We start from the raw sequence: 57150 nt of genomic DNA on the forward strand, positions 1-57150 counted from the left end.
CGTACCAGGCCGAAACACCGAGAACGAAGATCGACGCGCAGACATAGCCGGCCGAGACGGTATGGACGAACTTCGCCTGGGCGACGGGGTTGAAGACCACGTCGAAGAAGCTGGTGATTTCCATGCGCATTGTCTGCGGATTGAGCGCCGAGCCGACCGGGTTCTGCATCCAGCCGTTGGCGACGAGAATCCATAGCGCCGAGAAATTGGAACCGAGTGCCACACACCATGTCGCCATTAGGTGACCGACCCTCGACAGCTTGTCCCATCCGAAGAAAAACAGGCCAACGAAGGTTGCCTCAAGGAAGAAGGCCATCAGCCCCTCGATTGCGAGCGGGGCACCAAAGATATCGCCGACATAGTAGCTGTAATAGCTCCAGTTCATCCCAAACTGGAATTCCATGACGATGCCGGTGGCGACACCGATCGCGAAGTTGATGCCGAAGAGTATGCCCCAGAACTTCGTCATCTGTCGCCAGATGTGGCGGCCCGTCATGACGTAGACGGTCTCCATGATGGCGAGCAGCACGGAGAGTCCGAGCGTCAAGGGTACGAATAAAAAGTGGTAAAGCGCGGTCAGCGCGAATTGGAAGCGCGATAGCGCGACGATGTCTAGTTCCATTGTTTTTCTCCCACGGCCCCATGGGGTATGAAGAGTTTCCGCCAAACCGGATTGCCTGGCGGCCATGTCGTGTGACTCAGTCCGGTCTCAGCCGGTTCAAAGCCTTTTCGAACGCCGTCTCTCCACGGCGTGAAACTTCTGTGATGCGACCATCCTCCATGACCGCGATGGCATCGGCTATCGCGGCTTCGCGACGGATATGTGTGGCGATGACGAGCGAGCGTCCGTTCGCCTTCTCCACCAGACGGCGGATGACGTCGCGCGCGGTGGCGCCATCGAGACCTTCCGTCGGCTCATCCAGCAGCCAGAGCGGCGTGTCGCGCAGGAAGAGGCGGGCGAGGGCAAGGCGGCGCGACTGACCACCCGAGAGCCCCATGCCGCCTTCGCCAAGCGGCGTGTCGAGGCCGCGCGGCAAAGCTGCGACATCCTGCAAGAGGCCCGCCGCGGCGAGCGCCTCGCGCAGGGCGGTGTCTGGTGCATCGGGGCTTGCAAGCAGGAGATTGCCGCGAAGGCTATCTTGGAAAAGCTCCGTTCGCTGCGTCAGCAGGGTGGCGTCGAGGCACTCGACGCTTCCTTGGCTGGCGCGCATTTCGGCTGCGAGGAGGGAAAGAAGTGTTGATTTTCCGGCGCCGCTGGTGCCAACTAGGGTGAGCTTCTCCCCCAATTGCAGATCGAGATCGATATTGTGAAGCACGGGTGTTTCCGTGTCGTGTCCCGCGCTGACGCGGCTCAGGCGAAGCGCAAAGCCGGGAAGTGGCGCGGCGCTGTGGTGTAGTTCTTCATCATCTGCCGACAGGCGGGGCGCGATGCGGCGGGCAGCCATAAGCGTACGGCCAAGTTCCATCGCCCCACGGCGCAAGGCACCAAAGGGCTCGACAGCGGCGAAGGCGATCAGGATTCCAAGCACGGCGACTGGTGGGCTGACTGCGCCCCCATGGGCCAATGCCGCGACTGCCAGCAGCGCACCGGTCAGCAACGCAGTGGCGGTGAAACCGAGGCCGATTGTGATGCCGGCTTCGATGCGGTTTAGGCGGTCGTCGGCGGCCGCGGCGTAGTGGTCGGCATCGGCAATCGCCGTACGCTGCGCGTCGAGGCGTCCGGCCATCAGCAAGTCGGTCTGCCCGGCAACGAGATCGATGGTGCGGGCGCGAATGGCTTCGATGCCGTGGGTGCGTCGACGGACGTGCTTCGTTGCCCGGCGTCCAGCAAACAGCGGAATGCCGAGACCTGCGACGAGCAAGACACTGCCGGCAGCCAGTCCAAAAAGCCGATCCATGAGACCAAGCGCGACGCTTGTTGCAAACGCTGCGACAATAGCGACGCCCGCGGGTACCAGCACGCGTAGGTAAAGGGAATCGAGTGCATCAATGTCGCCCGTCAGGCGGAAGAGCAGGCGGGCCGGTCGGCGTGCGAGCTCGCGTGCGGCACCGGGCGCGGCCCATCCACGGAACAGCCGTTCGCGCAGAGCTGCGAGGACGCTCAGCGTTGCGTCATGAGTGGCCAGCCGTTCGCCGTAGCGTGAGGCGGTTCGGCCGAGTGCAAGCAGGCGAATGCCGGCCGATGGCATGAAGATGTCGAAGGCGGCAATCGTTGCGGCCGAAAGTCCGGCGATGCCGGTTGCGGTGATGAACCAGCCGGAGAGGCCGAGCAGGGCAATCCCCGCGGAAACGGTGGTCGCGGAAAGTGCGGCCCCAAGAAGCAGACCGCGGCGGCGTGCGGTCAGGAAAAGCCTAACGATCGGCTTGAGGCTGGAAAGCGATGTGCTCACTCGGCGGCCTCCCGTGCAATTTCGCGATCAAGGACGACCGTCCGGCCCATGCGTGCGGCAAGCTGTGGGTCATGGGTTGCGACGACAAGGGTGCGGCCCTTGGCCAGAGCGAGCAGGCTCTCGGTGATGTCGCGTGCGGTTTCGGCGTCGAGATGGGCGGTCGGCTCGTCCGCAAGTACGATGCAGCCCTCCGCATTACAGGCGGCGCGGGCGATGGCGATGCGCAGGGCTTCGCCGCCGGACACTCCCGTGCCTCCATCGCCAAGCGGACCGCGAGCGTGGCTGCGGGCGAAGCGGCCGAGCTTTGCGAGATCAAGGGCTCTTGCCACGGCCTGCATGGAGACGCCGGGCCGGCCGAGCGAAATGTTACCGGCGACCGTGCCGGCAAAAATATGCGGCTTCTGGCCGACCCAGGAGATCTTGGCCTGAAGGGCGGGGCTGGCTGGTTGTCCGTCGAGGGTGACGCCGCCGGTCTCACAGGCGGCGTGGCCGGCGATCAGTGCGAGCAGGGTCGATTTGCCGGAGCCGCTGGCGCCGAGCAAAGCAACATGCTCGCCGGGGCGAATGCTCAAATTGAAGGTATCGATGGCGGCGTTGCTGCCCTCGCTGTAGCGGAAGCCGATATTCTCCAGGCGGATGGCACCAGCTGCAGTTTGGGGTGCGGATTTATCGCTTACGATGGGCAGTTGGAGTCCATCCGCACTCAGCGCTTCGATCGCCTTGGTCGCCGCTTCGCCGGCGGCACGGTCATGCCAGACAGCCGAGAGCTCGCGCAGCGGCTCGAAGAAGGCGGGTGCAAGCAGCAACACGAAGAGACCGCTCGTCAGGTCGAAACCACTGGCCCAGGCACCGAAACGGATCTCGCCGAGCAGGGAGAAGCCGACATAGACGGCGACCAGCGCGACGCCCAGCGCAGCGAAAAGCTCGAGAACCGCCGACGACAGGAAGGCGATTTTCAGAACGGCCATGGTGCGGGCCTTCAGCGAGTCTGCATCGGCTCTGAGCCTCGTCGCGGTGGCATCGACGGCACGAAGCGAACGGATCGTGGCCATGCCACGCAGGCGATCGAGGAGGAAACCGTTAAGGCCGCCAGTCGCCGCCAACTGCTTCTCACTCGCCGCCTGCGCACGCCAGCCGATCAATGCCATGAAGATCGGGATCAGCGGCATGGCAAAAAGGAGAATGAGAGCTGCAATCCAGGAAATGGGGAACACGCAGGCAAGGATGACAAGCGGCACTGCACTCGCCTTGAAGCGGGCGGGTTGGAAGCGCGAGAGATAGGGAACGATCATATCGGCTTGCTCGCCGATGATGCTTGCGGCTTCGCCGGAGCTAGGTCTTTTGCTGTCGATCGGCGAGCGTCGGGCGAGGGCTGCGACGGCCAGTTCACGCCGCATCGACAATTCGGCGCGCGCTGCGCGAAATGCCATACGGCCACCGGTGGCCTCGAGGCAGCTTTTTACTATCCCGAGCAGTGCAATATAGATGGCGAGCCACAAGACGTCGTTGAAGCCGCCACCGTTCGCGATGCGGCCGACTGCCGTTGCGAGAAGCGCTGCCTGCGGGATCCAGATGAGCGATGCCAGGGTCTGGACAGCCGCTGCCTTGCGTAGCCCACCATGTCTGGGCACAGGTTTCGACGGCTTGCCGAAAGCCTGCTTTCCGTTTGCGTCTAAGCAAGCACTTGCCATAGCGCTAACTCTTGTTCGCAGGATTGGGCCGGCGGCCGCGGCCGAGCGAAACGACTCGGTCCTTGGCCTCTAGCAGCTTCGTCACTTTCGCACCTAAGGAGAGTAACGTTGCAAGCCGCTCTGTTTCAAGTTGTTTTACGTCTTCGTACCAATGCGTTAGCTGCTCGATCAGGGCGTGCATCTCGCTCATGCGCTCTTGGGCATGGCGCTCGGCATCGCTTGCCGGGCGCTGCATCAGGATTTCCCGCAGCACCGAGAGCGTCGGATCGACCTCGCGTTTCTTGCGCTCTTCCGCCAGCGTTCGCAGGATCTGCCAAACGTCGTCCGGGGTGGTGAAGAAGTCGCGCCGGTCATCCGGCTTGTGTTTCAGCAGGACGAGGTTCCAAGTCTGCAGTTCGCGCAGGCTCATCGAGACGTTCGAGCGCGAAATGCTGAGGGCATCGGCAATTTCCTCGGCACAGAGCGGTGAAGGCGACACGTAGAGCAGGGCGTAGATCTGGCCGACCGTGCGGTTGATGCCCCAGCGCGAGCCCATTTCACCGAAATGCAGAACAAAGGATTGAACCAGCGGTGGGAGATTCATATCGGTCTCCGTAATGTCTGTAATTTCAGAAATTTCTGAAATCACTATAATCCGGTCGGCTGTCTGGGCAATCGGCAAGTGAGGCCTGCGGCAATTTGGTGCCTCGATAGGGGTCAGGAAGCAGAAGCCGGCCGATCGCTGGGGAACGGCGTAGCGCGCCGCTGCATCGTGACACTTTGACCACGATCAAGAAATTGCTGTTCTCTCGCCATGGCCGTGGTCTATGCTTTTGCGCGGAGCTGATTTTGATGCGCAAAGACATACATAATTCAAACATACCAGTGCGTTGCATGAGCTGTGAGATCCGCCACAAGGGCGTGTGCGGTGCGCTCAGCGCTGAGGAGCTGCTGATGCTTTCCGCGCATACACGCCTGGTCAATTATCAATCCGGCGACGAGCTCGCCGGCGAGAAGATGCCGGCCGAATCCTATGCCACCGTGATCCGCGGCGTCGTGAAGCTTACTAAGAGGCTGGAAGACGGACGACAGCAGATCGTCGGCCTGCAGTTCGCTCCTGACCTTCTCGGCAGGCTCAATGCGAATGAGAATGCCGTGTCGGTGGAGGCTGCCTCCGACGTCAACCTCTGTCGCATTCCGAAGGCCGCGCTGGAGCGCATGGTCAAGAGTAATCCCGCACTGGCCGAGCGGCTGATGGCGCAGGCGCTGCGTGAGCTGGACGAAGCGCGGGACTGGATGGTAACGCTCGGACGCAAGACGGCCGCCGAGAAGGTTGCTAGTTTCCTGTTGCTGATCGCCACCCATCTCGATCCCGAAACTGTCGGCGAAAAGCGCCGGTTCGAGCTGCCTTTGTCGCGGGCCGACATTGCCGACTTCCTGGGGCTGACCGTCGAAACGGTTTCCCGCCAGCTGTCGAAGCTGAGAACCGACGGCGTGATCTCGATCGTCGCCAACAGGCATATCGAGGTGCCGAAGCTGTCAAAGCTCAAGGCCTGTTGCGGCTCCTGACGATCCCTGTGCGGCATTCTTGAATGCAGGTTGCCGAGCAAGCCCATTCCGTGCAGGAGTGATGGTTCACCTCGTTCGAGAAGAGATCTGCATGTCTGCCTTGGCCAATCCGCTTGTTTCCCGCCTGTCTCCGCCACCCATTCCCTCGGTTCTCGCCTGGGCTCGCGAATACAAGGGCGGCAAAGGTCCACTGGTCGATCTCTCGCAGGCGGTGCCCGGTTATCCAGCCCATCCCGAAATGTTGCGGCTGCTCGGCGAAGCGGCATCTTCGCCGAAGACGACGGGCTATGGGCCGATCGAGGGCGAGGGCGTGCTGAGAGACGCCTATGCCCGGCATATGTCTGACGTCTATGGGGCGTCCGTTGCTGCCGCCAATATCCATATCACTGCGGGCTGCAACCAGGCCTTCATGTCGGTGGCCATCGCGCTCGTCGGTTCCGGCGATACCGTGGCGCTGACCAACCCGTTCTATTTCAATCAGGAGACGACGCTGTCGATGCTCGGCATCAAGCGCGTTCTCGTCGACTGCAATACGGAAAATGGCTTCCTGCCTGAGGTGCAGCCGGCCGAAAAGGCGCTCGCGGCCGGCGCCAAGGTCTTGGCGGTGGTCACGCCGAACAATCCGACGGGCGCTGTCTATCCGCATGAATTGCTGCTGGAACTGTTTAACCTCTGCCGCAAGCATGGGGCGTGGCTGATCGTCGACGAAACCTATCGCGACTTCCTTCCCGAAGGCTATGGCGCCCCGCATCCGTTGCTTGGCATCCCCGGCTGGGAAGACACGCTGATCCTGCTCTACAGCTTCTCGAAGTCCTTCTGCATTCCCGGCCATCGTCTCGGAGCGATCACCGCCGGCGTTAACGTCGTTGCCGAGATTACCAAGGTCATGGACAACATGCAGATCTGCGCGCCGCGCGCTGCGCAGGTTGCCGTTGCCGAGGCAATGCCGATCCTTGCGGACTGGCGGGCGGGAAATCGCCTGGAGATTGCGCGCCGCGCGGATGCGTTGCGAGCCGTCATGTCCAGATTGCCTGGCTGGGAGATCGGTGCGCTTGGCGCCTATTTCGCGTTCATTCGCCACCCGTTCGCGGAGCTCAGCTCAGCCGCTGTCGCAGAGCGTCTGGCGAAGGAGGCCGGTGTTGTTTGCCTACCTGGGAGCTATTTCGGGGAGGGGCAGGAGCACTATCTCCGCCTGGCTTTCGCCAATGCCGATGCGGCTTCGATCGGTTTGCTCGCGGATCGTCTTCGGTAGTTTTGAAATGATGAAGGCCCGCGCTAGCGGGCCTGCATTGTTCAACTCCTGTGGCGTATCGAAGCGGATGTCCCATCCGTCGTCACCCCGGCCCATGAGCCAGGGTCCAGCGCGCGCAAGTCCTTGCGCGCGAAAGATCTTTTCGCACCGCGGACGCCGTGCGGCTGGATGCCGGCTCAAGGCCGGCATGACGGAGACAGTCGTATGAATGTCCGCATCAAGGTGCCTGGCTTTTTCGCAGGTGCCTTTGTCAGACCACGACGGTCAGCGGCGGTATCCGCTTGTCTGCCGGGCTATCCTGCTCGGAGGCCTCCAGCAGATTGAGCTCCCGCCGCTCCTTCTCCGACACGATCGCAAGGTCGAGGACCTTCTGCAGATTGGCGGCGTGGCGGAAGGTCGGGTCGTCCTGCTTTCCGGTTCTGACGGCTTCCGCAAAGCGCTGATAGTTGGTCAGAACAGCCGGGACCTCGATGTCGCGCCAGGTGGCGGTCTCGATATCCTCGCCGAAGCAGCCGCGCAGTTCGGAACCGTCAGGGCGATGGATGACCTCAAGGCTGCCCTTTTCGCCATAGACGCGAAGTTTCAGCTCATTGAGATGGCCGGTTGCCCAGCGGGTCGCATGGATGACGCCGAGTGCACCATTGGTGAAATCGACCGACATGGTGAAGCTGTCGTTGGCATCCAGCAGGTACTCGCCGATCTGGCCGCCCGGTGCCTTGTTAAAGGTCTTAAGGCGGGCAAAGACGTGGTCGATATCGGTCGCCGCGCCATAGGCGGCGAAGTCGAGGATGTGGATGCCGACGTCGCCGAGCACGCCGTTCGAGCCGTGACCGGTCGACAGGCGCCACAGCCAGCGCGATTCCGTGCGCCAGTCGCCCCAGGCGCGCGAGACCAGCCAGCTTTGCAGGTAGGAGGCCTCGACGTGCCTGATGGTGCCGAGTTCTCCCGCCAATACCATTTCGCGGGCCCGCTGCAGCGGAGCGACGTTGCGATAGGTGAGGTTGACCATGTTGATGACGCCGGCAGCCTCTGCCGCTTCCGTCATCTCCAAGGCGTGGTCGTAATGCTCGGCTAGCGGCTTTTCGCAGAAGACGTGCTTGCCGGCTGATATCAGCGCCAGGCTCGTCGCGTGGTGGATGCGATCAGGCGTGACGTTGGTGGCCGCGTCGAATTCACCCCATGCGATCGCTTCCTCGAGCGTCTGGAAGCGCTTCTCGATGTGGAAGTGATCGGCAAATTCGGTGAGGCGCGCCGGGTCGGTATCGACGGCGCCGACAACTTCCACGCCGTCGATGGCGAGGAAGTTGGCAACCTGGTTTCTGGCCATCGAGCCGGTGCCAAGAACGAGTAGTCGCATATGTGTGCTCCTCAGCGGTAACCGGCTTCGCCGGCCTGATGCAGTCGCGGGCCGCGTTCGACGATCGGCTCGAGAGCCTTTTCGACCGGAACATTCGGGGCATCGGTGATGCTCTTCAGATCGCCCTGTGGGTTATAAGCCCATTTCACGCCGTTGATGAGTACCTTCTGAACGTTGGCATCATGATAGGTCGGATAGGTTTCGTGGCCAGGGCGGAAGTAGAAAATGTTACCGGCGCCACGACGCCAGGTAAGTCCCGAACGGAAGACTTCGCCGCCCTGGAACCAGGAGATGAAGACGGTTTCCAGCGGCTCCGGCACGGAGAACTGCTCGCCGTACATTTCCTCGTTCTCGAGAACGAAGTTTTCGTCGATGCCGGCTGCGATCGGGTGGCGCGGGTTGATCGTCCACAGACGCTCGCGCTCGCCGGCTTCGCGCCACTTCAGCGCGCAGGGGGTGCCCATCAGACGCTTGAAGATCTTCGAGAAGTGGCCGGAGTGCAGGACGAGAAGGCCCATGCCTTCCCAGACGCGCTTGGCGACGCGCTCGACGACAACGTCGGAGACCGCGCCGTGATCCTTGTGGCCCCACCAGGTGAGGACATCGGTTTCGGCAAGGCGGGCTTCCGTCAGGCCGTGCTCGGGCTCCTGCAGCGTGGCCGTCGTCGCCTGGATCGCCGGATCGGTATTCAGCGCGTTGGCGATGGTGGTGTGCATGCCTTCGGGATAGATGCCCCGAACGATGGCATTGGTGGTCTCGTGGATGTTTTCACCCCAGACAATGGTGCGAATAGGCAAGGTCTTGCTCCTTCATGCAGATGGTGGATCGACCTCGATGGGAGGCGAGGCGGATCCTGTGGTTTTGGGTAGATGTCAGGCCGCGCCTTTAAGGAACACCCTCTCGAGCGCGCGTCCGGATTGGTCGAAGCGATGAACACGGTCAGCCATCGGGGAAACCCCGAGTTTCTGGCCGGGCTGGTGGCCGGAGACGCCCGTTTCCCGCACGACAAGCGGCTCTGATGTGCCGATGTCGAGATAAACGAAGCTGTCGGAGCCGAGAATTTCGGAATGAATGACGGTGCCGCGCCAGGCGGCGTCCTGCTGAACGATCTCCATATGCTCGGCGCGAACGCCGATGGTGTGGGCATTGTAGGGTGCCGAGAACTCACCGGTCAGGAAGTTCATCTTCGGCGAACCGATGAAGCCGGCGACGAAAACAGAATTCGGCGTCTCGTAGAGTTCGAGTGGCGTGCCGACTTGTTCGACGACGCCGTCCCGCAGAACGCAGATGCGGTCGGCGAGCGTCATCGCCTCGACCTGGTCGTGGGTGACGTAGATCATCGTCGTGCCGTGCATGCTGCGGTGAAGCTTGGCGATCTCCAAACGCGTCGCGACGCGGAGGGCTGCGTCGAGGTTCGACAGCGGCTCGTCGAACAGGAACACCTTGGGATCGCGGACGATGGCGCGACCGATCGCGACACGCTGGCGCTGGCCGCCCGACAGTTGGCGTGGCAGACGCTCCAGGTAGGGCGACAGCTGCAGCATGCCGGCTGCTTGTTCGACACGAGCCTTGCACTCTTCCTTCGTGCGTCCCGAGAGCTTCATTCCGAAGGCCATGTTTTCGAACACGGTCATGTGCGGATAGAGCGCATAGGATTGGAAGACCATGGCGATGCCGCGCTTCGACGGCGCGTAGCGGTTGACCGCCTCGCCATCGAAGGAAAGCGTGCCCGAGGTGATGTCCTCCAGCCCGGAGATCAACCGCAGCAGTGTGGACTTACCGCAGCCGGACGGGCCGACGAAGACCATGAACTCGCCCTTGCGGATATCGAGCGAGACGCCCCTGATGACTTCAAGCGCACCGAAGCTCTTGCGGATATTGTCGAGTCGAATCTGTGCCATATCGTGCTTTCTTCAACCTTTGACGCCGCCGGCGGTCAGGCCGGAAATGATGCGCCGCTGGAATATCAGGACCAGGACAACGACAGGGACCGTAACAATGACGGATGCTGCCATGATGTTGCCCCACGGGATTTCGAACTGGCTGCCGCCCGAAAGCAGGGCAATGGCAACCGGCACCGTTCGCTGAGCGTCCGATGAGGTGAATGTTAGGGCGAAGAGGAATTCGTTCCAGGCTGTAATGAAGGCAAGCAGACCGGTCGTGACTAGAGCCGGCCACATCAGCGGCATGAAAACCTGGGTGATGATGACCCACGGTGAGGCGCCGTCGACGATCGCCGCTTCCTCGATTTCGATCGGCAGATCGCGCATGAAGGTGGTCAGAACCCAGACCGTGAAGGGCAGGGTGAAGATCATATAGGAGAAGATCAGCGCGAAGGGCGTGTTGAAGATGCCGATCCAACGGATCAGCTCGAACAGGCCAGCGAGCACGGCGATCTGCGGGAACATCGAGACCGACAGGATCGTCAGCATCAGCAGCGCGCGGCCGCGGAAATTGACGCGGGCAAGCGCATAGGATGCTGTGACGGCCAGCAGCAGCGAGGCTGCGACAACGAGGATGGCGACGAGCAGCGAGTTTCCGAGGCTGCGGATGAAGCTGCCGGTGGTCAGCACCGACGTGTAGTTGGTGAGCGAGATCGAGGTCGGCCAGTAGTTGACCTCGAAAAGGGCAGTGCCGGCTTTGAAGCTCGTCAGGATCGCATAGTAGAACGGGAAAACCGCGATTATGACGATGACGGTGACGAGCAGATAGAAGAGCGTGTTCTTGGTCAGGGTCAGCAGCATCAGCGGTCGCTCCCACCGAGTTTGACGCGACCGAGCCACATGTAGAGCACGGTGATCGTCGCGATGATAAGGAAGAGCACGGTCGACGCCGTCGCCCCATAGGCGAACTTGTCGAAGTCGAAGAGGTTTTCGCGCGCCATGACGGACATGGTCTTGGTCTGAGCATTGTTCGGCGTCAGCACATAGATCAGGTCGAAGATGCGCAGAGCGTCGAGCATGCGAAAGATCACGGCGACCATGATGGCCGGGCGGACCAGCGGCAGGGTCAGGCGCCAGAATACCTTGATCGGATTGATGCCGTCGATCTTTGCCGCCTCGTAAATATCGGCAGGTACCATCTGCAGACCGGCGAGGATGAGAAGCGCCATGAAAGGCGTCGTCTTCCAGATGTCGACGATCAGCACCGCGATCATTGCCGTCTCGGGATTGGCGGTCCAGGCGATCTTCTGGCTGATCAGGCCCATGCCGAGCAGGATGTCGTTGAGGATGCCGAACTGGTCGTTGAGCATCCAGGCCCACATCTTGGCGGAAACGATTGTCGGGATTGCCCAGGGAATGAGGATGGCGGCCCGGACGATGCCACGGCCAGGGAAATTCGCGTTCAGTACCAGGGCGACGATGAGGCCGAGGATGGTTTCGATGGTCACCGACAGGAACGCGAATTTCATCGTGTTCCAGACCGCCTTCCACCAATTCGGGTCGGCGAGCAGGCCGCTATAGACCGTGCGCCCGCTCTTCAGCGTGATCCAGGAGAGGTAGTTCTTGAAGCCGACGAACTCGGCGCCGCTGAGGTTGGTGAGCGATGCGTTCGTGAAGCTGAAATAGATCGTCCTGAAAAGGGGCCATCCGGCGACGACGGCAAGAATGAACAGGGTGGGGGCCAGGAATATCCAGGCGGAACGGATGCGCTCGGCGCGCAAGTCCGACGAGGTATTGACGGCGCGCGCTCGCGATCCGACGCTTTGGGAAACTGCGGCTTCAGTCATGTGGTACCCGCTTCTTGAGGCGATTGACGGTGGCGTCTCAGGGAAGGGCAGCGGCGGAACGTCCGCCGCTGCCGATGCCTTCGATTACCAGTTCTCGCCCTTCAGCGATGTCAGGTCGGCCTCGAGAAGCTCGAGGTTTTCTGCGGACGTGCCGTTGCCCGAAAGCGAGTTGTGAACGGCGGTCCAGAACTTCGAGGAGACTTCGTTGTACTTGACCTTGGCGGATGCCGACGGACGCGGAACGGCGTTCTGGAAGATTGGTTTCCAGTTCGGCATGAACGGCTGTGCCGTGGCGATGTCCTTGTCGTCATAGAGCGCCGACAGCGTCGGCAGGTTGGAGAGCTCGATCGCCCGCTGTTTCTGGCTCTCCTTGGAGGTCAGGAACTTGGCGAGCGCGATCGCGGCGTCCTGGTTCTCAGAGTATTTGGAGACTGCGAGATTCCAGCCGCCGAGCGTCGATGACGGCGAGTCGCCTTGCTTGGCAACCGGAAGCGTCGTTACATCGAACTTGCCCTTGACGGCACTGTCTGCGCCATTGCCGAGGGAATAGGCATATGGCCAGTTGCGCATGAAGACGGCATTGCCGGTCTGCCAGACGCCGCGGGACTCTTCTTCCTGATAGGCGAGGACGCCGCCGGGCGAGATCGTCCCGATCCATCCCTTGGCGCGGTCAAGCGCTGCCGCGGCATTCTCGTTGTTAATGGAGATCGTGCCGTCCGGTTCGATGATCTGGCCACCGCCCGACGACTTCACCCATTCGAGCGCGTTGCAGGTCAGGCCTTCGTAGGCATTGCCCTGGAAAACATAACCCCAGAGGTCTTTCTGGCCGGCGGCGCGTTCCTTTTCCTGGATTTCCTTGGCGGTTGCCGCCATTTCGTCCCAGGTCTTCGGCGGCTGCTTGCCGTATTTGGCGAGCAGGTCCTTGCGGTAGTAGAGCGCCGGCGCGTCGGTGTAGAGCGGTAGCGCCACGAGGCGACCGTTCACGGTCTGCGAAGCGATGATTGACGGGAAGAAGTCGCCGACGACATCCTTGGCGGCATCCTTCAGGTCGACGAACTGATCCGCCAGCTGCGGCGCCCAGATGACGTCGGTCTGATAGATGTCGACGTCCTTGTTGCCGGCGGCGAGCCACAGGCGGTACTGCGAGAACTGCTCGGTCGAGGAGGACGGCATGGTCACGATGCTGACCTTGTTGCCGGTCTCCTTCTCGAAGGCGTCGAGCTGCTTGCGGAGGAGCTCCAGGTTCTTGCCTGTGGAGCTGGCGGAAATGCTGATATTTGCGGCGAAGGACGGTTGTGCGACGCCAATCAACGCGGCCGCGACGGCGACCGCTGTGAAACGAAACTTCATATCTTCCTCCCAAAAGAACCAAACATTGGAAAAATTGAAAACGGTTTGGCTGGAAAAAGTTGTCAGAAGGTCGATATTGAGTCAAGCGGGCACTCGTGCCAAAGTCGCACAACCGCGATCACATATTGATAACAAAGCAAAATCATAGAGATGCTGCTCAATTTGGTTGTGGGTAAAGGTCGAAATACCTCTTCGGGGAATATCCAAAATTGAAAACGGTTTGGTTGCTTGTAAGCTGCTATGCTTAGTCCATAAGCAAGACCAGCACTTGGCGGCGATCAGCCAGATGGACCAGCACGAAAGACGCAATGTTGAATGAAGCTTAAAGAGTTCGCGAAACAGGTCGGATTGTCTCCAACGACAGTCAGTCGTGCGCTGAGTGGTTATCCTGAGGTGAGCGAGACCACGCGTGCACGCGTTGCGGAAGCCGCCGTCAGACTGGGCTACAGCCCGAACGTCAACGCGGTGCGGCTGAAGACGGGTCGGGCGGGCGCGATCGGCGTGGTGATGGGGCGTGCCGGCGAGTTCCACTTCGCCGAATTCATGGCCGGCATGGCGGAGCGGCTGGTGGCGGAAGAAACCGACATTCTCGTCATCCCGATGGCGGATCCGAACCAGGAAGACGAGATGCAGCTTTACCGCCGACTTGTGGAGAGCCGGCGCGTCGACGCGATCATCGTGCATTCGCCGAAACCGAATGACGAGCGCATCGCGCTGCTCCACGAGCTCGGCATGCCCTTCCTCGTGCATGGCCGGTCGGCCATTGACGTGCCGCACGCCTGGCTTGATATCGATAACGAAGCTGCGATCATGCGCGCGACCTCGCACCTGATCGATCTCGGCCATCGGCGAATTGCGATGATAAACGGTCGGCCGGGCGCGACCTATGCCCTTCACCGGGACAGCGGCTTCCGCAAGGCTCTTCAAAGCCATGGCATCGAGCCCGATCCGCAGCTGATGGCGAGCGGGAATTTCACCGACGAGCTTGGCTTCCGCTTCGCTCGATCTTTCCTCGAACAACCCAACCCGCCAACTGCCTTCGTCGCCGGATCCATGATGACGGCGCTCGGCGTCTATCGGGCGGCCCGCTCGCTCGGGCTGCAGATCGGCCGGGACGTTTCGGTCATCGCTCACGACGACGTCTTTCCGTATCTGACGGCGGACAACATGGTGCCGTCGCTTTCGGCAACGCGGTCTTCGATGCGCGCGGCAGGAACGCGATGCGCCGATCTTGTCCTGCAATTGCTGTCAGGACGGTCTCCGCTGGAGATCCACGAATTGTGGCCCGTCGAACTGATCCTGCGCGAGTCGACGGGGCCGGCCAGGCAGTCTACGTCCTGACGTCATAACTACGGATGCCGCTTCCCCCGGGACGGTTGCTGGTAGAATATCGCGCGTTTTTCCAAAACGATGGAAAGATGATTTCCGCCTCAGCGGAATTTCGGTGCCTCGTTGATTGAGCGGACGGCGCCAAAATCGCATATTGACGGCAGTTGCTCACGCATGTCGACCATCCTCCCGGTCGATGGGCAACTGTTCCCTCTGGAGGTTTTGACCTTCGAACTCCCAGCCACCGTGAATAGCGGTGGCTTTTTTTTGCCTATCGCGCCGTCGACGTGCCTCGGAACATTCGGTTGCGGCCGCTCGTTTCCTCCGGAAGAAGAGTTGAAGGAGAGCGTCATGCAGGTCGTCGGCACGCAGGTCATTCCCGAGAAGGGTGGCAAACTCGGTTTCACAATTGAATTCGTGGGCGATGGAGGGGAGATCGTTTCCGTCCAATTGCGCAATGACGAGAAGCAAACCCTCAACTCAAGGAACGCGGTTGAACGAGCCCAGGCTGTCATGGCGGAGATGGCTACGGCCGACACGGAAGAGGCCAGCGTCGGCCGATTGAAGGCACGGCCGAGCGCTCGTGCCGCCGGCGATCAGACCGCAATGGAAGAACAGCTGGACGAGGGATTGGAAGGCACATTTCCAGCCAGCGACCCAGTCTCGGCAACTGGTTCCAGCATTCCGACCAGATCGGCAAAACACTGAGGACAGCGCCTGAAGGGCGTCGGCGGTTCCGCTTTGGCCCGATCAGGTTGCAAACGAGGAAAAAATCTGGCGCTCGCGGCGGTGCGCCGGAACTTTTTCGCTTCCAATCCATTGAATCCCTTCGTTGCCGAAGCAGGCGGGTGATCAGGTGCCTCAGATCCGGAAAATTGATCGCAAGAGCAAGCAGGTGGATGCCCGGGATAGGCTGATCATCGCGCTTTATGCTCAGCTCAAGGCCGAGCGTCAGACTCGCGAGACGCTGGAATGGGTTATTCGGAATGGGGGACTCTCGGACGAAGTCCTGGAGGCGATCGCGTCCGATCCGGTTCCAGTCGTCACCAGCGACGACATCGCCTCCGTCGAGAAGATCATAGCCATTGACCAGCGACGCAAACGCAAACTGCAAAACGACAACTGAGGGGGAATGTCATGGCAGCGCGGGCAAGCTGGAAAGGCCATCTCAAGGTCGGAGACCTTGTCTGCAGCGTAGGATTATATACGGCGGTTTCGACCTCGGACCGCATCTCGTTCAATATCATCAACCGGAAGACCGGCCATCGGGTGGAACGGCAGTTCGTCGATAGCGAGACGGGCAAGGCGGTTGAGCGGGATGACCAGGTCAAGGGATACCAGCTGGACAATGGCGAATACATCGTCATCGAGGGCGAGGAGATGGCTGGCGTCATGCCGGAAAGCGACAAGGTCCTCAACGTCCAGAATTTCGTACCCTACAGCGAGATCAACAAGCTCTATTTCGACAAGCCCTACTACCTGGCGCCCGTCAGCGAGGATGATGAGGAGGCGCTCGGTCTGATCGCCCGCGCCATGCGCGATCAGAAGGTCGCCGCGATCGCGGAAGCAGTGCTCTTCCGCCGCAACCGTACCGTCCTGATCCGGCCGCAGGACGACTATATCATCGCAACGACGCTGAGCTTCGATTACGAGGTGCGCAAGCCGGAGACGGTCTTCAAGGACATTCCGGAGATGAAATTCGACAAGGAAATGCTCGAACTGGCCGGGCACATCATCGGCACAAAGAAAGGCACCTTCGTTCCACAGGAATACGAGGATCGATACGAGATGGCGCTCTCGGAGCTGGTCAAGGCGAAGATCGAGGGCAGGGAGCTACCGAAGGCCAAGCCGAAGCCGCAGGGCAAGGTCATCGATCTCATGGACGCTCTGCGCCAGAGCGCCAAGCTGAGCGCCAAGCCGCGAGCCGGAAAGGCAGCGCGGGCAGATAGCGGACAGACGAAGGCGAGCTGACGATGGCTCTGCAGGCCTATCAAGCCAAACGCAATTTCAAGGTAACACCGGAGCCGCGCGGGAGCAGGCGTGTCGGCAAGCCTCCAGCGCAGGCCGCGCTCCGTTTTGTCATTCAGAAGCACGACGCGTCGAGGCTCCACTATGACTTCCGGCTCGAGCTCGACGGCGTGCTGAAAAGCTGGGCCGTTACGCGCGGTCCAAGCCTCAACCCCGATGAAAAGCGCCTTGCCGTCCATGTCGAGGACCACCCGCTTGATTATGGCGACTTCGAAGGCATCATCCCGAAAGGCCAGTACGGAGGCGGCACGGTGCTGGTTTGGGATCGCGGCACATGGACGCCAAATGGCGATCCGCACAGGGGCTATAAGAAGGGCCATCTCGAATTCGACCTTGACGGCGAGAAACTGAGCGGCCGCTGGCATCTGGTCCGCATGCATGGCAAGCCGGGTGAACGCCAGGAAAACTGGTTGCTGATCAAGGCTGAGGATGCCGAGGCCAGCCACAAGGGCGACATTCTCAAGCAGCGACCTGAATCGGTGAAAACGGGCCGCAAGATCGAGGATGTGGCGAAGCACCCTGACGCCACCTGGAACTCCCATCCCAAGGGAGCGTTAAAGTCCGCCTCTTCAAAGCCCGCAGCGAATCAAGCAAGACCGAAACGTCAGGTGTGGCCGAAGGGGGCCGAGAAGGCGGCGTTGCCTGCCTTCATCGAGCCTGAACTTGCCAAGCTCAAGGCCAAGCCTCCGTCGGGAGAAGGGTGGATTCACGAGATCAAGTTCGATGGGTACCGGTTGCAGGTTCGGCTTGAGAAGGGCAAAGCCACTCTGCTGACCCGCAGCGGGCTCGACTGGACCGACAAATTTGGCCCGGAAATCGTCGCGGCCTTCACGGCACTGCCGGCGAAGGCGGCGATCCTCGACGGTGAAATCGTCGTCGAGCGTGAAACCGGCGCCTCGGACTTTTCGGCCTTGCAGAATGACCTTAGCAAAGCCCGGCACGATCGGTTCGTGTTCTATGCCTTCGATCTGCTTTACCTCGATGGATACGACCTGCAGCAAGTGTCACTGACCAATCGCAAGGCCTTGCTCGCGGACCTGCTCGCCGACGTCGACGCGCGACTTCGCTATAGCGAGCATTTTACCGAGAAGGGTGCCGTTGTGCTGGAACACGCGCGCCAGCTCGGGCTCGAAGGCATTGTCTCGAAACTGGCTGACAGCGAGTACGTGTCGGGACGTACCAGCGACTGGGTCAAATCGAAATGCCTGCAACGGCAGGAGCTGGTGATCGGCGGCTATGTGCCTTCGAGTGCGATGAACAACGCGATTGGCTCGCTGGCAATGGGCGTTTACCGCAAGGGAAAGCTGGAGCATGTTGGCCGGGTCGGAACGGGCTTCAGCGTCAATGTCGCGCACGAACTCTATGACACGCTGTCGGCGATGGAGCAGACGGAGAGTTCTTTCGACGACGAGCTCACCCCCGAGGAGCGTCGCGGGCTGGTCTATGTGAAACCGAAGCTTGTTGCCGAGGTTGAGTTTCAGGCATGGTCGGCGGACAACAATTTGCGGCACGCCGCGTTTCGCGGGTTGAGAGAAGACAAGGCGCCAGAAGAAGTTATGCCCGAAGCAACAACGACGACTGCGCAGGAACTGCCTCAATCCAGCGTCACGCTCACCCATCCCGATCGGATCTATTGGCCGGAGGAGGGGATCACCAAACAGGGACTGGTCAGCTATTACGCACGGGTATGGCGCTTCATTGAGCCCTATGTGACCAAGCGCCCATTGGCATTATTGCGTTGCCCCGACGGCATTGCCGGCCATCAGCGGTTTTTCCAGAAGCATGCCTGGAAAGGCATGAACGCCAATATCGAGCAGATCACCGATCCGAAGGACAGGGGCGGCGAGAAGTTGCTGCGCATCACCGACTTCGACGGGATGGTCGCGCTCGTCCAATCGGCCGTGCTGGAGATCCATCCCTGGGGGGCGACGACGGCGAGTTGGGAGCGACCGGACATGATCACGATGGACCTTGACCCGGCCGAAGACGTTAGCTGGGCCGAGGTGATCGCCGCTGCCTACGAATTGAAGGAGCATTTGGAAGCCGCGGGCCTGGCGGCCTTTGTCAAAACCTCCGGCGGCAAGGGGCTGCACGTCGTAAGCCCGCTCAAACCGAAGGCCGGCTGGGCGCCGGTCAAGGCTTTCGCCAAGGCGCTGGCCGACGGCATGTCCAGGGATCACCCCGACAAGTATCTCGCGACCGCCACGAAGGCGAAGCGGAACGGCAAGATCTTCATCGATTATCTGCGCAACGGTCGCGGCAACACGGCCGTCGCCGCCTATTCGACGCGTGCGCGGCCCGGCGCTGCTGTTTCGATGCCGCTTGAGTGGAACGAACTGACCGATGAAATCGGTCCGGCCTATTTCACGGTCGACAACGCTCCGGCACGTCTCGATGCCTTGCGCAGCGATCCATGGGCGGATTTCTTTGCCGCCGCCGTTCCCCTTGAGAAGCGAAAGTAGCGGAGGCGGCTGCGGTCTCTCAATGAGATTTCGGGCGTCCCGTTTCCTTGGCGAGGCTCTTTTTCAGGGCGTCCATGATGTTGACGACATTGCCCGTCGGCTTGGATGCCGGCCGCTTGGATGAAGGCGGTGTGGCTTTGACAAGGCTCTTCTGCTTCGCACGGATCATGGCTCGCAAGCGCTTCTGGATCGGATCCTGCACCATGGCGGGCTGCCAATCCTCCGTTCGATCCTTGACCAGCTTCTTCATCATGGAGAGCACCGTGTCATCCACTTTGCCGTGGCTATCAAGTGTCGCGGCCGGCGGGCGAACTTCGTCGCCGAAATGCAGTGTCCAGAGGATGATGCCCTTGCCCTGTGGCTCCAGGAGGACGGCGCGCTCACGTCGGTAGAGAACAAGTCGCGCAACGCCGACGACATCGTTTGCCTTCATCGATTCGCGGATCACGCAGAAGGCTTCGGTGCCGACCTTGTCCTCCGGCGTCAGAAAATGTGGTTTGTCGTACCAGATCCAATCGATCGAGCCGCGCGGCACGAAAGTGTCGATGTCGATCGTCTTCGTGCTTTCGAGCCCGACTTCATCGAGTTCCTTGTCCTCGAGAATCACATAGTCGTCCTCGCCACGCGGATAACCTCGGGCCTGATCCTTGTCGGCGATCGGCTTGCGGGTGACGCTGTCGACGTAGCGGCTTTCGACGCGGTTCTTCGTCTTTCGGTTCAGGACGTGAAATCGAAGCTGGTTGCTATCCGTCGTCGCCGGTGTCAGGGACACTGCGGCCGTGACGAGTGACAGTTTGAGATAACCCTTCCAATACGTCTGACGTGCCATTCGCGCCCTGGCGCCCTGGCGCCATCTCCCGTGGCCGCATTCGCGGCAATCCTCCATAACGGTGTGAGCAGCCGTTTGGTTCCATTGCGCGCGGACAGATAGAGTCAGTGCCCATTGAGCGCCTTGAGCCAGCGGAGCACGGCGATCTCCTCCTGATTCATCCAGCGCAGCAGTCGCACGCTTCGGCTCGGTCGGGCGTTGGCGAGACTGGCAAGGTCGCCGGTCTCAAAGCTTTCGAATATCTTTGGATGGATATAGGACGACCGGCATACTGCGCGCGTGTTGACCAGGCGCGCGGCAATTGCGTCGATGACTTCATTCACCTGCCGGGCGCGCCCTCGCTGGCTTTCGTGTGGTTCAAGCGAAGCCAGCCCGGTCGCAGCCATTTGCGTTGCTCCCCAAGTGCGGAATTGGCGGGACGTGAAATCGGCTCCGGATGCTTGCCGTATGTAGCTGTTGACGTCCTGTGATTGGATGGGGTGGCAGACACCATCGTCATCGATGTACTGGAAAAGCTGTTGCCCGGGCAGCTCCTGGAGCATCTGCACGGCGCGCGTGATGCGACGGTCGCTATGACTGAGGCGCCATTCCTTTCCTGACTTGCCCTTGAAGCGGAAGTGAATGCTCGACCCTGATATTTTCACATGCTTGTTGCGCAGCGTCGTCAGGCCATAGGAAGCGTTCTCCGCGGCGTAGCTCGCATTGCCGACGCGGATGAAGAGATTATCGAGCAGCCAGACGATTGTTGCGAGCGCCTTGTCGATGTTGGGTGCCCGGCGTCGGAGGTCTGAATCCACCTTCTTCCGGATCGCGGGAAGCGCCGAGCCGAAGTCGGCAAGCCGCTCGAATTTGCTCTTTTCCCGCTCGGCAGTCCATTTGGGATGGTAGCGGTATTGCTTGCGGCCGCGAGCGTCGCGGCCAGTGGCCTGCAGGTGGGAATGGGGGTCGGCAGAAATCAGGACCTCGGTATAGGCCGGGGGAATGGCAAGCGCGGAGATGCGATCGAGCTCCGATGGCTCCGTGATACGGATGCCACCGGCGTCGTAATAGACAAATCCCTTTTTGCCCGCCTGCCTGCTGATGCCGGTCTCCAGGCTCGCTGTGAAAACCAAGCCGTCGGCAGTCGACGCCCCATTAAGTTGCGACGTCGCCGGTTCGTTGCGGGGTTGCGATTTATGAGTCGTTCTCTGATCCACAGTGAGCACGAAACGTCGTTGTCGTCGCTAGGTTCCGCTGCCGGCTAGGTAAGACGGCGGAACGGCGGCGAACGCGGCATTGAGTGAAGGTGGCGCGCTTGGCCCGGATTACCAATAGGACTTGGTATCTGGCTATAATCTCCCTCTACTTTCAAGGGCTTCGGTGCGACGGGTGTGACCGACGCGCGGCACTGCCGATTCGATTCGCAAGATGGCGGCGAATTCGTCAGACCTAAGTCCAACTACCCAAGCATTGGGCCAGCGCTAACTGACCCTTGTCCTTCTGCCCCGAAGGATGAGGGAGGCTTTAGGATGTCGCGGACCAACCCTCCTGCAGCCTCCCTCCTTCCGATCGAACCTTGGTCCAACTTTCCAAGCGGGCATGCTCTGTCTAAGTTGTTCTCGTCCTTCCGCCAAAAAGGACACGCAAGGGCGCCTTCGGGCTCCCCGAGGGCTCGAGAGGATCACCAACGGGTAGGCTGACCTCTCGGCTCTCCCGTGTGAGGCAAGAGCTTCCTGCTTGACCCGGCCTGATGGCATTTGAGACTGGTGGGCAGGAGGGAAGACCCCGATGACGCCACGCAGCACGAGATTGTGCTTAGGTACCCACTCGCCTCGTCGGTTCTCCCGCACACGGCCTTGTCGAAGCGCCCAGCGACGGCCGCTACGTGATTGAGCACCCAACCGGCGACATGGAGGTGTTCCTCGATCTAGGCCCAGACGGCAGAGTGAAGGGCGCAGGGACGATCAGGACGTCAAGGAAGCTTTTTGACGGCATTGTCTTCCCCAGTTGATACTGACAAGCTTCGAAGAAGGCCGCCCTACGGTAAACCCAGACACCAGACGGTGAGCGGAAAACCGCGATGACTCTTGCGCGCCCTTCTTTAGCCGAAGCCAAGAACACGGCGGATCGAGCATCAAAACCCTCATGAACTTAACTAACGTGCCAACCTTGGCGCTCGCCATTTATTGCGTCAGCTAAAGGGTTTTGGCTGGTTTGCTTGTAGCCCAACCCGATTAAGAGCCCGACAAACAAGGGAGCTAGCGTATCGGCGATAGACCGGCCGACAACGTGCCTAACGGAATTTCTTTACGACCTCGTACTTCCCGGCTTCCCAAGCTCTCATCTCGCCACCTTCGCAAGAGTAGTTTTCGTCAGTCTCCGCTATCCCGATCCCAATGCCCTCAACCTGGGGATCGTCGAAGGTGACGTATATGTCCGCCTTCTTGATCTTCCGCTCTTGAAAGTCCTCCAAGATTTCCTTGTAGCACGCGACATTGGGTTTCAGATTGTCGCGTAGAATTCGGGCTTCGGTTTTCTTGGTTATCTCTGAGAGCGGGCGTGTCTCAGCGAGAGCAGTAGGAGAAACTGACAGCGCCAACAACAAAGTAGGCGCAAGGGCCAAAAGAAGCTTGCTCATCTCATCGTCCGTTTGACGTCACAAAGCTGGGCATAAGGGCCGCGTCCATGAAGTGAGCCGCGCGGCGATTGTGCATATCATCACAGAGATAGGTAGGGTAGTGCATAGCCAAGCCGCGCAAGAACGAGACATCGGTCTGGTGCACGACGGATGCTGGCCTTGCGGTAGCCGTTCAGTCTACTGCGCGCCGATCACGATGTCGTCGCGGATCAGGTCCGAAAGTTCCCGTTCATCCGTGACGCCGAGTTCGATCCATTGGAGCAGGCTGTTTGCCTTTCGGCGTGCTTCAACACTTCCGGTGTGATGTCCATGTTCGTCGCACCAGCACTCCAGGATGCGATCGATCAGGTCGGTAATTTTCGATGTCAGCATCGGTCGGTGCCACGAAATCCATTGCATCGGCCCGTCTCCCTTCGAGACTGGAGCCTATGTGCAGCTGCATCGGCGTGGCAACCTCTCTAATATAAGAATCCACTCATATTGCACTCCTAAACGCCGCTGCGTTGCAAAATGGCAATAGTCGGTGCGTCGGACTAGCGCCGAAAAGGATCAAATTTCGGCTCTCCGAGGCTCGGAAACGTCGTTGAAATCGAAGCCAACGGTGTGCGATTGTGGAAGGGAGATATGTCGGCGGATGGGATCGGAAGATGCCCGACCTGAGAGATAGGTGACGTTTTGTACCGGAGACATGGGTAACACTTTTCGCTTTTGGCGGGAGGTGTTGATGCCGTGGAGAGAGACTTCGGTGATGGAGGAACGTCTACGATTTGTCGCCCGCCTGCTGGAGGGCGAAGGCATGAGCGATGTGTGCCGGGAGTTCGGCATCTCGCGCAAGACCGGCTACAAAATCTTCAATCGCTACGAGGACGACGGCCTGGAGGCGCTGACGGATCGGTCTCGACGGCCGGTGCGTTACGCCAACCAGTTGCCCGAGCCGGTCGAGGCAATGATCGTGCGGCTCAAGAAGGAGAAGCCGCATCGGGGTGCCAGGAAGAGCAGAGAACTGCTGGTGAAGCGTCTGGCCGACGATGTGCGCGTGCCGTCGAAGAGCGGTGCTTGACCGGCACGGGCTGGTCGCTCATGCCCGCCAGCGGCACCGTTATCGGGCAGAAGGAACGGCCTTATCACAGGCCCTTTCGCCGAACGACCTGTGGTGCGCCGACTTCAAGGGCGAGTTCAAACTCGGCGATGGCCGCTACTGTTACCCGCTGACGGTCACCGACCAGACGCCACGCTACCTGCTTGCCTGTGAAGCCTTCGAATCGACAAAGGAGGTGGGGGTGTTCGAGGCGTTCCGCCGATTGTTTGCCGAACATGGCCTGCCAAGCGCGATCCGCAGTGACAACGGCCTGCCGTTCGCCAACCCCAACGGCCTCTACAATCTGTCGAAGCTGTCAGTCTGGTGGCTGCGGCTCGGCATCGCGCTCGAGCGCATCAGGCCGGGCCATCCGCAAGAGAATGGCCGGCATGAGCGCATGCACCTGACGCTGAAGAAAGAGGCGACCAGGCCACCTGGCAGAAATATCCTGCAGCAACAGGCCCGCTTCGATGCGTTCGTCAGCGAATTCAATACCGAGCGGCCGCATGAAGCCCTGGCGATGAAGGTGCCGCTCGATCTCTACACGCCATCGGCGCGCCGATATAACGGGCTGCCGGAGATCAATTATCCGTTCCACGACCGTGACGCGCTGGTGACCCATTGCGGCCGCATCTGCATCTACCGCAAGACGATCAACATCTCGACCGTGCTGGCCGGACAGAAACTGGGAATCAAGGAGGTCGACGACGGCATTTGGCTCGTCAGCTTCATGCACTATGATCTCGGATATATCGACCTCGAGCAGAGGACCTTGCAAACCATCGGCAACCCGTTCGGCACGAGGTTGTCACCCATGTGGTAGGTACGTTTTGTTACCTATGTCTCCGGGCTGGACAAGAAAGAACTGGTGGGCCCGGAGGGACTCGAACCCCCAACCAAGCGGTTATGAGCCGCCGGCTCTAACCATTGAGCTACAGGCCCGGCGACAGCATGGCTGCCGTGTCCGGCGCAATGGTTCCCCGGAACGGGTTTCGCTCTAACGCAATTCTTGAGCGCTCACAAGGGACTGCCGCAATAGCTTCACAATCAATCGGCAAGACGGCAATCGAGACTTCACAATCAGGGAGTTAAACACCGTGCTGCCGAACACCAGAACCATTGCCTTCAGCCTTTTGCTTGGCCTTCCGATCGCCACCATGGCGTTGCCGACACTGGCTGCTGATTCGCAGCCGCGCGAGGCCGTGATCTCCGTCAGTGGCGAGGGACAGGCGAGCGTCGCGCCCGACATGGCGGTGCTCAACCTTTCCGTCGTGAAGCAGGCAAAGACCGCACGCGAAGCGCTCGACGAAAACAACAAGTCGATGACTGATGTCCTGGCGGCGCTGAAAAAGGCAGGCATCGCCGAGCGCGATCTCCAGACGTCGGGCTTTTCAGTGCAGCCGCAATTCACCTACCCGCAATCCAACGATGGTCAGCCACAGCAGCCGCAGTTGGTCGCTTACCAGGTCTCCAACTCCCTGAGCGTGCGCGTCCGCGACCTGTCCAAGCTGGGCGCCATCCTCGACGAAGCCGTCACGCTCGGTGTCAATCAGGGTGGCGACATTCAATTCACCAACGACAAGCCGGAAAAGGTGATGGAGGAGGCTCGCAAGAATGCCGTCGCCAATGCCATCGAGAAGGCGAAGACGCTGGCCGGGGCAGCTGACGTGAAGCTCGGGCGCGTGATCGAGATCAGCGAGACGTCGCCGCGTCCACAGCCGGTGCCGGTCGCTCGGGCCGCCATGATGAAGGCCGCGGCAGACTCAGCCGTCCCGGTCCAGGGCGGTGAAACCAGCTACAACATCACCGTCAACATGACGTTCTCGATCACGCAGTGATCCTCCAACAGTTCAGAAATCTCTAATTTTGACGCCGGGTGGCCATTGATATTCTCTGCAATATCAATGGCCTGTTTGTTTCTTGTCGGGCGCGGTGGAGCCGATGCGCCGATAAAGGGCTTTATCACGCGTATATTACACTATAACATCGATCGTGTTTTCGGCCTCGCAGGGGAATCTTGAGTTCTGTTTCCCGAGCTCTGCCGGCCGAAGAGGAGGAATGGCACTAGCCCCCAAAGAGGAGACAGACATGACGAATGCCTTGCCGCCGCTTCACGATGGACATGCCCCGTTCACCCTTCAGGAACTCTTCCGCGAAGCACTCTACGCCTTCGAAGAGTGGGATACGGAGCTCACCGAGCCGATTGTCACTTTCGAGGGACGTGTTGTTCCCATCAGCCAGGTCTTCGAGGCGATGCGCCACTGCGACGACATCGTTCCGATGAACATCGTCGGAGCCGTCACAGAACGGCTTACCAAACCCTGGGAGGGCGAAGGACCGCTCGACCAGATGAGTTTTTCGACGGCTGCCCGCGTCATGGGCGTCCTCGTCCGCAAGCGTCTGCTTGCCAATGGCACGGCTGACATTGTCGCCGTTGCAGAACAGCCAGCCGAGCGCCGCTCCGGCAACTGAACGGTTGGATTGCGGTCGTAGGGCCGCAATCCCGCTTCCCGTATAAAACTTGCTATGGTTCGAAGGCTTCCTTGAGGCCGACGCTCTTGCGTTCGCGCAGGTCGAGATCGGCCTCGATATGCGCAATGTGGTGCAGCATCAGCCTGCATGCCTCGTCGAGATCGCTCCGCTCGATCGCGACGAGGATGTCGCCGTGCTCGGAATGGCCGCAACTCGATATGGTCGATTGGCCGTAGAGGGCGATCACTAGCGATGAGCGGGCAACAAGCTCATCCATGAAACGCTGCATGATGGCGTTGCCGGATATGGCAGCAAGCGTCAGATGGAAGTCGCCTGATGCCTTGATCTCGGCACGCCGGGCCGTCTGGCCGCGCTCGCCCATCAGGCGGCCTTCCTCGAGCAGCAATTGCTTCAGATGCTGGATTTGCGAAGGCGTGACTCTGGCCGCGGCCTCCCGCAAGATCCCGGGCTCCACGAGACGGCGGGCGGCAAAGATCTGGCGCGCCTCATCGGGCGAGGGGTAGGCGACGAAGGCGCCACGATTCTTTTCGACGCTGACCAGACCTTCATAGGAAAGAGCCTGCAAGGCGGCGCGCGCAAGCGTGCGACTGACATTGAACAAGTTGCCGACATCGCTTTCAGACAGCTTCGTTCCCGGTGACAGACGCCGCTCGACGATCGCATCGCGGATCGCGTCGCGGATTTGTTGTGTGCCTGTATCGGCTGGATCCTCTGCAGTCTGCAGGGCCGTTGCGGTGGGCTTCATGAACACAAATACCTTTTGACCGGGAAATGATATCTGCGTTTCCCGTAAAAGTTAAACGGAATTTGCGCGCAAAGTGAAGGCTAAATTGTATACGATATTTTGCACGAATTGCAGACGATGGCCTATTTTGTGTGCATGTGACGCCGCTGCCTGAATTTTGATATATGACGTTGCATCGATCGGAAGTCTTTGATTTCCTGACGTTTTGTGCGCCGCAAAAGAAACTGGCACGGCAGATGCATTGTCTTTCTCAAACAGGGGAAGACCAATGTCGAAAGCCGCAGAGATCGATATCGTATCCGTTTCCAAGGTGTATGGCGCCACGACGGCGGTCCATTCCATCAGCCTGAAGATTCCGGCCGGCTCCTACTGCTGCTTTCTCGGGCCTTCCGGCTGCGGCAAGACCTCGACGCTGCGCATGATCGCCGGGCACGAAAGCATTTCCTCAGGCGATATCAGGCTCGGGAATACCGTCGTCACCGATTTTCCGCCGGCCAAGCGCGGTACCGCGATGATGTTCCAGTCCTATGCGCTCTTCCCGCATCTTGATCTCATCGACAACGTCGCCTTCAGCCTGAAAATGAAGGGCGTCGAGAAGGAGGACCGGCGCGCCAAGGCGCTTGACATGTTGAAGCTGATGCAGATGGACGCCTATGCGACGAGGCGACCGGCACAGCTCTCTGGCGGCCAGCAACAGCGCGTGGCGCTGGCGCGCGCGCTGATCACAGATCCCGAAGCGCTGCTGCTCGATGAACCGCTCTCAGCCCTCGATCCCTTCCTGAAGATCCGCATGCGTGCGGAGCTGAAGAAGCTGCAGAAGAGTCTCGGCATCACCTTTGTGCACGTGACGCACAGCCAGGAAGAGGCGATGGCGCTCGCCGATATCATCGTCATCATGAACGACGGCAAGATCGAGCAGGCGGCAACGCCGCGCAAGGTCTTCGAGGAGCCGGCCACCGCCTTCGTCGCTCGCTTCATGGGCGATCACAATGTTCTTTCCGGCCGCGTTGTGTCTTCAAATGGCGGTGTCACTACGCTCGAGGTTCCGGAAGGGCAGACCTTCTCGGTGCGCGGCAACGGCAAGCATGCCGGCGAGAGCGTCGATATCGGCGTCCGCACGGATCGTGTGCGCCTCGAAAAGGCTTCCGACAAGACGCTCGGCTTCAACGGTGTCGTCTCCAATATCGAATATCGCGGCGCCTCGGTGAAGCTCACGGTGGCCGGCGCGGGCAGTGACGACTTCACTGTTATCGCGAGTGACGGCGATTATTTCGCCAAACCCGTATCGGTCGGCGATGCGGTGTCTCTGAGATGGGCTCTGGAGGACGCGGTCCTCCTCGGCCGTGCATGAACCTCACCAGCAAAAAGAAGGGGAACTGACATGACAACTGAAAAGAAGACGACCAAGACTGAGGTCGGGATTTCCCGCCGCAGCCTGCTGAAAACTGGCGCCGCCGCGCTCGGCGCTGCTGCAGGCTCGGGCCTCATCACCGGCTTCCCGACGATCTGGGCGCAGTCCAACATCACGCTACGCCAGTTCGGCACGGGTGTTTCCAACATCAACGCCATTGCCGAGCAGTGCAAGAAGGACCTCGGCATCACGCTGGAGATGACGGCGACCGATTCCGACGCCGCCGCCCAGCGCGCCGTGACGCAGCCTGACAGCTATGACATCGCCGACATCGAATACTGGATCCTGAAGAAGGTTTACCCGACCGGCGTCATCCAGCCGATGGATGTGAAGAAGCTGAAGTACTACGACAAGGTCGTTCCGTTGTTCAAGAACGGCAAGCTGAAGCCGGACAGCGTCATCGCGCAGGGCACGGCGCCGCACACGGTCGGCTATGTCGAGAGCGCGGACGCCAAGACCTTCGCCAAGGGCGAAACCGAGCTCTTCACCATGATGCCGACGATCTACAATGCCGATACGCTCGGCATTCGTCCGGATCTCGTCGGTCGCGATATCACCACTTGGGCCGATATCATGGACCCGAAGTTCAAGGGCAAGACCTCGATCCTCAACATTCCGTCGATCGGCATCATGGATGCCGCGATGATCATGGAAGCGCTCGGCAACATCAAATACGCTGACAAGGGCAACATGACCAAGGAAGAGATCGACAAGACGATCGAGTTCCTCATCAAGGCCAAGCAGGACGGCCAGTTCCGCGCCTTCTGGAAGAGCTTCGACGAGTCGGTCAACCTGATGGCCTCCGGCGAAGTCGTCATCCAGTCCATGTGGTCGCCGGCTGTCGCGGCCGTCCGCTCCAAGGGCATCGCCTGCAAGTATCAGCCGCTCAAGGAAGGCTACCGCTCGTGGGGCGGCGGTCTCGGCCTTGCCTCGCACCTCAAGGGCGCGCAGCTCGACGCGGCCTATGAATACATCAACTGGTACACGTCGGGCTGGGTCGGCGGCTACCTCAACCGCCAGGGCTACTACTCGGCCTGCATGGACACCGCCAAGAACTTCATGACGGCTGACGAGTGGGGCTACTGGATCGAAGGCAAGGCCGCCCAGGGCGATATCCTCTCGCCTGAGGGCAAGGTCATGGAGAAGGCCGGCGCCGTTCGCGACGGTGGTTCGTTCGAAGAGCGCATGGGTCATGTGGCGTGCTGGAACTCCGTCATGGACGAAGACCGCTACATGGTTCGCCGCTGGAACGAGTTCATCGCTGCCTAAGGCAACCGCTTCTGCCAGGCCCTCTCCCCAGTTCCTTTGGGGGGAGGGCGTCTATAACGGAGAGACCGGAAACATGGCGACGATCGCGTCTTCGCAGGCCGAGCACCAATCGGAACAGACAAGCCGCCGACGGATCGGATGGCCGACATGGGCAGCCTCTTATCTGCAGGCGACGCCGCTAATCCTCATTCTCGGTTTCTTCTTCATCCTGCCGATCGCCATGATCGCCGTCGTTAGTTTCTGGGACTACGACTTCGCCGGTCTCTACCCTGATTTCCTGACCATGAACTACACCGACACGCTCGGTTCATGGGTCACCTGGAAGACCTATCTCAACACCTTGAAATTCACGGTGATCGTCTGGAGCCTGACACTCTTCATCGGCTTCTGGGTCGCCTATTTCCTCGCCTTTCATATCCGGCGCACGTCGACGCAGATGATCCTGTTTCTGGTCTGCACAGTGCCGTTCATGACCTCCAACATCATCCGCATGATCTCGTGGATCCCGGTGCTCGGCCGCAACGGTCTGGTCAACTCCGCGCTGGTGCAGATGGGCATCGTGCCGCAGCCGATCGAATGGCTGCTCTATTCCGATTTCGCCGTGGTTCTCGCCATGGTGCATCTCTACACACTCTTCATGGTGACGCCGATCTTCAACACGCTGATGCGCATCGACCGGTCGCTGTTCGAGGCGGCGCGAGACGCCGGGGCCACCGGCTGGCAGATCCTCTGGAATGTCGTGTTGCCGCTGGCAAAGCCCGGTATCGCGATCGGTTCGATCTTCGTCGTCACCCTCGTCATGGCCGACTTTTCGACCGTGCAGGTCATGTCCGGTGGCCAGAGCGCTTCGGTCGCGCTGATGATGAAGAACCAGATGTCGCTGCTGCAGTATCCGGCCGCTGCCGCGAATGCCGTCGTGCTTCTGATCGTTGTCCTGATGATGGTCGCCGCCATCCTGCGCGTCGTCGATATTCGTAAGGAGCTTTGAGATGAACCACGAGAAGCGCACCTTTGAATTCTACGTGCTCGCTGCCTTCTTCCTTGTCTTCGTGCTGTTCCTCTACGGACCACTCTCGGCGATCCTGATCCTGTCCTTCCAGGGGCCCGACGGGGGCCTAACATTCCCGCTGAATGGCGTTTCCGTTCACTGGTTCTACAATCTCTTCGAGAAGCAGGCAGTCGGGGATTTCGGCGCATCCTTCCGCCGCTCGTTCACGCTCGGGCTGATGGTGATGGTGGTCACCGTAGTCGTCTCGCTGTTGGCCGGCCTGGCGTTCCGCCGCCGCTTCCGGGGCGCGACCGTGCTTTTCTACGCAACGGTCGCGAGCCTGGTGGTTCCGTCGATCATCATTTCGCTCGGGATCGGCGTGGTCTTCCAGCAGGGCGGCCTTAAGCCTGCCTGGTACTCGTCCGCCTTCGGCGCGCACCTGACATGGACGCTGCCCTTTGGCGTGCTGATCATGTTTGCCGTCTTCAACCGGTTTTCGCCAGCCTACGAAGAAGCTGCGCGCGATCTTGGCGCGAATTCGTGGCAGACCTTTCGTCATGTCGTGTTGCCGATGATTGCCCCCAGCCTGATCGGTGTCGGCCTGTTCGGGTTCACGCTCTCTTACGACGAGTTCGCCCGCACGCTGATGACGTCAGGAAGTTACAACACGTTGCCGCTCGAAATCTACGGCATGACCACCAACGTCACCACGCCGGTGCTCTATGCGCTCGGCACGGTCACGACGTTGTTTTCCTTCACCATCATCCTCGTCGCGCTCGGCATCATGCTCATGCTGCGTCGGCGCCAGGCAAAGGTAAGCTAACCCCTAATGCGCATTCTTCTGGTCAATCCCAATACGACTGAAACCATGACCGACAAGGCCGCCTTTGCTGCCCGCGCGGTCGCGGCGTCCGGCACCGCCATCATTGCCGCCACCTCACGCATGGGGCCGGTATCGATCGAAGGACATTATGACGGAGCGCTCGCAATCCCGGGACTTCTCAGCGAACTCAAGGAGCGGGCTGGCGAATACGATGCCGCCATCATCGCCTGCTTCGACGACACGGGACTAGATGCGGCGCGCAGCTTTGCCGACGTGCCGGTGCTTGGGCTCTGCGAATCTGCGGTCGCCACCGCAGGCTTCCTGGCGCAGCGATTTACCGTCGTGACGACGCTGGAGCGTTCGCGCGTCCTGATCGACAACCTCGTGCGGCGCTACGGCATGGGAGGCCGCGCGAAGGTGCGCGCCTCCGATATTCCGGTTCTTCAGCTCGAAGATCCCGCCTCGGGTGCTATCGGCAAGCTCCGGGCCGAGATCGAGCGTGCTCTTGCTGAGGATGGCGCCGAAGCGATCGTGCTTGGTTGCGCCGGGATGACTGATCTGGCTCGCGAGCTGCAGGATATCTACGGGGTGCCCGTTGTCGACGGCGTAGCCGCGGCGGTGAAGCAGGCGGAAGCGCTGGTGTCACTTGGGCTGTCGACCAGCAAGCGCGGCTCCTACGCGTCGCCGCTGGCCAAGCCCTTTACAGGCGCGATGAGTGTTTTTGCGCCGATGCGGGCAGCAGGCTGACCTGTGACGGCGATACCTGTTCGACGATCCGTGACCGTTTCGAAATGCTGACGCCCCAATTGTAAGCTTCCGGGCAGCGCCACGATTCCGCTTTACTTTTCACCTCCGCTTGCATTTGTTCAAACAAAAGCATTGCAGGAGAGGAAGCACACGTGACCATGCCGGACGACGACCTTAAGCGGATTGCAGAACAGGAGAAGGTGCTGAGTTTCGACACCTTCGATCTCACGACAGCATGGCAGCTCGGCAGGCTCCTGCAGGAACTTGGAACCGAGCGCGGCCACGGGATCGCGATCGACATTACGCTGCATTCGATGCCCGTCTTCTATGCGGCACTGCCCGGTGTCACGCCCGACAACGTCCAGTGGGTGCGGCGCAAGCGTAATCTGGTGCTGCGCTACTTCAAGAGCAGCTACGCGATCGGTCTCGATCTTAAGGAGAAGGGCAAGACGGTTGCCGACAATGGTCTTTCGGATGCCGACTATGCGCCGCATGGCGGCAGCTTTCCGATCAATGTGAAGGGCACCGGCTGCATTGGCGCGGTCACCGTATCCGGCTTGCCGCAGCGAGACGACCACAATCTTGCGGTCGAGGCGCTGGCATTGATGCTGGCGAAAGACATCGACGCCCTTCGCCTGGCGTGATTGCTGTTTCACCTGGCGTGTCTTGGCACGCCAGGTTTACGCTGCGAGCGATCGGATGGGGAGGACGGCTTCAGCTGGACCCAATCGAGGTATGCGAAGCCCCCATCAACGGCAGCCGCTCAGTTCGAGCCGAAGACAACGTCTTCCAACCACGGGTTAGAGAACCTCCGTTCCGGATCCATCCTGTCGCGAAGACGGACAAACTCGGCAAGCTTTTCATATTTGGCGCCGATGTTGCGCTCCGTAAAGACCTTGCCCCAATGCGGCAGGGCTGCGAAGGGCGAGAGTGCCTGCTCGATATGCCCCACGGCCGCATTCACGGCCTCCTGATCCCGAACCCAGGTAAAGTGGAACGACAGCGTATCGCGGTGATACTGAGGACTGAGCCATAGCTCGTCCGCCGCGACAGTCCGGAGTTCGCCCGCTTGCACCAAGTGGGCAAATTTATCGCGGATCGACAGCAGCGCTTCGATCGCTGCCGCGCCGTGTTTGCGTGGAAGGTGGAACTCGGACTGTATCTCTTCGCCATTGCTGGGCGTGAAGCCCATCTTGAAGTGCGGGAGCCTGTCGGACCAGCGGCCATATTGCCCCAACTGATCCGTGGAGTTTTGCGCGTCCAATTCGCTTATGGGGTGCCTGTTGACCATCGCGCGTGTTGCGCCGTGGATGTCGGCCGGCCAGTCCTCGGCGGACGCAGTTCTCTTGACCCAAATCGATCCTGCTTGTTGACCCCATTGCGTGAACACGCTGACGCTGTAGCCCAAGGCCATGATCTCATCGAGGTTGGCCAAAAGCTTGTCCCAGGCCAATCCTTCGTAGACGCACTGTGCGACCTGAAACTCCGGCTGAACGTCAAGCGTCACGCGCGTTACGACGCCAAGCGCGCCCAAATGCACCACCATGCCCGCGAAATCGGCATCGCCGCGGGTCACCTTCACGAGGCGGCCGTCGCCTGAGACGATTTCCAATCCCGAGACCGCTGTCGCCAGATTGCCGTTCCGGTCGCCTGAGCCATGCGTTGCCGTGGCAATCGCGCCAGCAATGGAGATGTGGGGTAGGGAGGCTAGATTGTGTACGGCAAGACCATGGCCATGGAGGAAAAGCGCAAGCTCGCCATAGGTGCAATGACCGCCAACGGAAACCTGTCTCCCATCGCCTTCGATGACGGGGTCGATTGGCACATCGGCAAGCGCCAGGGCAACTTCGCCATCGGCAATCGCATTGAATGAGTGGCTTGACCCCACCGTCTTTATCTTTGGCGCTCGCATCACGACTTCGCGGACCGCTTCCACCGAAGACGGATAGAGGCAGTCTCGAAAGCCATAGTGAAAGCTTCCCGCCCAGTTAGCCTTTGGAACCCGCGTCATAACAAAACCTCGCGCTTCTCTATCGCACAGCCATTCCAACGACGTACTTTGCGACGCTGTGCCGGGTCTCAGCTCAAGTTACGGCGTCGACGCGACGCCACTTGATGATCGAGCGCCACTGAAGCGGCGCTCGCTCTATATCAGATCTTGCCGCCCGCCTCGGGAATGACCTTGGTTAGGCTTCCGGTTGCGGGGAAGAGGGGGATCAGGCAGGCCTGCAGGGCGTGGTAGATGTCGCCCTTGCCGGGGAACAGGCTGTGTGAGGGTACCAGATTTTCCGTCAGCTCCTCGTGCCAACCGCCATTCTTGTGGTCGATGAAGGCGCGTTCGATCACGTTCCAGATCCTGCGGTAATGTTCCTCGTGGTAGTCGCTTGGCAGGTGCTCATTGAGGAAGTGCGCGGCGGCAGCGCCCTCGCAGGCCGGCCACCACAGCTTGTTGCGCTTGGCCGGCTTGTCTTCCCAGTCGAGTGTATAGAAGAAGCCGCCCTTGTCGTCGTCCCAACCGAGGGCGATCGACTGCGAGAACAGGCTCTTCGCCGCATCTGGCATCCACTCCTGCTTCTTGCCGCCAAGCACCCAGAGCTGGAGAAGGAGGCGCGCCCACTCCAGCCAATGACCAGGAGTAGTGCCTGCCGGGCGGAACATTTCGTTCGGATGATAGTAATCCTTGTCGAGGCCCCAATCGGTGGTGAAGTGCTCGGCAACGCGCCAACCGACGGAGCCGGCGGCTCGACGAATGACGAGATCAGCAATGCTTTCAGCCTTGGCGAGATAGTCGCGGTCGCCGGTTGCCTCGAAGGCCGCCATCAGCGCTTCGGTCAAATGCATGTTGGAGTTCTGGCCACGGTAGTTGCCGCCGTCGAGAGCCTGCCAGTCGGCGGTGAACTCTTCGGCAATGGCGCCGTGCTTGGCTTCCCAGAACTTGGTATTCAGGACCTCGGCAATATCGGCAAGCATGCCGTCGGCAAGCGGATGGCCGACCGTCTTGGCGGAGGACGCTGCGAGCAGGACGAAGGCGTGGCCATAACCCTGCTTGTTTGAATCGACGGGGCCCTTGTCATCGAGCGACCAGAAGTAACCGCCGTTCTTGGTGTCACGGTGATGGTTCCAGATGTACTGCATGCCATGATCCACGACGTCGGAGGCACCGGGACGGCCGAGCAGCGTGCCGATCGCAAAGCAATGAACGGCGCGTGAGGCTATGTGGATCGGACGGACCTGACCGGCGGCATTGAGCGGTTTGCCGGCATCGTCGAGATCGAAGAAGCCGCCTTTCGGGTTGACGGAGTTGTGCTGGAAGAAATCGAAAAGGCCGTTTGCCTGTGCGAGAAGCCAATTGCGGTGGTAGGCGCGGGTGGTCCAGTTTCCAAGCGCGGCGTCGCCGATTGCTAGTACCATGATACTCCTCCAATTTCGTGCACAAAGCCTTCGTAACCGCCTATATAGGGGTCGCCCGAGTCTGTCATCTGCCCAGCGCCGCAAAGGCGCCACATGATGGGCATATATTGACATAAAGATATCTTTATGTGATTTGACCAATTGGCCTGTAACGACGTCAAGGAGTCCGCCCGTGTTTGATACTCTGTTTAGTCCCGAAGGGACAAAGCGCGACGGTAGCGAAGTGTTTGCGGCGCTCAAGAAAGCTGCCAGTGAACGTATCCTCGTTCTTGACGGCGCCATGGGCACGCAGATCCAGGGGCTTGGCTTCGACGAAGACCATTTTCGTGGTGATCGCTTCATCGGTTGTGCCTGCCATCAGAAGGGCAACAACGACCTGCTGATCCTGACGCAGCCGGATGCGATCGAAGAGATCCATTACAAATACGCAAAGGCCGGCGCCGATATTCTGGAGACCAACACCTTTTCGTCGACCCGCATCGCACAGGCCGACTATGCGATGGAAGGCGAAGTCTATGCGCTTAACAAGGAGGGCGCCGAGATCGTGCGCCGCGCCGCGATCCGTGCTGAGCGCGAGGACGGCCGTCGTCGTTTCGTCGCCGGTGCCATCGGCCCGACGAACCGCACCGCGTCGATTTCGCCCGACGTCAACAATCCGGGCTTCCGCGCCGTCAGCTTCGACGACCTGCGCATCGCTTATGGCGAGCAGATCGACGGCCTGATCGATGGTGGCGCCGATATCATCCTCATCGAGACGATCTTCGACACCTTGAATGCGAAGGCCGCGATCTTTGCCTGCGAGGAGCGCTTCGAGGCGAAGGGCATCCGCCTGCCGGTCATGATCTCCGGCACGATCACCGATCTTTCCGGCCGTACCCTGTCCGGCCAGACGCCGTCGGCGTTCTGGAACTCGGTGCGGCACGCCAACCCGTTTACGATCGGCCTGAATTGCGCACTCGGCGCCAACGCCATGCGTCCGCACTTGCAGGAGCTGTCGGGCGTTGCCGATACCTTCATCTGCGCCTATCCGAATGCTGGCCTGCCGAACGAGTTCGGCCAGTATGACGAGACGCCGGAACTGATGGCGGCGCAGATCGACGAGTTTGCACGCGAAGGCCTCGTCAACATCGTTGGCGGCTGCTGCGGCTCGACGCCTGAACATATCAAGGCGATCGCTGAGGTGGTGGCGAAGTACAAGCCACGCCCGATTCCCGAGCATCGCCCCTTCATGTCGCTGTCGGGTCTCGAACCGTTCGAGCTGACCAAGGACATTCCCTTCGTCAACGTCGGTGAGCGCACCAACGTCACGGGCTCCGCCAAGTTCCGCAAGCTGATCACCAATGCCGACTACACGGCAGCGCTCGATGTGGCACGCGACCAAGTTGAAAACGGCGCGCAGATCATCGACATCAACATGGACGAGGGCTTGATCGATTCCGAAAAGGCGATGATCGAGTTTCTGAACCTGATCGCCGCCGAACCGGATATCGCTCGCGTGCCTGTGATGATCGACTCCTCGAAGTTCTCGATCATCGAGTCCGGCCTGAAGCGTGTCCAGGGTAAGCCGATCGTCAACTCGATCTCGCTCAAGGAAGGCGAAGAGAACTTCCTGGCGCAGGCGAAGCTGCTGCACGCTTATGGCGCGGCCGTCGTGGTCATGGCCTTCGATGAGACGGGGCAGGCAGACAGCTACGAGCGCAAGGTCGAGATCTGCACGCGCGCCTACAAGATCCTGACTGAAAAGGCGGGCTTCCCGCCTGAGGACATCATCTTCGATCCGAACGTCTTTGCTGTCGCGACCGGCATCGAGGAGCACAACAACTATGGCGTCGACTTCATCGAGGCGACGCGGACGATCCGTAAGACGATGCCGCTGGTGCATATTTCGGGCGGCGTCTCGAACCTGTCCTTCTCGTTCCGCGGCAACGAGCCGGTGCGCGAGGCGATGCACGCCGTGTTCCTTTACCACGCCATCCAGGCGGGGATGGACATGGGCATCGTCAATGCCGGTCAGCTGGCGGTCTATGACAATATCGACCCGGAGCTGCGCGAAGCCTGCGAAGACGTCGTGCTGAACCGCCGCGCCGACGCGACCGAGCGGCTGCTTGAAGTGGCAGAGCGTTATCGTGGTGCCGGCACCCGGGAAGCGAAGGTGCAGGATCTCACCTGGCGCGAATGGCCGGTCGCAAAGCGGCTGGAGCATGCGCTGGTCAACGGTATCACCGAATATATCGAAGCCGACACCGAGGAAGCCCGTCAGCAAGCGGAGCGGCCGTTGCATGTCATCGAAGGCCCGCTGATGGCCGGCATGAACGTGGTCGGCGATCTCTTCGGCTCCGGCAAGATGTTCCTGCCGCAGGTCGTCAAGTCGGCGCGCGTGATGAAACAGGCGGTCGCGGTACTCCTTCCCTACATGGAAGAGGAGAAGCGACTGAACGGCGGCGACGAGCGCAAGGCTGCCGGCAAGATCCTGATGGCGACCGTGAAGGGCGACGTCCACGATATCGGCAAGAACATCGTCGGTGTCGTTCTCGCCTGCAACAATTACGAGATCATCGATCTCGGTGTCATGGTGCCAGCAACGAAGATCCTCGAGACTGCCGTCGCCGAGCAGGTGGATGTCATCGGCCTCTCCGGCCTGATTACCCCGTCGCTCGACGAAATGGTGCATGTCGCCGCTGAAATGGAACGTCAGGGACTGGACCTGCCGCTCTTGATCGGTGGCGCGACGACCAGCCGTGTCCACACGGCAGTCAAGATCCACCCGGGCTACAACAAGGGCCAGACCGTCTATGTGACGGATGCCAGCCGCGCGGTCGGCGTCGTTTCCTCGCTGTTGTCACCTGAAGGTCGCGACGGTTATGTGGCCGACATCCGCGCCGAATATGCGAAGGTCGCTGCAGCGCACGCCCGCAGCGAGGCGGAGAAGGTGCGCCTGCCGCTGGCACGTGCCCGTGAAAATGCCGCTGCGGTCGACTGGGCGGCCTACAAGCCGACAAAGCCGAGCTTCCTCGGCACCAAGGTATTCGACGGCTACGATCTTGCCGAGATCGCCAAGTACATCGACTGGACGCCGTTCTTCCAGACCTGGGAGCTGCGTGGGCGGTTCCCGGCAATTCTCGAAGACGAAAAGCAGGGCGAGGCGGCTCGCGCGCTGTGGGCCGACGCGCAGGCCATGCTGAAGAAGATCATCGACGAGAAGTGGTTCAACCCGCGCGCCGTCATCGGCTTCTGGCCGGCGAACGCGGTCGGCGACGATATCCGGCTGTTCAAGGACGATAGCCGCAAGGAGGAGCTTGCCACCTTCTTTACGCTGCGCCAGCAGCTTTCGAAGCGCGATGGCCGGCCGAACGTCGCATTGTCGGACTTCGTGGCGCCAGCCGACAGCGGCATTCACGACTATGTCGGCGGCTTCGTCGTTTCAGCCGGTATCGAAGAGATCGCTATCGCGGAACGCTTCGAACGTGCGAACGACGACTATTCGTCGATCCTCCTGAAGGCGCTGGCCGATCGCTTCGCGGAGGCCTTTGCGGAATGCATGCACGAGCAGGTTCGTCGCGAATATTGGGGTTATGCCAAGGATGAGCATCTCTCCAACGAGCAGCTGATCAGCGAGGAATATGCCGGTATCCGTCCGGCGCCGGGCTATCCGGCGCAGCCCGATCACACCGAGAAGAAGACGCTGTTTGCTCTGCTCGATGCCGAAAAGGCTGCCGGCGTGCAGCTCACCGAGAGTTATGCGATGTGGCCGGGTTCGTCGGTCTCCGGCATCTACATCGGCCATCCCGAATCCTACTACTTCGGCGTCGCCAAGGTGGAGCGGGACCAGGTCGAGGACTACGCAGCCCGGAAGGGCATGGACGTAGCCGAGGTCGAACGTTGGCTTGGACCGGTCCTCAACTACGTACCGCGCAAGCGTGACGAGGAAATCGAGGACGCTGCCTGATCGGCGGCGTCTTCAGTATTTGATTCAAGGACCAGAGGGATTGATTTAGCTCTTGGTCGCAACGCACTGAATCTGAATCGAAAATCGCCTCAGGCGCTGGGTGTCAACTCGACAAGCAACGCCGTGGTGTCGTCGCTCTGCTTGTAGCGTGGATAGCGGAGCCCTTCGGGATCAATCTCGCGTTCGAAGCGCCGAAGTTCGTCGAGCATCGGCCGCAGACCCTTGGCGAGTGCAGTGCGCACCAAGCTTGTAGAATCATAGGTCGCGTAAAGGACCGCGAGGTCTGAAAAACCGTCGCTGCAGACGATGGCGTGCGCTTTGCCCCTGATATCCAGCCGCTCTGAAACCAGATGATCGGCCGCCTCCGGCACGAGGCCGAGGGTCCAGACGCCGCTTGCCGGCGTGTTCTGGCGCTCTCGGTGCTGGCGCAATAGGGCGAGCGTTTCGGAATTGCCGAGCGCGCCACCTTCCTTGGTAATGCCGCCCGTGCGTGCAATGTGCTTTCGCGCCTGGTTCTGTTCATACTCATAGGCACCGGGAATAGCCATGTGCATCGCTGCCGAGCCGTCTTCCTGCAACAGAAAGAGGCAGGAGTCGCCAAGGCCGACGAAGTGGAAACCGTCGCGCGTGTGGTGCAACATGGCAAAGGCGGTCAGCGGCCACGCGTAGCGCGGGACGCTCTCGTTGTGGGCTAAGAACTCCGTGCGGGCTGCCAGAGACAGGCTGCGAGCAATCTCCGAGACGCTGCTGTCACGGGTAATCCGATCCTGAAAGCCACGGGCGAAGTGCTGGGCGATCCAGGCGGCGTCGCTACCTCCCTCATCCATATATTGGCGATCGCCGAGGCCCGTCGCACCGTCGATTACGAAGGCGCAGGCGTCGTTATGGCCGAAGCTGTCGTCGTTCGGCTTTGCGGGATTGCCGGGATCGGAGATGGTGTCGAGGATAGTGATGCGACTTGTCATGGGTGCCATCAATAGACGGGCATTGCCGTCCATTCAATGCGACAAGGAATCACGACGGACCGATCGTCAGTTCGGCGACAAAATCATAGGCATCCCCGCGGTAGAGCGAGCGGGTGAATTCGACCGCGCGTCCCGAACCAAGGTATGAAATACGCTCGATCGACAGCCCTGCGGCGCCGACGGGAACGCCGAGAAGATGGGCATCGACCTCTTTCATGTTGGTCGCCGAAATTCTCTGCACCGCGCGGACGGGCCGGACCTGGCGACGCTCGAGCTCCTCATAGAGCGACGTTGTCACCACGAAAGGATCGGGCAGGAACTCGCCGGAAACACTGGCATTTTCGATGGCCAGCGGCTGGTCGTCGGCGATGCGCAATCGGCTGAGGCGTGAGACCCTGACATCGGTCGCGAGACCGAGAATCATCATTTCGTCGGGAGAGGGCGTGTGGATACCCTTGTGCAGCCATTCGGAGCGGGAGGTCATGCCGCGACGGGCCATATCCTCCGTAAAGGAGGTGAGCTGCGAGAGGCGCTGTTCGACCTTCGATACCGGCTTTGTCACGAAGGTGCCGGAACCGTGGCGGCGGATGAGCAACCCGTCCGCGACAAGCTCATCGATCGCTTTGCGCACGGTCACCCGGCTGACGGTCGCCAGTTCCGCGATGTCGCGCTCAGGCGGCAGGGCATCGCCATGACTGAGCGTGCCAGTGCGAATGGCATCTTCCAGCGTGCGGCGCAGCTTTACATAAAGCGGGCCTGTGCCGCCGGCTTGAAGACGTTCGGGGGAAAGGAGGCTTGCAAAATCGTCGGTCATGCCGCGCCTCTTCCTTCCTCGTGGAGAAACTTCACTGCGAGATCAATGGCGCCCTGCAGGACGTCGCCCTTCGGCTCACGCAGCAGGACAGCGTGACGTTCAGCAAGCCATGGACGATAGGCCTTTGCCAGTCCGCCCAACAGGCAGATCACCTCGCATTCCAGCCAGAGCAACGCATCCAGGCTCTCGCCGATCGAGGCTGCTGCGTTCTGCACGATCGCCGTCGCGACCGAGTCGCCCTTGGCAGCGGCCTCGAACACAACGGGCGCGTAGCGGGCGAAGTCATTCGGGCGGGAGACGTGGGCGAACTCGACGACGCGCTCAGGATCGTCGCCATATTCAGCCATGACGGTCTGGGTGACCGGGGAGGAGGGGCGCACCCCGTCATGGGCCAGCAAAGACTGCTCCAGCAGGTCCCGGCCGAGGCGAGCGCCACTGGCCTGGTCGCCGACGACGAATCCCCAGCCGCCAATGCCGTAGAGCTTTCCGTTGCGGCGCGCATTGTAGACCGAGCCCGTTCCGAACGCTCCAATCACACCGTCGGAATCGCCGAGCGCTCCTTGGAGTGCCGTCGTCGCATCTGTTACGACACGGCGCCGGGCAAAAGGCAGGGCACGCTCGATGCGTTCGGCATAGTCGCCCACATTCGCGCCGGCGACGCCGACGACGGCAGAGACGCTGGAAACGGTTTCAGAGGAAAGGCCGGCGTCATTCAACGCGTTTTCGGCTGACGCTACGATATTGAGCAGCGAGTTTTCGAGGTCGGACAGGATGTTCGACGGGCCGGCCGTGCCACGGCCCAGAATGCGCCCTGTCGCATCCGTGACTGCGGCGCGGCAGCTGGAGCCTCCGCCGTCAATGCCGATCGCAAGTTCTGTCATTGAACCACCAAATCCGCCCATTCCCCTTGTTTTCACTACAATACCAAAAAAATACCATTTACCAAGTCAAAAGCGTGGCGAAAAATCATCTTTTTATCTATCTGATTTTTATGAATAAAATTTTTTTGACGACTTTTCTGTCGTTCGAGTGTTAAAATCGGCTGGACAATTGGTATTTTTTTGGCCTTAATTCAACTCAAGGGAACAGCGCATCGAGCAGCGATAAACGGCAGGATAGAGATAAGCCGGGTCACTCGATGAAATGCAGATCCGGCCGTAGCGACACCGTCGCTCTCGATCCGTTCATTTGCCGTCAGCTTTCCCTTTCATGGCTGCGCCGGATCGGTTTCTTGTTCGGGTGCGCCGTCTGGTCGACAGGTGTTATCTGTCGCGCCGATTTTGAGCTTTCGGGCCGGCAGCTGCTGACGGCCCTCGAGTGGCGTTGCGTGTCACCTCATGCACGCGAACGCTGGTTTCAGGTCAGGAACAGCGCCTCACCGGCGCATAAAACAGGAGAGGGAAATGAAGAACACCGCACTTAGAGGCTTCCTGCTGGCGTCCAGCCTGCTGACATCAGTGGGCTTTGCTCATGCCGCCGACGTTACGCTGACGGTCGAGAGCTGGCGTAACGACGACCTGCAGATCTGGCAGGAAAAGATTATCCCGGCGTTCGAAGCCAAGAACCCCGGCATCAAGATCGTCTTCTCGCCGACCGCGCCGACCGAGTACAACGCTTCGCTGAACGCCAAGCTCGATGCCGGCTCCGCCGGTGATATCATCACCTGCCGGCCGTTCGACCCTTCGCTCGGAATCTTTGATAAGAAGCAGCTCGCCGATCTGACGAGCCTGCCGGGCATGGAGAACTTCTCGCCCGTCGCCAAGGCCGCCTGGACAACCGATGACGGCAAGTCCACCTTCTGTGTGCCGATGGCCTCGGTCATCCATGGCTTCATTTACAACAAGGATGCCTTCGACAAGCTCGGCATCTCCGTTCCGAAGACCGAAGAGGAATTCTTCGCCGCCCTCGACAAGATCAAGGCGGACGGCACCTACATTCCGCTCGCCATGGGCACGAAGGATCTCTGGGAAGCCGCAACCATGGGCTACCAGAACGTCGGTCCGAACTACTGGAAGGGCGAAGACGGTCGTCTGGCGCTGATCTCAGGCAAGCAGAAGCTGACCGATCCGGAATGGGTCCAGCCTTTCGAACAAATCGCCAAGTGGAAGCCCTATCTCGGTGACGGTTTCGAAGCCCAGACCTATTCGGACAGCCAGAACCTCTTTACGCTCGGCCGCGCCGCCATCTACCCGGCCGGTTCCTGGGAAATCTCGCTGTTCAACAGCCAGGCCCAGTTCAAGATGGGCGCTTTCCCGCCGCCGGTTCCGAAAGCTGGCGACCAGGGCTACATCTCCGACCATCCGGATATCGCTGTCGGCCTGAACGCCAAGAGCACCCATGCCGAGGAAGCCAAGAAGTTCCTCACCTGGGTCGCCTCGCCGGAATTCGCCGAAATCTACGCCAACTCGTTGCCGGGCTTCTTCAGCCTGAACTCGACGCCGGTGAAGATGGCTGATCCGCTGGCCCAGGAATTCGTTTCCTGGCGCGGCCCGTTCAAGTCGACGATCCGCTCGACGTACCAGATTCTGTCGCGTGGTACGCCGAACCTCGAAAACGAAACCTGGGTTGCTTCGGCGAACGTCGTCAACGGCACCGTGACGCCAGCCGATGCCGCCAAGAAGCTGCAGGACGGCCTCGACAGCTGGTTCAAGCCTGCCAAGTGATTGAGATGTGAGGGGCGGCGTTAGCCGTCCCTCATTCCGGCTCAAAGCCAATTTCGTATCCGCTCTTTTTCTCCCCGCCGCCTTCGAAAGCCGAAGGGCGGGGAGATGACTAGAGGGAAAGGGCGTTCTGCCCGTTGTGTCAGACGCGCTGCGCCATAGGTGCAGCTAAGAAGAACAGGCAAAAGCCATGAGCGTAGCCGAATCCGCTGTCGATGTTGTTCCCATTAAGCGCCCTGTGCGCTGGCACGTCGGCGTCTTTCTCTTCCCGGCATTTGTCGTTTATTCGGCGATCATGATCCTGCCGCTGATCGAAACGCTGAGGCTTTCGTTCTACAACACTGTCGACGGTGCGCCTGTCTTCGTCGGGCTCGCGAACTACAAGGTGTTGTTTGGCGATGCGCGCTGGGCACACGACTTCTGGAACGCGCTGGTCAACAACTTCATATTCTTCGTCATTCACATGTGCGTGCAGAACCCGATCGGCATCGCGCTGGCGGCGCTGCTGTCGACGCCACGGCTGCGGTTCGTCGCGTTCTACCGCACCGCAATCTTCCTGCCGACGCTGCTTTCCTTCGTGATCGTCGGCTTCATCTGGAAGCTCATCCTTTCGCCGATCTGGGGCGTTGCCCCGTGGCTGATGAGCCTTGTCGGCATGAAGAGCCTGTTCGCGCCGTGGCTAGGGCAGTCCGGGTCGGCGCTGATTGCCGTGTCGCTGATCTCGAATTGGCAGTACATCGGCATTCCGATGATGCTGATTTACGCTGCGCTGCTCAGTATCCCGGAAGAGGTGATCGAAGCTGCCGAATGCGACGGCATCACCGGCTGGGCTCAGTTCTGGAAGATCAAGCTACCGCTCATCCTGCCCGCCATAGGCATCATCTCGATCCTGACTTTTGTCGGCAACTTCAACGCCTTCGACCTGATCTACACCGTGCAGGGCGCACTTGCCGGGCCTGATATGTCGACCGACATCCTGGGTACGCTCCTCTACCGCACCTTCTTCGGTTTCCAGCTTCAGCTTGGCGACCGCTCGATGGGCGCCACGATCGCGACGGTGATGTTCCTGATCATCCTCGCCGGCGTGTCGTTCTACCTTTTTGCCATCCAGCGGCGCATGCGCCGGTACCAGTTCTGAGGAGTGTGCCATGTCCAACAGAGCACGCACATCCCCCATCCGCACCAGCTTCGTCCACCTGGCGCTCATCGGCTATACGCTGGTTGCCATCTTTCCGGTGTTCCTGACGATCATCAACTCGTTCAAAGACCGTAACGCGATCTTCCGCTCGCCGCTGCAGGTGCCGACGCCCTCGACCTTCAGTCTTGTCGGGTATCGAACAGTGCTGGGGCAGGGTGATTTCGCCACTTACTTCCAGAACAGCTTCATCGTCACCATCGTTTCGATCGCGCTGGTGCTGCTCTTCGGCGCGATGGCCGCCTTCGCGCTCTCCGAATACCGTTTCCGTGGCAACACGTTGACCGGCCTCTATATGGCGATCGGCATCATGATCCCGATCCGCCTTGGTACGGTCGCAATCCTGCAGGGCATGGTGGCCGCCGGTCTCGTGAACACGCTGACGGCGCTGATCCTCGTCTACACTGCGCAGGGCATTCCGCTGGCGATCTTCATCCTGTCGGAATTCATGCGGACCGTCTCCGACGACCTCAAGAATGCCGGCCGCATCGATGGGCTGTCGGAATATGCGATCTTCTTCCGGCTCGTCATCCCGTTGGTGCGCCCGGCAATGGCTACGGTTGCAGTCTTCACGATGATCCCGATCTGGAACGATCTCTGGTTCCCGCTGATCCTGGCGCCCGCTGAGGCGACGAAGACCGTCACCCTCGGGTCGCAGATTTTCATTGGGCAATTCGTGACCAATTGGAACGCCGTGCTTGCCGCGCTTTCGCTGGCGATCCTGCCGATCCTCGTTCTCTACGTCATCTTCTCGCGGCAGCTCATCCGCGGCATCACTTCGGGAGCGGTCAAGTGAGTTCGACGACCAAGCCAATCCGCGTTCTCGTCGCCGGCCTCGGCAACATGGGACGCAGCCATGCGCTGGCCTATCACAACAATCCCGGTTTCGAGATTGTCGGGCTGGTCAATCGCTCGACGCCTGATCTGCCGGAGGAACTACGGGGCTACAAGATCTATTCGGATTTCAAGGCCGCTCTTGCCGAGCTGAAACCGGATCTCTGTGCGGTCTGCACCTATTCGGACACGCATGCGGACTATGCGGTCGCTGCCTTCGAGGCTGGTTGCGACGTTTTCGTCGAGAAGCCGCTCGCAACAACCGTTGCGGATGCGGAGCGCGTCGTGGTGGCGGCGAAGAAGGCCGGCCGGAAATTGGTGATCGGCTATATCCTTCGCCACCATCCATCCTGGATGCGGCTGATCGAAGAGGCGCGCAAGCTCGGTGGGCCGTATGTGTTCCGCATGAATCTCAATCAGCAGTCCAGCGGTCCGACCTGGGAAACACATAAGTCGTTGATGCAGACGACCTCTCCGATCGTCGATTGCGGTGTGCATTATGTCGACGTCATGTGCCAGATCACGGACGCTAAACCGGTGGAAGTGCGCGGCATGGGACTGCGTCTATCGGACGAAATCGCGCCCGATATGTATAATTACGGCCAGCTCCAGGTGCTTTTCGAGGATGGTTCAGTCGGCTGGTACGAGGCCGGCTGGGGCCCGATGATCTCCGAGACGGCGTTTTTCGTGAAGGACATCATGTCGCCGAAGGGATCGGTCTCGATCGTGATGGATCCGAACGCCAAGTCCGACGATATCGACGCTCACACCAAGACTTCAGTCATTCGCCTGCACACGGCGGAGACAGGAACCGACGGCAAGTTCATACGGCCGGACCAGGACATGACGATGGCGGGAGAACCAGGCCATCAGGAACTCTGCGACCGCGAGCAGGCCTTCATGCTGAAGGCCATTCGCGAGGATATCGACCTTAACCGCCACATGGCAGACGCCGTCGCTTCGCTGCGCATCTGCCTCGCCGCCGACGAAAGCGTGCGTACCGGCCAAGCCGTCAAGCTCCAAGAGCCGGTCAAACTGTAAGGATTACGACTAGTGGGATCGCTTCAACTCAAATCCATCCGCAAGACCTACGGCACGCATGAGGTGCTGAAGGGCATCGACCTAGAGGTCAAGGACGGCGAGTTCGTCATTTTTGTCGGACCTTCGGGCTGCGGCAAGTCAACCCTCCTGCGCAGCATTGCGGGATTGGAGGATGTCACCTCGGGCGCCGTTTTCATCAATGGCAAGGAAGAGACGCTGACGCCTCCCGCCAAGCGTGGCATCGCGATGGTGTTCCAATCCTATGCGCTCTACCCGCACCTGACGGTCAAGGACAACATGGGCCTCGGCTTGAAGCAGGCCGGCACGCCGAAAAATGAGATCGACAAGCGGGTGACCAAGGCGTCCTCGATGCTGTCGCTTGAGCCTTATCTGGCGCGGCGCCCGGCGGAGCTTTCCGGTGGTCAGCGCCAGCGCGTCGCTATTGGCCGCGCGATCGTGCGCGAGCCGGCGCTCTTCCTCTTCGATGAGCCGTTGTCGAACCTCGACGCAGCCTTGCGCGTTCAGACGCGTCTTGAGATCGCGCGCCTGCACCGCAGCCTCAAGGCGACGATGATCTACGTCACCCACGACCAGGTCGAGGCGATGACGCTTGCCGACAAGATCGTGGTGTTGAATGCCGGTGCGATCGAGCAGGTCGGCTCGCCAATGGAGCTCTACAACCGCCCTGCAAACACCTTCGTTGCGGGCTTCATCGGTTCGCCGATGATGAACTTCATTCCGGGTGACAAGGTTAGCGATGCCGCGGCAAAGACTGTTGGCGTGCGCCCAGAGCACTTGACCCTTTCGCGCGAGCAGGGCACGTGGCGGGCGAAGGTCGTCCACGTCGAACATCTCGGCGCGGACACGATCATCTATCTCGAATCCGAGCAGTGCGGCCTGATCACCGCGCGCCTTTTCGGTGAGCATCAGTACGAGCCCGACGAGATCGTCTATGCGACGCCGGACATGGCCCACATGCATCGGTTCGATGCCAATGACAAGGCGATCCGCTAGAGCCCAACGTCAAACTGAAAGCCCCGCCAGAGCGGGCCCGCCAGAGCGGGGCTTTCCATTTCTATCGATCAGCCAAGAACAGGGCGCATGAAGCTGCGCTCGTAGCTGATGATGCTGCGATTTCGTTTGTCGAGATCGAACGCGGCCTGGCATTCGGGTTCGCTTGCCATGCGCGTGCGATAGTCTTCGTAGGCCGCGAGGCTCGGAAACGAAAACAGCGCAATGGCAATGTTGTTCGCGCCCTCGGACGGCAGGAAATAGCCGTGATGCGTGCCTCCCATTCGATTGACGATCGGAATCCAGAGGCGCGCATACTCCTCGAATTCGGCCACCTTGTGTGGGTCGATCGTGTAACGCAGATAGCAGGTAATCATTGAAGCGTTTCTTTGAAGCAAAGCCGGACGGCGGCCACACGCCTCCGACAGCTAGGCGGCGAGGCGCTCGGTGAGTTCCTCGATGCCGACGTCTGCCTCGACGCTGTCTCCCTTGGCGATCAGATAGAGCCCTAGCACGAAGGCGAGGGCGGCGATGAAGAGCAGGTAGTAGGCATGAGCCATCGGATTGATTGGCAGCAGCGATGCGACTGCAAGAGGCGTCAGGCCGCCGAAAATCGCGTAGGAGACGTTGTAGGAGAAGGAGAGGCCGCTAAAGCGAACGCGGGCCGGGAAGGCGCGGACCATTACGTAGGGCACAGCTCCAACCATACCGACCGATAGCCCCATGATCGCATAGAGCACGAAAAGAACGGTCAGCGAAACGGCGGCATAACTGTAGAACGCGAAGGTCGCAGCACCAAAGAAGATACTTGAGACAACGAAGAAGCGGCCTGAGCCAACGCGATCGACGATCGCGCCGGCGGCGGCAGTTCCGAAGATCAGGAACAGCGTGCCGAAACTGGTGGCGGCAAGCGACTGCTGCGCGGTGTAGCCATAGAGCTTCTGCAGGAAGGTTGCCGTCATCAGTGTTGTCACGACGATGCCGGCCGACAGGATCCAAGTCAGCAGCATGGAGATGATGACGCCACGCGGGTAGTCGCGCAGCACGGCCTTCAGCGGCAGTTCCGGCGCAAGCGAGCGGGCCTGTTTCATTTCTGCGAAGACGGGCGTCTCCTGCAGCCAGCGGCGGAGGTAGACGGCAACGAGGCCGAAGATGCCGCCGAGGAAGAACGGGATGCGCCATGCATAGGCGACGACATCATCTTGCGTGAAGACGGAGTTGATGATCGTCGCGATGAAGGATCCGAGCAGGATGCCGAGGGTCAGGCCGGAGCAGAGGAAGCCGCAGGCAAAGCCGACGCGGCGGAAGGGGACGTGTTCGGCCACGAAGGTCCAGGCGCCGGGAACTTCACCGCCGATCGCCGCGCCTTGCAGGATGCGCATGAGCACGAGGAGGATTGGAGCGGCAACGCCGATGGTAGCATAGGTCGGCATCGCCGCCATGCCGAGCGTTGAGAGCGCCATCAGCAGGATCGAGAAAGCAAAAACGCGCTTGCGGCCAAAGAGGTCGCCGAAATGGGCGAGGACGATGCCACCGAGCGGGCGAACCAGATAGCCGGCGGCAAAGATCCCGAAGGTCTGGATGGTCACCAGCCACTCCGGCATATCGGGCGGAAAGAACAGCTTGCCGATCACCGCCGCGAAGAAGACGAAGATGATGAAGTCGTAGAACTCAAGCGCACCGCCGAGGGCCGAGAGGCCAAGGGTGCGGAAATCCTGCGCGGTGAGGCGGCGGGGCGGTACGGCTGTTGTGGTAGGGGACATGATGCTGACTTTGCCGAATAAAAATGCTTCAGCCGTCGTTACGCATCGAGGTCGCACTTTCAAGCAATTTCCGGCGCCGCAGAGTGGGGCGCCGGAAATGCGGAGGCAAGTGTGGCAAAGCCGCAAACGTGAGCGCAGCGCTGCCGCGATCAATCGCGGATGACGAGGAGGTCGGCTGCCATGAAGCGAAGCGTGACGGTCTCGCCAGCAGCCGGTGGGGTCACGCCCGGGCTGTTGAACATGTCGAAGGAAATGACATTGCCGCCGACATTCATGCGCGTGCGGATGACCGAACCGAGGAAGTGGGCGGATACGACCTGACCGGTCAGCTTCGTGTCGCATGGCGCGCTCTCGGCCAGCGATCCTGCCTCCGGACGCAGCGCCAGCGAGACTGTATCGCCAGCCTTGAAGGCGGCGACGGACTGCTTCAACGTCACGCCCTGGTCACCGATCTGGATGCGGTTGGCCGAGGGGTCGACAACCTTCGCTTCGATCATGTTGAGCGTGCCGACGAAGGAGGCGACGAAGCGCGTAGCCGGTGTGTTGTAGATTTCGAACGGCGTGCCGATCTGGTCGGCGCGGCCGGCGTTCATGACGACGATGCGGTCGGAGATCGAGAGAGCTTCTTCCTGGTCGTGCGTCACGAAGACGGTGGTGATGCCGAGCTTCTGCTGGATGGCGCGGATTTCCTCGCGCAGCGACACGCGGATCTTGGCGTCGAGGGCAGACAGCGGCTCGTCGAGCAGCAGGACCTGGGGGCGGACCGCCAGCGCACGGGCAAGCGCCACGCGCTGCTGCTGGCCGCCGGAGAGCTGATAGGGATAGCGATCCGCGAGGTGGTCGAGCTTGATCAGCCCAAGCATATCCTTGACGCGAGCGTCAATCTCGGTGGCCTGCGTGCCGGCGACCTTGAGGCCGAAGGCGACATTGTCGTGTACGGTCATGTTGGGAAACAGCGCGTAGGCCTGGAAGACCATGCCGATGTTGCGCTTGTTCGGCTTGAGATTGTTTTGCTCCTTGCCGCCGATGGCGATGCGACCGGCCGAGGGTGTTTCGAAGCCCGCGATCATGCGCAGGACAGTCGTCTTGCCGCAGCCCGACGGGCCAAGGAAAGAGATGAATTCACCCTTCTCGATCTGCATGTTGAAGTCATGCACGACCTGCGTGTTGCCGAAGGATTTCTTGAGGTTTGCGAGTTCGAGAAAGGCCATGAAAACCAGATACCTTACGACTTAGCCGGAGCGGCTTTGTGGAAGCGGGAGACGAGTTGCAGCAGGCCCATGCTGAGCCAGGTAATCGAGAAGGCGATGACCGCCAGGGCCGACGGCTCATAGGCGCGGTTGGCGCCAACCAGCTGCAGGTAAGGCCCGAAGGCCGGACGATTGAGGAGCGCGGCCATGGTGAATTCGCCCATGACGATCGCGAGCGTGATGAAGGCGCCCGAGAGTACGCCGCTCATGACGTTCGGGAAAATGCACTTGAACAGGATCGTCGCCCAGCCGGCGCCAAGGCTTTCCGCAGCTTCCGTCAAGGTGCGGACATCGATGGCACGCATGGCGGTGTCGACGGCGCGATACATGTAGGGCAGGGACAGCGTTATGTATGAAAGGACGAGCAGGATGTTCGTACCCGTGGTCGATCCCGTCAGCGGCAGGATCGAGGACGAGTTGTACATTCTGAGATAACCGAAGACGATCACGATTGCCGGGATGACGAGCGGCAGCAGCGTGATGAACTCGACGATCGGACGGATCTGCGGCAGGCGCAGGCGCACCCAATACGCCGTAGGCACCACGAGCAGCATGCCAAAGACGATCGTCAGAAGCGCCATCAGCATCGAATAACCGAAGGTTTCGCGGAACTGCGCCTCGGAAAAAACCGAAGCGTAGGCGTCAAAACTGTAGGCGCCGCGGCGCATGCGCAGCGAGAATTCAACGGTGGCGATGAGCGGCAGGACGAAGTAGATCGCGCCGAATCCGATCGATATCCAGGCTCCAAGGCGTGAAGTCTTCATTTTTGCCACCGTTCAGCGCGCATGCGCAGCATGATGTATAGGAGGTTGGACAGGCCGGTGATGACGATCATGCCGAGTGCCAGCGCATAGCCGAGGTTGGCGTTATGAAGCACGTCGCCGCGGATCTGTGCGTAGAGCAGGATCGGGACGATATTCAGCGAACTTCCCGTCAGCGCATAGGCTGTGGCGATCGCGCCGAAAGCGTTGGCAAAGAGCAGGAGTGTCGTGCCCATCAGGCTCGGCCAGAGAATTGGGAACGCGACCATGCGCCAGTATTGGCCGTTGGTGGCGCCGAGAATGAGCGCGGCTTCCTTCCACTCCTTTTTCATGCCGTCGAGCGCCGGCGTCAGGATCAGTACCATCAGTGGGATCTGGAAGTACATGTAGGTGAGCGTGAGCCCGAAGAAGCTCAAGAGGTTGAAACCGGTGGAATAGAGATTGAAGCCCAGCCAGTCGCGCATCAAGACGGTCACGAGACCCGTGCGTCCGAGCGTGGCGAGAAAAGCGAAGGCGAGCGGTACGCCCGCGAAATTCGAGGCAACGCCGGAAAAGGTCAGGAGGCCCGAACGAACCCAGGTCGGGAGCCCGCCGAGCACCACAGCCCAGGCAAGAAGGGAGCCGATCACCGCGCCACCGAGGGCTGAAACCACCGACACCTTGATACTGATCCAGTAGGCACTGAGGATCGACGGCGTGAACAGGTCGGCAATGTTCTTGAGGGTGAGTTCGCCTTCCGGGGTCAGGAATGCGCCGGCGACCAGATAAAGCGTCGGTATGATCAGGAACATCGCAGCGAAGATCATGAAGGGCGCGATGCCGAGCCAGTCTACGATCCTGTCGCGGTTTATCATGGGCGTGGCCGTAGCCACGGATGTTGAAACAGTGCTCATAGACGACGGCCTTATCGGGGCAATGAAAAATGAGACCTCTCCGCCCACAGAGGCGGAGAGGTCTTGCGTCAGAGATTACTTGACGTTGGCGCCAACGACGCTGTCCCACTTCGTCGTGATGGCGGCCTTGCCGGCAGCCTGTTCGTCGAGGGTGGGGAACACGGCCTTTTCGTAAGCAGCGGCCGGCGGCAGCTTGTCGAGGAGCTCCTGGGGGACCTTCTTGTTCTTCGCCAGATCGTTGAAGCGGATCGGGTGGCAATAGCCCTTCAGCCAGCCGAGCTGACCTTCGTCGGAGTAGAGGTATTCCATCCAGAGCTTTGCAGCGTTCGGGTGCGGAGCGAAGGCCGAGATCGCCTGAACGTAGACGCCAGCGACAACGCCCGAAGCCGGAACGACGACTTCAGCTGGTGGGTTGCCCTTGAGGGTATCGCGCCAGGAGAGACCATTGTAGTCCCAGGCAACGACGATGGGGGTCGAGCCCTGAGCGAGCGAAGCGGACTTGCCGATCACAGGAACGAGGTTTCCAGCCTTGTTGAGCTCGGCGAAATACGCGAGACCAGCTTCGCCAGCCTTGGTCGCGTCCTTTTCACCAGCTGCGATGCCGGCTGCGTAGACGGCCTGGACAGCCTGGTTAGAAGCGCGCGGGTCGCCAGCGAGCGCGATGCTGTTGGCGTAGTCGGACTTCTTCAGGTCGGCCCAGTCCTTCGGAACGTCCTTGACGATGTCGGTGTTCACGACGAAGGAGAGAACGCCGTAATAGTCGCCGTACCAGAAGCCATCGGCATCCTTGGCGCTGTCAGGAATGGAATCCCAGGTCGACACCTTGTAGGGCTGGATCAGGCCATCGGCCTTTGCGGAGGGGCCGAAGGAAAGACCGACGTCGATAACGTCAGGAGCCTGCGGTCCGGTGTTGCCCTTGTTGGCCTTGATGGCTTCGATCTCGTCGCCCGAGCCCGCGTCGGGGTTCAGTTCGTTGACTTCGAGGCCGTACTTGGCCTTGAAGCCGGCGATGACGTCGCCGTAGCCGCACCAGTCGTGCGGAAGCGCGATGGTCGTCAGCGTGCCTTCCTTCTTGGCGGCAGCGATAAGTTCAGCGCTTGGTTCAGCAGCTGCGATTGCAGTCGAAGCAACAACAATTGCAGTAGAAAGCGAAAGCATTTTCGAAATATTAGAGATCACTGTTGTTCTCCTTCGGGTTTTCAGTGTCCGACGATGCTGTTACTTACGTTACGTGAAGCTTTCGTGACAGTTTCATGACCTTCTTTTTTCTTTGTATAGCAGGCAGTTGGCGGCGATGTTTCATTTACGACACATTATTCGCTCAAGCGCCGAACGTCATCTCACTGTCGTATTTTCCCTCCTAACTGAGTTTGCGGAATAGCCTGGTCTGTTCGAACAGGCCCTCCAGGGTTTTCATGCGTTCTTTCGTCTCATCCCAGGTCGAGCTTTGAACGGCCTCGATCAGGGCTTCTACGATGAAGAGAGTGACGACGGACGTGTCCCAGGCCGATGGCGCCTCGATCTGCACACGGAACGTGTGACGCGCGAGCTTGGCGGCGGGCGATCCCCACTGATCGGTAAAGACGACGATCTCCGCGCCGCTTTTTCGGGCAGCGGTCGCGAGGCTGACCATTTCCTGCTCGTAGCGACGGATATCGAAGATGACCAGGAGGTCGCCGGGATTCATATTGAGTACGTATTGCGGCCAGCTGCTCGAGTTTGATGAGAGCAAAGCAGTGTTCGGACGAATGACTTGCATATGTGTAAAGAAGTATTCGGCCAGCGCGCCGGTGATGCGCCCGCCCACGAAATAGAGGCCGCGTTTGCGATCCGAGAGGAGCGAGGCGACGCTGTCGAACGTCGCCGTGTCGAGCGCGCTCAGCGTCTGGCGAAGATTGCCAATGATCGCGTCGGCAAAGCGATTGAGAATATGCGTGCCCGGCGCGTTGGAGGCCCATCGATCATGCTTGGCGATGGGGTTCGAGATTGTCGCTTCGACCTCCTGGTGGAGGTGCGCCTGGAAGTCGGGATAGCCCTTGAAGCCGAGCTTCTGCACCATGCGTACGACCGTTGGCGTCGATACGCCGGCGTTCTCCGCAATCGTCGTGATACTCCCCAATCCTGAGACTGGGTAGTTGTCCAGCAGGCTCTCGGCCAATTGCTTTTCGGCCCGCGTAAGCATGCCAAAATGCGAATGGATTACGTCCGAAACTGTCTTCGACGCAGCGCTCACGCGTTCTTGCTCCCCGGGATTGGTCTTGTGCCACTTTCCCACTGAAAGTTAACAACGCTGTCACAATCCATGTCAACTGCTGTCATGAAAAGAAATTTTCAGTCGCGCTTGACAGTCGGCAAAACCTGAAGAATTCTTTTCTTATACATTCTTTAATTAATGATCGGGATGCGCCTGTGGTGCCTGCTCAGTTCAAGGTCCTAAGTGAAGCGGAAGGCGACTGCGTTACCGTTGAGCGGCCGAATGGCGAGAGCCCGCTGCTGGTGATCTGCGAGCATGCGTCGCGTTTGATGCCCGAGCGATACGGTACCCTCGGTCTCTCCCGTGAGGCTCTGGAAAGCCATATCGCATGGGACCCTGGCGCATTGGCAGTCGCCCGCGGGATTTCCGAGGCGCTCGACGCCACGCTCGTCTACCAGCGATTTTCGCGATTGATTTACGATTGCAACAGGCCGCCGGAGTCAGCCGGCGCCATGCCCGAGAAGAGTGAAGTCTATGAAATTCCGGGCAATGCCGATCTCAGCGCGGAAGAACGCCTCGCGCGCACCGAAGCATTGTATATTCCTTTTCACGACGCCATTCGCGCACTGATTCGCGATCGCAGGGCGAGGGGGCAGGAGACGGTGATTGCGACGGTCCACAGCTTCACTCCTGTTTACCACGGCAAGACACGTGCCGTGGAAATTGGTATATTGCATGACGAAGACAGCCGCTTTGCCGACAGCGTGTTGAACGCCGCATCGACCGGCTCGCCTCTCTATAAAATCGAACGTAACGAGCCCTACGGCCCCGTTGATGGCGTGACCCACACGCTCATCCTGCACGGGCTTTCGAACGGGCTGCGCAATGTAATGATCGAGGTCCGCAACGACCTCATCTCAGATGAAGACGGCCAAGGGGTCATGGCCGGCTATCTGACGAGGCTTCTCCGGCAAAGCCTGGACGCCTGACAACGAAGAAAAAGACCCCAGGGAGCAGTCTAACTGCGATCCGCCCGTAGGCGAAAACGTCACGGGCACTTTGGCACTGGATGATCACTCGCAATCCCGCGGCTGATCGCTAACAGGGGGAAGTCATGTCCGACTACACGGATCACGACAAGAAGCAGGACACGCATATCCTGCACTCCATGGGCTATGCCCAGGAGTTGGAGCGGAGGCTGAGCGCGTTCTCGAATTTTGCCGTCTCGTTCTCTATTATCTGCATTCTTTCCGGCGGTATCAACTCGCTGGCGCAAGCGACTTCCGGCGCCGGCGGCGCGGCCATCGGCATCGGCTGGCCGGTTGGTTGCTTCGTTTCGCTGGTGTTCGCCGTCGCGATGGCGCAGATCAGCTCGGCCTATCCGACCGCGGGTGGCCTCTACCACTGGGGTTCGATCCTCGGCAACCGCTTCACCGGCTGGCTGACCGCCTGGTTCAACCTGCTCGGCCTCGTCACCGTTCTCGGCGCGATCAACGTCGGCACCTACTATTTCTTCATGGGCTCCCTTGGGACGAGCTACTTCGGCCTGACGGACACGACGACCGTTCGTATCGTTTTCCTGGTCGTCATCACCGGCGCACAGGCGCTCGTGAACCACATGGGTATCGGCCTGACGGCGAAGCTCACGGACTTTTCCGGTTATCTCATTTTCGCGACGGCGATCGCGCTCGCAGTGGTGTGCCTGTTGGCGGCTCCGTCCTACGAGTTCGGCCGTCTTTTCACCTTTGCCAACTATTCCGGCGAAGCCGGCGGCAACGTGTGGCCGGAGACTTCGGGCGCTTGGGTATTCCTGCTCGGTCTTCTGCTGCCGATTTACACAATCACCGGCTATGACGCTTCGGCCCATACGTCGGAGGAGACGGTCAAGGCAGCTCATTCCGTTCCGCGCGGCATGGTCTCCTCCGTTCTATGGTCCGCGCTTTTCGGCTACATCATGCTTTGCGCCTTCGTGTTGATGCTGCCGAACATGGAAGAGGCGGCCAAGCAAGGCTGGAACGTGTTCTTCTGGGCGATGGACAGCCAGGTCAATGTCGTCGTCAAGGATGTGCTCTACTTTGCCATCTTCGTCAGCCAGTGGCTGTGCGGCCTTGCGACCGTCACCTCGGTTTCGCGCATGATCTTCGCCTTCTCGCGCGACGGCGGTCTGCCGGCCTCCAAGGCGCTCGCCAAGGTCAGCCCGAAGTTCCGCACGCCGGTCGCGGCCATCTGGACTGGCTCGATCCTCGCGGTCCTGTTCGTCTGGGGCTCGTCGCTC

General features: G+C 60.4%; 51 protein-coding genes, 1 tRNA gene and 2 pseudogenes (2 of these 54 cut by a window edge). 26 read left to right on the top strand and 28 right to left on the bottom strand.

Going from position 1 to position 57150, the window contains the following annotated elements; all coding sequences use genetic code 11:
- The 4 genes from IB244_RS14685 to IB244_RS14700 all read right to left on the bottom strand — a co-directional run.
- Window positions 1–622 carry the start of a cytochrome ubiquinol oxidase subunit I gene (locus tag IB244_RS14685; RefSeq protein WP_192304680.1) on the bottom strand. It extends 959 nt beyond the left edge of the window, so only the first 622 of its 1581 coding nucleotides appear in the window; it begins with the start codon at window positions 620–622; the stop codon falls past the left edge of the window.
- A gap of 76 nt (window positions 623–698) precedes the next feature.
- A complete protein-coding gene (gene cydC, locus IB244_RS14690; protein ID WP_192304682.1) occupies window positions 699–2390 on the bottom strand; it encodes a thiol reductant ABC exporter subunit CydC in 1692 nt (563 codons plus the stop codon).
- On the bottom strand, window positions 2387–4081 hold the full coding sequence (cydD, locus tag IB244_RS14695; protein ID WP_018857154.1) for a thiol reductant ABC exporter subunit CydD: 1695 nt from the start codon (window positions 4079–4081) through the stop codon (window positions 2387–2389). The genes cydC and cydD overlap by 4 nt, the downstream gene beginning before the upstream one ends.
- A gap of 4 nt (window positions 4082–4085) precedes the next feature.
- On the bottom strand, window positions 4086–4664 hold the full coding sequence (locus IB244_RS14700; RefSeq protein WP_018857153.1) for a GbsR/MarR family transcriptional regulator: 579 nt from the start codon (window positions 4662–4664) through the stop codon (window positions 4086–4088).
- A gap of 290 nt (window positions 4665–4954) precedes the next feature.
- Here IB244_RS14700 and IB244_RS14705 point away from each other — a divergent pair, with 290 nt between their 5' ends.
- Window positions 4955–5629: a Crp/Fnr family transcriptional regulator gene (locus tag IB244_RS14705; protein WP_051085590.1), complete on the top strand. Its 675-nt coding sequence runs from the start codon at window positions 4955–4957 to the stop codon at window positions 5627–5629.
- Window positions 5630–5720: 91 nt separating this feature from the next.
- Window positions 5721–6881, top strand: a complete 1161-nt coding sequence (locus IB244_RS14710) for an aminotransferase (protein ID WP_192304684.1) — start codon at window positions 5721–5723, stop codon at window positions 6879–6881.
- Between the two features lie 250 nt (window positions 6882–7131).
- Here the strand turns inward: IB244_RS14710 and IB244_RS14715 are convergent, their stop codons facing one another.
- The 6 genes from IB244_RS14715 to IB244_RS14740 form a co-directional block, all read right to left on the bottom strand.
- Window positions 7132–8238: a Gfo/Idh/MocA family protein gene (locus IB244_RS14715; RefSeq protein WP_018857150.1), complete on the bottom strand. Its 1107-nt coding sequence runs from the start codon at window positions 8236–8238 to the stop codon at window positions 7132–7134.
- 11 nt (window positions 8239–8249) lie between these two features.
- The gene (locus IB244_RS14720) at window positions 8250–9035 is read right to left on the bottom strand and encodes a ThuA domain-containing protein (protein ID WP_018857149.1); all 786 of its coding nucleotides are present in this window, start codon (window positions 9033–9035) and stop codon (window positions 8250–8252) included.
- A gap of 75 nt (window positions 9036–9110) precedes the next feature.
- Window positions 9111–10139: an ABC transporter ATP-binding protein gene (locus IB244_RS14725; protein WP_113471559.1), complete on the bottom strand. Its 1029-nt coding sequence runs from the start codon at window positions 10137–10139 to the stop codon at window positions 9111–9113.
- A 12-nt stretch (window positions 10140–10151) separates the two neighbouring features.
- Window positions 10152–10982: a carbohydrate ABC transporter permease gene (locus IB244_RS14730; protein ID WP_018116605.1), complete on the bottom strand. Its 831-nt coding sequence runs from the start codon at window positions 10980–10982 to the stop codon at window positions 10152–10154.
- Window positions 10982–11968 carry a carbohydrate ABC transporter permease gene (locus IB244_RS14735; protein WP_018857147.1) on the bottom strand — a complete coding sequence of 329 codons (987 nt, stop codon included), beginning with the start codon at window positions 11966–11968 and terminating at the stop codon, window positions 10982–10984. The genes IB244_RS14730 and IB244_RS14735 overlap by 1 nt, the downstream gene beginning before the upstream one ends.
- Window positions 11969–12052: 84 nt before the next feature.
- Complete coding sequence (locus IB244_RS14740) at window positions 12053–13318, bottom strand: ABC transporter substrate-binding protein (RefSeq protein ID WP_192304685.1); 1266 nt, start codon at window positions 13316–13318, stop codon at window positions 12053–12055.
- Here IB244_RS14740 and IB244_RS33115 point away from each other — a divergent pair.
- From IB244_RS33115 to ligD, 6 genes are all read left to right on the top strand, one after another.
- Window positions 13236–13466: a hypothetical protein gene (locus IB244_RS33115; RefSeq protein WP_409564067.1), complete on the top strand. Its 231-nt coding sequence runs from the start codon at window positions 13236–13238 to the stop codon at window positions 13464–13466. The two genes, IB244_RS14740 and IB244_RS33115, sit on opposite strands and share 83 nt — an antisense overlap.
- 167 nt (window positions 13467–13633) lie before the next feature.
- Window positions 13634–14659, top strand: coding sequence for a substrate-binding domain-containing protein (locus tag IB244_RS14745; protein WP_018857145.1), 1026 nt, complete (start codon window positions 13634–13636; stop codon window positions 14657–14659).
- 339 nt (window positions 14660–14998) lie between these two features.
- Window positions 14999–15355: a hypothetical protein gene (locus IB244_RS14750; RefSeq protein ID WP_026371786.1), complete on the top strand. Its 357-nt coding sequence runs from the start codon at window positions 14999–15001 to the stop codon at window positions 15353–15355.
- A 148-nt stretch (window positions 15356–15503) separates the two neighbouring features.
- Window positions 15504–15773, top strand: a complete 270-nt coding sequence (locus IB244_RS14755; protein ID WP_026371785.1) for a hypothetical protein — start codon at window positions 15504–15506, stop codon at window positions 15771–15773.
- A gap of 11 nt (window positions 15774–15784) precedes the next feature.
- On the top strand, window positions 15785–16618 hold the full coding sequence (locus IB244_RS14760) for a Ku protein (RefSeq protein WP_018857143.1): 834 nt from the start codon (window positions 15785–15787) through the stop codon (window positions 16616–16618).
- A 2-nt stretch (window positions 16619–16620) separates the two neighbouring features.
- Window positions 16621–19137 carry a DNA ligase D gene (gene ligD, locus IB244_RS14765; RefSeq protein ID WP_192304687.1) on the top strand — a complete coding sequence of 839 codons (2517 nt, stop codon included), beginning with the start codon at window positions 16621–16623 and terminating at the stop codon, window positions 19135–19137.
- A gap of 19 nt (window positions 19138–19156) precedes the next feature.
- Here ligD and IB244_RS14770 read toward each other — a convergent pair whose 3' ends face one another.
- The 4 genes from IB244_RS14770 to IB244_RS14785 form a co-directional block, all read right to left on the bottom strand.
- A complete protein-coding gene (locus IB244_RS14770) occupies window positions 19157–19966 on the bottom strand; it encodes a Ku protein (protein ID WP_018857141.1) in 810 nt (269 codons plus the stop codon).
- Window positions 19967–20070: 104 nt separating this feature from the next.
- On the bottom strand, window positions 20071–21078 hold the full coding sequence (locus IB244_RS14775) for a DNA topoisomerase IB (RefSeq protein WP_192304689.1): 1008 nt from the start codon (window positions 21076–21078) through the stop codon (window positions 20071–20073).
- 1160 nt (window positions 21079–22238) lie between these two features.
- Window positions 22239–22583 carry a hypothetical protein gene (locus tag IB244_RS14780; protein ID WP_018857139.1) on the bottom strand — a complete coding sequence of 115 codons (345 nt, stop codon included), beginning with the start codon at window positions 22581–22583 and terminating at the stop codon, window positions 22239–22241.
- A gap of 177 nt (window positions 22584–22760) precedes the next feature.
- Window positions 22761–22982, bottom strand: a complete 222-nt coding sequence (locus IB244_RS14785) for a hypothetical protein (protein WP_018116593.1) — start codon at window positions 22980–22982, stop codon at window positions 22761–22763.
- Window positions 22983–23307: 325 nt separating this feature from the next.
- Here IB244_RS14785 and IB244_RS14790 point away from each other — a divergent pair.
- Window positions 23308–24484, top strand: a pseudogene (locus IB244_RS14790) (integrase core domain-containing protein).
- A gap of 43 nt (window positions 24485–24527) precedes the next feature.
- On the opposite strand, the gene IB244_RS14795 reads toward IB244_RS14790, so the two are convergent.
- A tRNA-Ile gene (locus tag IB244_RS14795) sits at window positions 24528–24603 on the bottom strand.
- A gap of 215 nt (window positions 24604–24818) precedes the next feature.
- Between IB244_RS14795 and IB244_RS14800 the strand changes: the two genes are divergently transcribed.
- Window positions 24819–25499: an SIMPL domain-containing protein gene (locus IB244_RS14800; protein ID WP_246733641.1), complete on the top strand. Its 681-nt coding sequence runs from the start codon at window positions 24819–24821 to the stop codon at window positions 25497–25499.
- Window positions 25500–25749: 250 nt separating this feature from the next.
- A complete protein-coding gene (locus IB244_RS14805; RefSeq protein WP_018116585.1) occupies window positions 25750–26133 on the top strand; it encodes a hypothetical protein in 384 nt (127 codons plus the stop codon).
- Window positions 26134–26185: 52 nt separating this feature from the next.
- Here the strand turns inward: IB244_RS14805 and IB244_RS14810 are convergent, their stop codons facing one another.
- Complete coding sequence (locus IB244_RS14810) at window positions 26186–26899, bottom strand: GntR family transcriptional regulator (protein ID WP_041912273.1); 714 nt, start codon at window positions 26897–26899, stop codon at window positions 26186–26188.
- A 268-nt stretch (window positions 26900–27167) separates the two neighbouring features.
- Between IB244_RS14810 and IB244_RS14815 the strand changes: the two genes are divergently transcribed.
- The 7 genes and pseudogenes from IB244_RS14815 to IB244_RS14840 all read left to right on the top strand — a co-directional run bounded on the left by IB244_RS14815 (window position 27168) and on the right by IB244_RS14840 (window position 32781).
- Complete coding sequence (locus IB244_RS14815) at window positions 27168–28250, top strand: ABC transporter ATP-binding protein (protein ID WP_018857136.1); 1083 nt, start codon at window positions 27168–27170, stop codon at window positions 28248–28250.
- 30 nt (window positions 28251–28280) lie between these two features.
- Window positions 28281–29579: a PotD/PotF family extracellular solute-binding protein gene (locus IB244_RS14820; RefSeq protein ID WP_018116582.1), complete on the top strand. Its 1299-nt coding sequence runs from the start codon at window positions 28281–28283 to the stop codon at window positions 29577–29579.
- A gap of 73 nt (window positions 29580–29652) precedes the next feature.
- Window positions 29653–30567 (top strand): ABC transporter permease, encoded by a 915-nt coding sequence (locus IB244_RS14825; protein ID WP_018116581.1) that lies wholly within the window; start codon window positions 29653–29655, stop codon window positions 30565–30567.
- Window position 30568: 1 nt separating this feature from the next.
- A complete protein-coding gene (locus tag IB244_RS14830) occupies window positions 30569–31390 on the top strand; it encodes an ABC transporter permease (protein WP_169681489.1) in 822 nt (273 codons plus the stop codon).
- 6 nt (window positions 31391–31396) lie between these two features.
- A complete protein-coding gene (locus tag IB244_RS14835; protein WP_113471565.1) occupies window positions 31397–32137 on the top strand; it encodes an aspartate/glutamate racemase family protein in 741 nt (246 codons plus the stop codon).
- Window positions 32119–32202: pseudogene (locus IB244_RS32200) on the top strand (flavin reductase family protein); the annotation flags it as partial. The gene IB244_RS14835 and the pseudogene IB244_RS32200, both read left to right, overlap by 19 nt.
- 93 nt (window positions 32203–32295) lie before the next feature.
- Window positions 32296–32781, top strand: coding sequence for a heme-degrading domain-containing protein (locus IB244_RS14840; protein ID WP_018857133.1), 486 nt, complete (start codon window positions 32296–32298; stop codon window positions 32779–32781).
- 119 nt (window positions 32782–32900) lie between these two features.
- On the opposite strand, the gene IB244_RS14845 is transcribed toward IB244_RS14840, so the two are convergent.
- Window positions 32901–34148 carry a D-arabinono-1,4-lactone oxidase gene (locus IB244_RS14845; RefSeq protein ID WP_113471566.1) on the bottom strand — a complete coding sequence of 416 codons (1248 nt, stop codon included), beginning with the start codon at window positions 34146–34148 and terminating at the stop codon, window positions 32901–32903.
- A 140-nt stretch (window positions 34149–34288) separates the two neighbouring features.
- Window positions 34289–35548, bottom strand: a complete 1260-nt coding sequence (locus tag IB244_RS14850; RefSeq protein WP_169681487.1) for an AGE family epimerase/isomerase — start codon at window positions 35546–35548, stop codon at window positions 34289–34291.
- 172 nt (window positions 35549–35720) lie between these two features.
- On the opposite strand from IB244_RS14850, the gene metH reads away from it, so the two are divergent.
- Window positions 35721–39494 carry a methionine synthase gene (gene metH / locus IB244_RS14855; protein WP_113471568.1) on the top strand — a complete coding sequence of 1258 codons (3774 nt, stop codon included), beginning with the start codon at window positions 35721–35723 and terminating at the stop codon, window positions 39492–39494.
- Between the two features lie 89 nt (window positions 39495–39583).
- On the opposite strand, the gene IB244_RS14860 is transcribed toward metH, so the two are convergent.
- From IB244_RS14860 to IB244_RS14870, 3 genes are read right to left on the bottom strand one after another with little or no spacing between them, the layout of a single operon-like run.
- The gene (locus IB244_RS14860) at window positions 39584–40459 is read right to left on the bottom strand and encodes a protein phosphatase 2C domain-containing protein (RefSeq protein WP_112645365.1); all 876 of its coding nucleotides are present in this window, start codon (window positions 40457–40459) and stop codon (window positions 39584–39586) included.
- Window positions 40460–40508: 49 nt separating this feature from the next.
- Window positions 40509–41273, bottom strand: a complete 765-nt coding sequence (locus tag IB244_RS14865) for a GntR family transcriptional regulator (RefSeq protein ID WP_018857128.1) — start codon at window positions 41271–41273, stop codon at window positions 40509–40511.
- Window positions 41270–42154, bottom strand: a complete 885-nt coding sequence (locus IB244_RS14870) for an N-acetylglucosamine kinase (protein ID WP_192304691.1) — start codon at window positions 42152–42154, stop codon at window positions 41270–41272. Before IB244_RS14870 ends, IB244_RS14865 begins: the two co-directional genes overlap by 4 nt.
- Before the next feature lie 522 nt (window positions 42155–42676).
- Here IB244_RS14870 and IB244_RS14875 point away from each other — a divergent pair.
- The 5 genes from IB244_RS14875 to IB244_RS14895 all read left to right on the top strand — a co-directional run bounded on the left by IB244_RS14875 (window position 42677) and on the right by IB244_RS14895 (window position 48017).
- Window positions 42677–43936, top strand: coding sequence for an ABC transporter substrate-binding protein (locus IB244_RS14875; protein WP_113471569.1), 1260 nt, complete (start codon window positions 42677–42679; stop codon window positions 43934–43936).
- A 187-nt stretch (window positions 43937–44123) separates the two neighbouring features.
- Entirely contained in the window at window positions 44124–45071 is a 948-nt protein-coding gene (locus tag IB244_RS14880) for a carbohydrate ABC transporter permease (RefSeq protein ID WP_018116212.1), read from the top strand.
- A 10-nt stretch (window positions 45072–45081) separates the two neighbouring features.
- Complete coding sequence (locus IB244_RS14885; RefSeq protein WP_018857125.1) at window positions 45082–45924, top strand: carbohydrate ABC transporter permease; 843 nt, start codon at window positions 45082–45084, stop codon at window positions 45922–45924.
- Entirely contained in the window at window positions 45921–47003 is a 1083-nt protein-coding gene (locus IB244_RS14890; RefSeq protein WP_113471570.1) for a Gfo/Idh/MocA family protein, read from the top strand. The genes IB244_RS14885 and IB244_RS14890 overlap by 4 nt, the downstream gene beginning before the upstream one ends.
- A gap of 12 nt (window positions 47004–47015) precedes the next feature.
- Window positions 47016–48017: an ABC transporter ATP-binding protein gene (locus IB244_RS14895; RefSeq protein ID WP_018857123.1), complete on the top strand. Its 1002-nt coding sequence runs from the start codon at window positions 47016–47018 to the stop codon at window positions 48015–48017.
- A 68-nt stretch (window positions 48018–48085) separates the two neighbouring features.
- On the opposite strand, the gene IB244_RS14900 is transcribed toward IB244_RS14895, so the two are convergent.
- The 7 genes from IB244_RS14900 to IB244_RS14930 all read right to left on the bottom strand — a co-directional run bounded on the left by IB244_RS14900 (window position 48086) and on the right by IB244_RS14930 (window position 54914).
- Complete coding sequence (locus tag IB244_RS14900; RefSeq protein ID WP_018116403.1) at window positions 48086–48391, bottom strand: NIPSNAP family protein; 306 nt, start codon at window positions 48389–48391, stop codon at window positions 48086–48088.
- A 51-nt stretch (window positions 48392–48442) separates the two neighbouring features.
- Window positions 48443–49777: an MFS transporter gene (locus IB244_RS14905; RefSeq protein WP_018857122.1), complete on the bottom strand. Its 1335-nt coding sequence runs from the start codon at window positions 49775–49777 to the stop codon at window positions 48443–48445.
- 149 nt (window positions 49778–49926) lie between these two features.
- Window positions 49927–50988, bottom strand: coding sequence for an ABC transporter ATP-binding protein (locus tag IB244_RS14910; RefSeq protein WP_113471572.1), 1062 nt, complete (start codon window positions 50986–50988; stop codon window positions 49927–49929).
- A gap of 14 nt (window positions 50989–51002) precedes the next feature.
- Window positions 51003–51791: an ABC transporter permease gene (locus IB244_RS14915; protein WP_018116406.1), complete on the bottom strand. Its 789-nt coding sequence runs from the start codon at window positions 51789–51791 to the stop codon at window positions 51003–51005.
- Window positions 51788–52681 (bottom strand): ABC transporter permease, encoded by an 894-nt coding sequence (locus IB244_RS14920; protein ID WP_026371779.1) that lies wholly within the window; start codon window positions 52679–52681, stop codon window positions 51788–51790. Before IB244_RS14920 ends, IB244_RS14915 begins: the two co-directional genes overlap by 4 nt.
- A gap of 75 nt (window positions 52682–52756) precedes the next feature.
- Window positions 52757–53839, bottom strand: a complete 1083-nt coding sequence (locus tag IB244_RS14925; RefSeq protein WP_018116408.1) for an ABC transporter substrate-binding protein — start codon at window positions 53837–53839, stop codon at window positions 52757–52759.
- Between the two features lie 202 nt (window positions 53840–54041).
- Window positions 54042–54914, bottom strand: a complete 873-nt coding sequence (locus IB244_RS14930) for a MurR/RpiR family transcriptional regulator (RefSeq protein ID WP_018857119.1) — start codon at window positions 54912–54914, stop codon at window positions 54042–54044.
- A 176-nt stretch (window positions 54915–55090) separates the two neighbouring features.
- Between IB244_RS14930 and IB244_RS14935 the strand changes: the two genes are divergently transcribed.
- Together IB244_RS14935 and IB244_RS14940 are read left to right on the top strand one after the other, a co-directional pair.
- Window positions 55091–55864 (top strand): N-formylglutamate amidohydrolase, encoded by a 774-nt coding sequence (locus IB244_RS14935; protein WP_018857118.1) that lies wholly within the window; start codon window positions 55091–55093, stop codon window positions 55862–55864.
- A gap of 125 nt (window positions 55865–55989) precedes the next feature.
- Window positions 55990–57150, top strand: partial view of an amino acid permease gene (locus tag IB244_RS14940; protein WP_018857117.1) — the 5' portion only. 387 nt of this gene lie beyond the right edge of the window; only the first 1161 of its 1548 coding nucleotides appear in the window; the start codon lies at window positions 55990–55992; its stop codon lies off the right edge, out of view.

It is taken from the genome of Rhizobium sp. RHZ02 (assembly GCF_014851575.1).
Lineage (GTDB): Bacteria > Pseudomonadota > Alphaproteobacteria > Rhizobiales > Rhizobiaceae > Rhizobium > Rhizobium altiplani.

Excerpts from the sequence above, each read along its gene's own strand:
- IB244_RS14880 (WP_018116212.1), top strand. The coding sequence starts at position 44,124 with ATGAGCGTAGCCGAATCCGCTGTCGATGTTGTTCCCATTAAGCGCCCT.
- IB244_RS14870 (WP_192304691.1), bottom strand. The coding sequence starts at position 42,154 with ATGACAGAACTTGCGATCGGCATTGACGGCGGAGGCTCCAGCTGCCGC.
- IB244_RS14845 (WP_113471566.1), bottom strand. The coding sequence starts at position 34,148 with ATGACGCGGGTTCCAAAGGCTAACTGGGCGGGAAGCTTTCACTATGGC.
- IB244_RS14850 (WP_169681487.1), bottom strand. The coding sequence starts at position 35,548 with ATGGTACTAGCAATCGGCGACGCCGCGCTTGGAAACTGGACCACCCGC.
- IB244_RS14735 (WP_018857147.1), bottom strand. The coding sequence starts at position 11,968 with ATGACTGAAGCCGCAGTTTCCCAAAGCGTCGGATCGCGAGCGCGCGCC.
- ligD (WP_192304687.1), top strand. The coding sequence starts at position 16,621 with ATGGCTCTGCAGGCCTATCAAGCCAAACGCAATTTCAAGGTAACACCG.
- IB244_RS14730 (WP_018116605.1), bottom strand. The coding sequence starts at position 10,982 with ATGCTGCTGACCCTGACCAAGAACACGCTCTTCTATCTGCTCGTCACC.
- IB244_RS14710 (WP_192304684.1), top strand. The coding sequence starts at position 5,721 with ATGTCTGCCTTGGCCAATCCGCTTGTTTCCCGCCTGTCTCCGCCACCC.
- IB244_RS14785 (WP_018116593.1), bottom strand. The coding sequence starts at position 22,982 with ATGCAATGGATTTCGTGGCACCGACCGATGCTGACATCGAAAATTACC.
- IB244_RS14830 (WP_169681489.1), top strand. The coding sequence starts at position 30,569 with ATGAACCACGAGAAGCGCACCTTTGAATTCTACGTGCTCGCTGCCTTC.
- IB244_RS14800 (WP_246733641.1), top strand. The coding sequence starts at position 24,819 with ATGGCGTTGCCGACACTGGCTGCTGATTCGCAGCCGCGCGAGGCCGTG.
- IB244_RS33115 (WP_409564067.1), top strand. The coding sequence starts at position 13,236 with ATGCTGATATTTGCGGCGAAGGACGGTTGTGCGACGCCAATCAACGCG.
- IB244_RS14805 (WP_018116585.1), top strand. The coding sequence starts at position 25,750 with ATGACGAATGCCTTGCCGCCGCTTCACGATGGACATGCCCCGTTCACC.
- IB244_RS14910 (WP_113471572.1), bottom strand. The coding sequence starts at position 50,988 with ATGGCCTTTCTCGAACTCGCAAACCTCAAGAAATCCTTCGGCAACACG.
- IB244_RS14905 (WP_018857122.1), bottom strand. The coding sequence starts at position 49,777 with ATGTCCCCTACCACAACAGCCGTACCGCCCCGCCGCCTCACCGCGCAG.
- IB244_RS14760 (WP_018857143.1), top strand. The coding sequence starts at position 15,785 with ATGGCAGCGCGGGCAAGCTGGAAAGGCCATCTCAAGGTCGGAGACCTT.
- IB244_RS14750 (WP_026371786.1), top strand. The coding sequence starts at position 14,999 with ATGCAGGTCGTCGGCACGCAGGTCATTCCCGAGAAGGGTGGCAAACTC.
- IB244_RS14925 (WP_018116408.1), bottom strand. The coding sequence starts at position 53,839 with ATGCTTTCGCTTTCTACTGCAATTGTTGTTGCTTCGACTGCAATCGCA.
- IB244_RS14900 (WP_018116403.1), bottom strand. The coding sequence starts at position 48,391 with ATGATTACCTGCTATCTGCGTTACACGATCGACCCACACAAGGTGGCC.
- IB244_RS14740 (WP_192304685.1), bottom strand. The coding sequence starts at position 13,318 with ATGAAGTTTCGTTTCACAGCGGTCGCCGTCGCGGCCGCGTTGATTGGC.
- IB244_RS14865 (WP_018857128.1), bottom strand. The coding sequence starts at position 41,273 with ATGACCGACGATTTTGCAAGCCTCCTTTCCCCCGAACGTCTTCAAGCC.
- IB244_RS14770 (WP_018857141.1), bottom strand. The coding sequence starts at position 19,966 with ATGGCACGTCAGACGTATTGGAAGGGTTATCTCAAACTGTCACTCGTC.
- IB244_RS14815 (WP_018857136.1), top strand. The coding sequence starts at position 27,168 with ATGTCGAAAGCCGCAGAGATCGATATCGTATCCGTTTCCAAGGTGTAT.
- IB244_RS14860 (WP_112645365.1), bottom strand. The coding sequence starts at position 40,459 with ATGACAAGTCGCATCACTATCCTCGACACCATCTCCGATCCCGGCAAT.
- IB244_RS14920 (WP_026371779.1), bottom strand. The coding sequence starts at position 52,681 with ATGAGCACTGTTTCAACATCCGTGGCTACGGCCACGCCCATGATAAAC.
- IB244_RS14715 (WP_018857150.1), bottom strand. The coding sequence starts at position 8,238 with ATGCGACTACTCGTTCTTGGCACCGGCTCGATGGCCAGAAACCAGGTT.
- IB244_RS14700 (WP_018857153.1), bottom strand. The coding sequence starts at position 4,664 with ATGAATCTCCCACCGCTGGTTCAATCCTTTGTTCTGCATTTCGGTGAA.
- IB244_RS14820 (WP_018116582.1), top strand. The coding sequence starts at position 28,281 with ATGACAACTGAAAAGAAGACGACCAAGACTGAGGTCGGGATTTCCCGC.
- IB244_RS14780 (WP_018857139.1), bottom strand. The coding sequence starts at position 22,583 with ATGAGCAAGCTTCTTTTGGCCCTTGCGCCTACTTTGTTGTTGGCGCTG.
- IB244_RS14725 (WP_113471559.1), bottom strand. The coding sequence starts at position 10,139 with ATGGCACAGATTCGACTCGACAATATCCGCAAGAGCTTCGGTGCGCTT.
- IB244_RS14825 (WP_018116581.1), top strand. The coding sequence starts at position 29,653 with ATGGCGACGATCGCGTCTTCGCAGGCCGAGCACCAATCGGAACAGACA.
- IB244_RS14840 (WP_018857133.1), top strand. The coding sequence starts at position 32,296 with ATGCCGGACGACGACCTTAAGCGGATTGCAGAACAGGAGAAGGTGCTG.
- IB244_RS14875 (WP_113471569.1), top strand. The coding sequence starts at position 42,677 with ATGAAGAACACCGCACTTAGAGGCTTCCTGCTGGCGTCCAGCCTGCTG.
- IB244_RS14810 (WP_041912273.1), bottom strand. The coding sequence starts at position 26,899 with ATGAAGCCCACCGCAACGGCCCTGCAGACTGCAGAGGATCCAGCCGAT.
- IB244_RS14745 (WP_018857145.1), top strand. The coding sequence starts at position 13,634 with ATGAAGCTTAAAGAGTTCGCGAAACAGGTCGGATTGTCTCCAACGACA.
- IB244_RS14885 (WP_018857125.1), top strand. The coding sequence starts at position 45,082 with ATGTCCAACAGAGCACGCACATCCCCCATCCGCACCAGCTTCGTCCAC.
- IB244_RS14915 (WP_018116406.1), bottom strand. The coding sequence starts at position 51,791 with ATGAAGACTTCACGCCTTGGAGCCTGGATATCGATCGGATTCGGCGCG.
- IB244_RS14705 (WP_051085590.1), top strand. The coding sequence starts at position 4,955 with ATGAGCTGTGAGATCCGCCACAAGGGCGTGTGCGGTGCGCTCAGCGCT.
- cydD (WP_018857154.1), bottom strand. The coding sequence starts at position 4,081 with ATGGCAAGTGCTTGCTTAGACGCAAACGGAAAGCAGGCTTTCGGCAAG.
- IB244_RS14835 (WP_113471565.1), top strand. The coding sequence starts at position 31,397 with ATGCGCATTCTTCTGGTCAATCCCAATACGACTGAAACCATGACCGAC.